General features: G+C 51.2%; 44 protein-coding genes and 1 pseudogene (2 of these 45 only partly in view). 30 read left to right on the top strand and 15 right to left on the bottom strand.

Annotated elements, in window-relative coordinates; genetic code table 11:
- Together P304_RS16870 and P304_RS0101805 are read left to right on the top strand one after the other, a co-directional pair.
- Positions 1 to 655, top strand: the end of a protein-coding gene (locus P304_RS16870) for an InlB B-repeat-containing protein (RefSeq protein WP_034763544.1). The gene continues 3347 nt to the left of window position 1, outside the view; 655 of the gene's 4002 nt are visible here — the last part of the coding sequence; its start codon lies beyond the left edge, outside the window; it ends in the stop codon at positions 653 to 655.
- Positions 656 to 1019: 364 nt separating this feature from the next.
- On the top strand, positions 1020 to 1550 hold the full coding sequence (locus P304_RS0101805; protein ID WP_034763539.1) for an Lcl C-terminal domain-containing protein: 531 nt from the start codon (positions 1020 to 1022) through the stop codon (positions 1548 to 1550).
- A gap of 284 nt (positions 1551 to 1834) precedes the next feature.
- Here P304_RS0101805 and P304_RS0101800 read toward each other — a convergent pair whose 3' ends face one another.
- Both P304_RS0101800 and P304_RS0101795 read right to left on the bottom strand, forming a co-directional pair.
- Complete coding sequence (locus P304_RS0101800; protein ID WP_027389146.1) at positions 1835 to 2278, bottom strand: RpnC/YadD family protein; 444 nt, start codon at positions 2276 to 2278, stop codon at positions 1835 to 1837.
- Between the two features lie 34 nt (positions 2279 to 2312).
- The gene (locus tag P304_RS0101795) at positions 2313 to 3011 is read right to left on the bottom strand and encodes an MOSC domain-containing protein (protein WP_027389145.1); all 699 of its coding nucleotides are present in this window, start codon (positions 3009 to 3011) and stop codon (positions 2313 to 2315) included.
- Positions 3012 to 3510: 499 nt separating this feature from the next.
- Between P304_RS0101795 and P304_RS15880 the strand changes: the two genes are divergently transcribed.
- Genes P304_RS15880 through P304_RS0101760 form a run of 7 tightly spaced genes read left to right on the top strand, consistent with a single transcriptional unit; the run spans position 3511 to position 13072 of the window.
- Positions 3511 to 4038 carry a c-type cytochrome gene (locus tag P304_RS15880; protein ID WP_027389144.1) on the top strand — a complete coding sequence of 176 codons (528 nt, stop codon included), beginning with the start codon at positions 3511 to 3513 and terminating at the stop codon, positions 4036 to 4038.
- Positions 4035 to 7664 carry a nitrate reductase subunit alpha gene (locus tag P304_RS0101785; protein ID WP_027389143.1) on the top strand — a complete coding sequence of 1210 codons (3630 nt, stop codon included), beginning with the start codon at positions 4035 to 4037 and terminating at the stop codon, positions 7662 to 7664. The genes P304_RS15880 and P304_RS0101785 overlap by 4 nt, the downstream gene beginning before the upstream one ends.
- Before the next feature lie 13 nt (positions 7665 to 7677).
- Entirely contained in the window at positions 7678 to 9159 is a 1482-nt protein-coding gene (narH, locus tag P304_RS0101780) for a nitrate reductase subunit beta (protein ID WP_027389142.1), read from the top strand.
- Between the two features lie 9 nt (positions 9160 to 9168).
- Positions 9169 to 9699, top strand: a complete 531-nt coding sequence (locus P304_RS13485) for a nitrate reductase molybdenum cofactor assembly chaperone (RefSeq protein WP_051321311.1) — start codon at positions 9169 to 9171, stop codon at positions 9697 to 9699.
- Positions 9692 to 10357, top strand: coding sequence for a respiratory nitrate reductase subunit gamma (narI, locus tag P304_RS0101770; RefSeq protein ID WP_027389141.1), 666 nt, complete (start codon positions 9692 to 9694; stop codon positions 10355 to 10357). The genes P304_RS13485 and narI overlap by 8 nt, the downstream gene beginning before the upstream one ends.
- 23 nt (positions 10358 to 10380) lie before the next feature.
- The gene (locus P304_RS0101765; protein ID WP_027389140.1) at positions 10381 to 11658 is read left to right on the top strand and encodes an MFS transporter; all 1278 of its coding nucleotides are present in this window, start codon (positions 10381 to 10383) and stop codon (positions 11656 to 11658) included.
- Positions 11659 to 11677: 19 nt separating this feature from the next.
- Positions 11678 to 13072 (top strand): NarK family nitrate/nitrite MFS transporter, encoded by a 1395-nt coding sequence (locus tag P304_RS0101760; RefSeq protein WP_034763535.1) that lies wholly within the window; start codon positions 11678 to 11680, stop codon positions 13070 to 13072.
- 67 nt (positions 13073 to 13139) lie between these two features.
- Here the strand turns inward: P304_RS0101760 and P304_RS0101755 are convergent, their stop codons facing one another.
- On the bottom strand, positions 13140 to 15371 hold the full coding sequence (locus P304_RS0101755) for an NADP-dependent isocitrate dehydrogenase (protein ID WP_027389138.1): 2232 nt from the start codon (positions 15369 to 15371) through the stop codon (positions 13140 to 13142).
- A 240-nt stretch (positions 15372 to 15611) separates the two neighbouring features.
- Here P304_RS0101755 and ahcY point away from each other — a divergent pair, with 240 nt between their 5' ends.
- The 7 genes from ahcY to P304_RS0101720 all read left to right on the top strand — a co-directional run bounded on the left by ahcY (position 15612) and on the right by P304_RS0101720 (position 24826).
- Entirely contained in the window at positions 15612 to 16997 is a 1386-nt protein-coding gene (gene ahcY, locus P304_RS0101750) for an adenosylhomocysteinase (protein ID WP_027389137.1), read from the top strand.
- 259 nt (positions 16998 to 17256) lie between these two features.
- Positions 17257 to 18231, top strand: coding sequence for a malate dehydrogenase (mdh, locus tag P304_RS0101745; RefSeq protein ID WP_027389136.1), 975 nt, complete (start codon positions 17257 to 17259; stop codon positions 18229 to 18231).
- An 81-nt stretch (positions 18232 to 18312) separates the two neighbouring features.
- Positions 18313 to 18981, top strand: coding sequence for a succinate dehydrogenase cytochrome b subunit (locus tag P304_RS0101740; RefSeq protein WP_027389135.1), 669 nt, complete (start codon positions 18313 to 18315; stop codon positions 18979 to 18981).
- 10 nt (positions 18982 to 18991) lie between these two features.
- The gene (locus P304_RS0101735; protein ID WP_027389134.1) at positions 18992 to 20908 is read left to right on the top strand and encodes a fumarate reductase/succinate dehydrogenase flavoprotein subunit; all 1917 of its coding nucleotides are present in this window, start codon (positions 18992 to 18994) and stop codon (positions 20906 to 20908) included.
- Entirely contained in the window at positions 20908 to 21681 is a 774-nt protein-coding gene (locus P304_RS0101730) for a succinate dehydrogenase/fumarate reductase iron-sulfur subunit (RefSeq protein WP_236613288.1), read from the top strand. The genes P304_RS0101735 and P304_RS0101730 overlap by 1 nt, the downstream gene beginning before the upstream one ends.
- Before the next feature lie 254 nt (positions 21682 to 21935).
- Positions 21936 to 23774: a 2-oxoacid:acceptor oxidoreductase subunit alpha gene (locus P304_RS0101725; RefSeq protein ID WP_027389132.1), complete on the top strand. Its 1839-nt coding sequence runs from the start codon at positions 21936 to 21938 to the stop codon at positions 23772 to 23774.
- Between the two features lie 2 nt (positions 23775 to 23776).
- Positions 23777 to 24826 (top strand): 2-oxoacid:ferredoxin oxidoreductase subunit beta, encoded by a 1050-nt coding sequence (locus P304_RS0101720; RefSeq protein WP_027389131.1) that lies wholly within the window; start codon positions 23777 to 23779, stop codon positions 24824 to 24826.
- On the opposite strand, the gene P304_RS13480 is transcribed toward P304_RS0101720, so the two are convergent.
- Positions 24823 to 25044 (bottom strand): hypothetical protein, encoded by a 222-nt coding sequence (locus P304_RS13480; RefSeq protein ID WP_034763531.1) that lies wholly within the window; start codon positions 25042 to 25044, stop codon positions 24823 to 24825. The genes P304_RS0101720 and P304_RS13480 overlap by 4 nt on opposite strands.
- Positions 25045 to 25190: 146 nt before the next feature.
- On the opposite strand from P304_RS13480, the gene P304_RS0101710 reads away from it, so the two are divergent.
- The 13 genes from P304_RS0101710 (at position 25191) to clpB (ending at position 45894) form a co-directional block, all read left to right on the top strand.
- A complete protein-coding gene (locus tag P304_RS0101710) occupies positions 25191 to 26807 on the top strand; it encodes a Na/Pi cotransporter family protein (RefSeq protein WP_027389130.1) in 1617 nt (538 codons plus the stop codon).
- Between the two features lie 101 nt (positions 26808 to 26908).
- Positions 26909 to 30082, top strand: coding sequence for an EAL domain-containing protein (locus P304_RS13475; protein WP_051321310.1), 3174 nt, complete (start codon positions 26909 to 26911; stop codon positions 30080 to 30082).
- Between the two features lie 121 nt (positions 30083 to 30203).
- On the top strand, positions 30204 to 33548 hold the full coding sequence (locus tag P304_RS13470) for a chemotaxis protein CheB (RefSeq protein WP_051321309.1): 3345 nt from the start codon (positions 30204 to 30206) through the stop codon (positions 33546 to 33548).
- A gap of 21 nt (positions 33549 to 33569) precedes the next feature.
- Positions 33570 to 35345: a PAS domain-containing sensor histidine kinase gene (locus P304_RS15875; RefSeq protein WP_051321308.1), complete on the top strand. Its 1776-nt coding sequence runs from the start codon at positions 33570 to 33572 to the stop codon at positions 35343 to 35345.
- Positions 35346 to 35360: 15 nt separating this feature from the next.
- Complete coding sequence (locus P304_RS13460) at positions 35361 to 37646, top strand: putative bifunctional diguanylate cyclase/phosphodiesterase (RefSeq protein WP_051321307.1); 2286 nt, start codon at positions 35361 to 35363, stop codon at positions 37644 to 37646.
- Between the two features lie 9 nt (positions 37647 to 37655).
- Positions 37656 to 38012, top strand: coding sequence for a DUF4870 family protein (locus P304_RS0101685; RefSeq protein WP_034763526.1), 357 nt, complete (start codon positions 37656 to 37658; stop codon positions 38010 to 38012).
- A gap of 79 nt (positions 38013 to 38091) precedes the next feature.
- Entirely contained in the window at positions 38092 to 39261 is a 1170-nt protein-coding gene (gene trpB / locus P304_RS13455) for a tryptophan synthase subunit beta (protein WP_034763523.1), read from the top strand.
- 1 nt (position 39262) lies between these two features.
- A complete protein-coding gene (trpA, locus tag P304_RS0101675; protein ID WP_027389128.1) occupies positions 39263 to 40006 on the top strand; it encodes a tryptophan synthase subunit alpha in 744 nt (247 codons plus the stop codon).
- Positions 40003 to 40758 (top strand): 6-carboxyhexanoate--CoA ligase, encoded by a 756-nt coding sequence (locus P304_RS0101670; protein ID WP_027389127.1) that lies wholly within the window; start codon positions 40003 to 40005, stop codon positions 40756 to 40758. The genes trpA and P304_RS0101670 overlap by 4 nt, the downstream gene beginning before the upstream one ends.
- Complete coding sequence (locus tag P304_RS0101665; protein WP_027389126.1) at positions 40755 to 41399, top strand: alpha/beta fold hydrolase; 645 nt, start codon at positions 40755 to 40757, stop codon at positions 41397 to 41399. Before P304_RS0101670 ends, P304_RS0101665 begins: the two co-directional genes overlap by 4 nt.
- Entirely contained in the window at positions 41362 to 42129 is a 768-nt protein-coding gene (locus P304_RS15870; RefSeq protein WP_160164994.1) for a methyltransferase domain-containing protein, read from the top strand. Before P304_RS0101665 ends, P304_RS15870 begins: the two co-directional genes overlap by 38 nt.
- Before the next feature lie 118 nt (positions 42130 to 42247).
- A complete protein-coding gene (gene htpX, locus P304_RS0101655; protein ID WP_034763519.1) occupies positions 42248 to 43102 on the top strand; it encodes a zinc metalloprotease HtpX in 855 nt (284 codons plus the stop codon).
- 191 nt (positions 43103 to 43293) lie between these two features.
- Positions 43294 to 45894 carry an ATP-dependent chaperone ClpB gene (clpB, locus tag P304_RS0101650; protein ID WP_027389124.1) on the top strand — a complete coding sequence of 867 codons (2601 nt, stop codon included), beginning with the start codon at positions 43294 to 43296 and terminating at the stop codon, positions 45892 to 45894.
- Between the two features lie 115 nt (positions 45895 to 46009).
- Here the strand turns inward: clpB and P304_RS0101645 are convergent, their stop codons facing one another.
- From P304_RS0101645 to P304_RS0101595, 11 genes and pseudogenes are all read right to left on the bottom strand, one after another.
- Positions 46010 to 46222, bottom strand: a complete 213-nt coding sequence (locus P304_RS0101645) for a Fic family protein (protein WP_152514459.1) — start codon at positions 46220 to 46222, stop codon at positions 46010 to 46012.
- Between the two features lie 67 nt (positions 46223 to 46289).
- Positions 46290 to 46526, bottom strand: a pseudogene (locus tag P304_RS17655) (hypothetical protein); the annotation flags it as partial.
- Between the two features lie 7 nt (positions 46527 to 46533).
- Positions 46534 to 49116: a S8 family peptidase gene (locus P304_RS0101640; protein WP_027389122.1), complete on the bottom strand. Its 2583-nt coding sequence runs from the start codon at positions 49114 to 49116 to the stop codon at positions 46534 to 46536.
- A complete protein-coding gene (locus P304_RS0101635; RefSeq protein WP_027389121.1) occupies positions 49109 to 50116 on the bottom strand; it encodes an AAA family ATPase in 1008 nt (335 codons plus the stop codon). Before P304_RS0101635 ends, P304_RS0101640 begins: the two co-directional genes overlap by 8 nt.
- Positions 50117 to 50273: 157 nt before the next feature.
- A complete protein-coding gene (locus P304_RS15865) occupies positions 50274 to 50738 on the bottom strand; it encodes a regulatory protein RecX (RefSeq protein WP_051321304.1) in 465 nt (154 codons plus the stop codon).
- Complete coding sequence (locus P304_RS13440) at positions 50739 to 51698, bottom strand: nucleoside recognition domain-containing protein (protein ID WP_034763516.1); 960 nt, start codon at positions 51696 to 51698, stop codon at positions 50739 to 50741.
- 79 nt (positions 51699 to 51777) lie between these two features.
- Positions 51778 to 53352, bottom strand: a complete 1575-nt coding sequence (locus tag P304_RS13435; protein ID WP_034763513.1) for a 2-isopropylmalate synthase — start codon at positions 53350 to 53352, stop codon at positions 51778 to 51780.
- The gene (gene pssA, locus P304_RS13430; protein ID WP_034763510.1) at positions 53327 to 54073 is read right to left on the bottom strand and encodes a CDP-diacylglycerol--serine O-phosphatidyltransferase; all 747 of its coding nucleotides are present in this window, start codon (positions 54071 to 54073) and stop codon (positions 53327 to 53329) included. The genes P304_RS13435 and pssA overlap by 26 nt, the downstream gene beginning before the upstream one ends.
- Positions 54066 to 54737 (bottom strand): phosphatidylserine decarboxylase, encoded by a 672-nt coding sequence (locus tag P304_RS0101610; RefSeq protein WP_027389120.1) that lies wholly within the window; start codon positions 54735 to 54737, stop codon positions 54066 to 54068. Before P304_RS0101610 ends, pssA begins: the two co-directional genes overlap by 8 nt.
- 252 nt (positions 54738 to 54989) lie before the next feature.
- The gene (locus P304_RS0101600) at positions 54990 to 56051 is read right to left on the bottom strand and encodes a flagellar basal body P-ring protein FlgI (RefSeq protein WP_027389119.1); all 1062 of its coding nucleotides are present in this window, start codon (positions 56049 to 56051) and stop codon (positions 54990 to 54992) included.
- Positions 56052 to 56076: 25 nt separating this feature from the next.
- Positions 56077 to 56790: a flagellar basal body L-ring protein FlgH gene (locus P304_RS0101595; protein ID WP_034763508.1), complete on the bottom strand. Its 714-nt coding sequence runs from the start codon at positions 56788 to 56790 to the stop codon at positions 56077 to 56079.
- A gap of 203 nt (positions 56791 to 56993) precedes the next feature.
- On the opposite strand from P304_RS0101595, the gene P304_RS0101590 reads away from it, so the two are divergent.
- Positions 56994 to 57671, top strand: partial view of a 6-phosphofructokinase gene (locus P304_RS0101590; protein WP_027389117.1) — the 5' portion only. Its footprint extends 414 nt past the window's final position; the window shows 678 of its 1092 coding nt (coding positions 1-678); its start codon is at positions 56994 to 56996; its stop codon lies off the right edge, out of view.

Genomic DNA, 57671 nt, shown 5'->3' with positions numbered 1-57671 from the left:
CGGGGCCGACGCCACCAACTACGGTGGACAAGATGCCCACTATGGCCGCGACGCCTTGGCAACCAAAGGGCAACTCACTAAAGTCGGTGCTGGGAAAGCGGGCTTTGACTTCACCAAAATCTCGAACAGTGGCAACCCACTCCCTGCCGAAGCAGCGCTCGGCGAAGGGCCGAACGACTGGGCCTGCACCCGCGATAACGTCACCGGCCTGATGTGGGAAGTAAAAACCACCTCCGGCCTGCGCAGCAATGCCAACACCTACAGTTGGTACAACTCCACCGGCGTTAATGATGGTGGCGATACCGGCAAAGCTAACGGTGGCATTTGTAGCGATACCGGCAACTGCGATACGGAAAAGTATGTCGCACGTGTTAACGATACGACCCTGTGCGGTTACAACGATTGGCGTATGCCGAACGTCGATGAACTCAAGTCTATCGTTGATCTTGGCACCTCCAATCCAGCGATTGACACCACCTATTTCCCTAGCACGCCTTCCAGTTGGTTCTGGAGTTCCTCTTCGAAGGCCAGCGGTATGTTTGGCGCTGGCACTGAAGCGTGGCACGTTAACTTCGGTAGCGTTGACTTCACTAAGGCTTACGAAAACGGCAGCCATAAGTTCAACGCCAGCCAAGTCCGTTTGGTTCGCCCCTGACAGTGATTTGGTTTTTTTGGGGTAGCGGTAGACGTTCTTTCTTTTGGCACCAAAAGAAAGAACCAAAGAAAAGTGCCCTCGCGCTTTTGCTCCCCTTGGTTTTGCTTGCCTGCTTCAGAGATCCGGCACAATGCCCCTCCGTGGACATGTGCCGGACTGGCCACTTCCTGTGGCCGCCCCCTACGGGGTCTAGCTGAGCAGGCGGCGCGCCCAAGGGGCAAAAGCTTACCGAGGGGGAAAACGAAACATGGGCGAAGTGAGTATAACAAACGGCTGTCATTTCGAACGAGCGACAGCGAGGAGAAATCTGACTTCTTCACCGCCCGATAGTCACGAACAATTATTTATCAAAAGGAGCATCATTATGACCAGTAAACTGATCCTTGCTATCACCACCGCTACTGTTCTGCTCACTAGCCATGCCCACGCCCTGCAAAGCACCAACTGCAACAACGCCATTACCCCCACCACCCCCGACAGTCGCTTTACCATTCACAACGACGGCACCGTCACCGACACGAAAACCGGACTGATGTGGCAACGGTGCAGCCTTGGACAAACATGGGACAGCACCAACACCACCTGTAGTACTGATACCAGCAACCACAACTGGCAGCAAGCGTTAGCCGCCGCTGAAGCCAGCACCTTTGCTGGATACAACGACTGGAAACTCCCCAATCAAAAAGAGCTGAGTTCGATTGTGGAATACGCCTGCTCGGAGCCCGCTATCAATACCGATATCTTCCCCGCCACACCGTCCAGTTGGTTCTGGAGTTCCTCTCCGAAAGCTGACGAAAATAGTTACGCATTGGTTGTTGACTTCGTCTACGGTGGCGGCAACTATAACCGTAAGGACGGCCTCGTCCTAGTCCGCTTTGTTCGCCCCGGACAGTGATTTTGGGTTTGGGTGATAGGTGATAGGGAATGTGGTTCGTTGGTTTTTGCGATCCGCAATTCACCACCCCGTCAGGCTGCGCCTGCCACCCCTTCATTGGATGGGAATCACAGAGGGGAATTGTGCTGTGTCGCTGAGGCAGGCGGCGCGCCCAAGGGACAAAAAATATCGGTATTTGTAGGGGCGATCCTGCGTGATCGCCCTTCTGCCTCTGTTTTGCAAAGGGCAGACACACAGGTCTGCCCCTACGAAAAGGCCGTGCGTTGCAAGGGGTGGTCAATGCACTATTGCGCTCGCATCTCCACGGTTTCCGCAGGTGACTTCGCGTCAAGGATGTTTTCCAGATAACGCTGCAATTCTTCATAGCTTGCCTGATCGATCTTTTTTTCAATATCTGGCAGGATGTGTTTGAATTTCTTTCTCAGAAGCGAGCGCAGTGTGGCACGAGCTTCTTGCTCGCGCCCAAGCGTAATGCCTTGCTGCCTTCCTTCTTGTCTCCCCAGCATTATCCCACGTTGTTCGCCGCGGCGTTCGAGTTGTTCGGCTATCGATGGCATGGTATCTCCTCCAAGTTGTGTCATCAGGTCAATAAAGGTATCCGGGTCGTCTTCTTTGCCTTCCAGCAAGTATTCGAGAATCAGTATACGGTGGCCGTCTTCGAGTTTAAAGATGTGTCGCAAAGTGGGTTCGAGTTTGGAGAGTTCGGTAAAGATGCCACGCATGGCCATCAGCGAGGCGGCAAGGGAAAGATTATTATATGCACTACTCCGGTGTTTCCAGCCGACTCTGCCATGATTCCACTGCGCCCCGCTGTAAACGGTTTTGTGCCAGTTGTCGCCATGATTCTGGCAGCACCGCGAGTTGCTGCATCGCTTGCAACCCTTCACGATCAAGCGTGTTGTGGAACAGAAGATGTATCAACCGTGCAATCGGCCATGTCGCATACGGGCGCTCGAAGAGTGTTATCGTGTCGCCCGGTGCTACACTGCCTTCTTCCAGTACGCGGTAATACCACCCGGTTCTTCCCGTTTCCTGCACCAATTTCGACATTGACGGATGCGCGAAACGGATATTGAGTTTCCAACACGGTTGACGTGCTTGCGAAACTTCTATCAGTGCGGTTCCAAATCGAAAACGGTCGCCAACGCAGACATTCGATTCGGTTAACCCTTGGGTGCTGATATTTTCTCCAAAACCACCCACCACGAGTCTGTTGTGGATCACTTCCGGCAGTTCACTGCGCCACGCCGCGTAATGTTCTGCCGGATAGTGATGTAAGGCCTTCTCTTGCCCTCCGTGGTTGCGCCGGTCGGCTTGCTGGTCGCCGTCTAACCCCGTCAACGTGACATTCACTGTACGCTCGATCGGCTGTTTGGCTATCGCGCTCATTTCGCCTTTTTTCCCGAAAGGGATGGTGTGTCCAATAAGTAGTTGTTCGATGACGACTGAAGCTGGGGTCATTTTGTAGGCTCCTATGTTGCGCGTAACGGCATGGTTGTTGTGAGTGATGTTCCGCGTTCGCAAGTGGTAAAGGTTTTCCTCATACTTTTGCGGTTCAAAAGTACACCGCAGCAGGGAAATTATAAATAGGAACTGTCAAAAAGTGGTTATTATACGCGAGTATGGCGTGTTGCATTATTTTAACGCTGTTCTTACTTCGATAATTCCTATCTTATGAAATCGGCACTATCTCCGAGTGGCGCCTATTGCTGGTCGCTGTGTTCTGTTGTCTTCTATGTGTGGCAAAACGAGTAAAAGCTATTATTACCAGTAGTTTATCGTCGCTGCATTGCCGCTTATTGTGAAAAATTATTCTACACACTTCTTGATCTAGATCAATTTTTCATTGATAGAAAAGTGTTTTATTCGAGTTTATGCCACATGAAAGCATGCTTGGTTTTGCTCCGGTAATCCTCTTTCGTGTTTTCAGGTCGCAATGTTGTTTTCAATGGAGGTCATCATGAACCTACTTCGATGTTTTGTGTTTTTTGCGCTCATTGTGCTGGTGTCATCGCCAGTGGTGGCTTCAATTGCGGGGGATGCTCGTACGGGGCAATCTTTGTATACGGGTGAAATGCCTTTTGCCGCCGGTGCTTCCCCGTGTATTGCTTGTCACAGTTTGAGTGCGGCGGGTTTCGGGAATGCTCGTATGGCAAATTATGCGGGTGATTTGAGTTACCTCTACCACGGTTTTGGCACGGAGGGGATGCAAGGGATTTTGCGCAATTTGCAACACCTCCCGTCGATGGCGGCTATCTATCGCGAACGCCCCTTGAGTGATGAAGAGATTCGCGTGCTGGGGGTGTTTTTCGCGGCGCTGCCGGAAGCGACTCCGCCCACGTCTGAACTCCCCATTGCCTTACATGCGGCCGTGGTCTTTGGTGTGATCGCGTTTGTTCTTGGCTTCTGGGGACGTCACCGCCGTCGTGCTGGAGCGCGCCAGCAGCTTCACGAGCGCCATGAAATCAAAACGAGGGGGATGCAATGAGCTGGATACAGGATATCGTCAATCCAAATGCCCGCAAATGGGAAGAGTTTTATCGCGGACGCCATCAACATGATCGGGTCGTCCGTAGTACGCACGGCGTGAATTGCACTGGGAGTTGCTCGTGGAATATTGCGGTGAAAGAAGGGATTGTTGCTTGGGAAATACAGGCGACCGATTATCCGCCCCTTGCGGGAGATGTGCCGCCGTATGAGCCTCGCGGTTGTCAGCGTGGCGCGTCGTGTTCGTGGTATCTCTATAGCCCGTTGCGGGTCAAGTATCCCTACTTGCGCGGAGCGCTGCTTGATTTATGGCAGGAAGCACGGGCGCAGCATGCTGATCCACTGGCCGCCTGGACGTCGATTGTGGAAGATGAAGAGAAGCGCCGTCGCTATCAGCAGGCACGCGGCAAAGGCGGTTTTCGTCGCTTTGACTGGGAGAGCGCGCTGGAAATGATTGCGGCTTCCACGCTGTACACCGTCAAGAAATATGGCCCGGATCGGGTCATCGGCTTTTCGCCCATTCCCGCCATGTCTATGCTCAGCTATGCGGCTGGTTCGCGTTTTCTGCAGCTTCTTGGTGGCGTGAACCTTTCATTTTATGATTGGTATTGCGATCTTCCCAATGCTTCGCCAGAAATCTGGGGCGAGCAGACCGATGTTGCCGAAAGTGCCGACTGGTACAACAGTAAATTTATTACGGTGATGGGATCAAATCCCGGCATGACGCGGACGCCGGATGTGCACTTTTTAGCCGAAGCACGCCACAACGGCACCAAAGTCGTTTCGCTCTCACCCGATCTCAATATGAGTAGCAAATATGCCGACTGGTGGATTCCAGTGCATGCGAGCCAAGATGGTGCGTTTTGGATGGCGGTCAATCACGTTATTCTGAAAGAATTCCACCATCAGGCGCAAACGCCAGCCTTCCTTGATTACCTCACCCGTTACACCGACAGCCCATTTTTGATTTGCTTGGAGCAGCACGATGGCGAATTCAAAGCGGGTCGCATGCTTCCTGCCGGACAAACACCACGCTACCGCGAAAGTGAAAACGGTGAATTCAAATACTTGGTATGGGATAGTAAGAGCAATGCCGCGCGGATGCCACTGGGAACGCTCGGTTTTCGCTGGCAGCAGAAAAAAGGTGAGTGGAACCTGAATCTGCGTGATGGGCTTGATAATGCCGAGCTGACGCCGGAGATCTCATTCTTGAATGAGCATGATGCGGTGATACCTGTCGAATTTATCGACTTCGCCGATGAAAAACGGACGCGGCGCGATATTCCGGTGCGCTACATCGAAACCAACGATGGCACATCCATTGCGGTAACCACGGTTTTCGATTTGCTCATGGCGCAATTTGGTGTCGCGCGTGCAGTGTTACAGCAGGGATATCCTGTCGATTACAACGATGAAACCGCCGCCTATACTCCCGCTTGGCAGGAGCGCTACAGTGGCGTTGACCGGGATACCGTCATCCGTTTTGCCCGTGAATGGGCAGGAACAGCCGAACGGACGGGTGGGAAATGTTCTATCATCATCGGCGCGGGCATCAACCATTGGTATCATGCCAATCTGACCTATCGGGCGGGTATTGTCGCACTGATGCTGTGCGGGTGTGTTGGCAAAAATGGTGGTGGACTCAACCACTATGTTGGACAAGAAAAGCTGGCGCCGCAAGCGCCGTGGGCGACCATTGCCGGAGCGATGGACTGGACGAAGCCACCGCGTTTCCAGAATACGCCATCGTTCCATTATGTACACAGCGATCAATGGCGCTATGAGCGTGCCGTTGATGAAGAGCAACTCAACCCGGTCGAAAGTGCCTCCCACTTGACGGGCGGCCACACGATGAACCATCAGGTGCGCGCCGTGAAGCGCGGCTGGCTCCCGTTTTATCCGCAATTTGAACGCAATTCGCTTGATCTTGTGCGCGATGCCGAAAAAGCTGGCGCCATTACCAGCGAGGAAATTGTCAAATGGACGGTCGAGCAGTTAGTGTCCAAAAAACTCAATTTTGCGATTGAAGATCCAGACGCGCCCGCCAATTGGCCGCGCCTATGGTTTATCTGGCGCGGTAACGCGCTTTCTTCCAGCGCGAAAGGGCAAGAATACTTTTTTAAGCACTATTTAGGAACCCATTCCAGCACCATTGCGCCAGAAACGGGGAAAGAGGGCCTTACCGAAGCGCGCTGGCGCGACAAAGCCCCCGAAGGAAAATTGGATCTGGTTGTCAACCTCAACTTCCGCATGGACACGACGGCGCTCTACTCCGATCTCGTGCTGCCAACCTCGACGTGGTACGAAAAAGACGATCTGAACACGACGGATATGCACTCGTATATCCATCCACTGCAGGCGGCGGTTGCGCCGTGTTGGGAGTCGCGCCCGGATTGGGATATTTTTCAGGCCATCGCCCAAAAGGTGAGTGAACTCGCGACGACCCACCTGCCGCAACCGCAGCGCGACATTGTGGCGGTTCCGTTGCAACACGATACGCCGGCGGAAATGGCGCAGCGTGAAGTGCGCGACTGGAGCCGTGGTGAGTGCGAAGCGATCCCCGGCAAAACGATGCCCGGTTTGGTGGTGGTGGAGCGCGACTACGCGAAGCTCTACCAACGGATGATCTCACTTGGTCCAGGCTTGCGGCAGGGCGGATTGGGCATGCACGGCCTGAACTGGAGTGTTGAAGATGCCTACGATGAGTTGGTTGCGACTCGCCCGACTGAAACGTGGGACAATCAGACGTACCCATCACTGGTGCAGGCACGCGATGCCGCCAATATCATCATGCACTTGGCACCGGAAACCAATGGCGAAATGGCCTACCGCGCCTTCCTTGCCGAAGAGAAAAAAGTTGGCGTTCCGCTCGTTGATCTTGCCGAAAAAAGTCGTTCCGTGCGGACAAATTTTGACGACATTGCCAAGCAGCCGCGTCGCTTGTTGACCACGCCGTGTTGGACTGGCATCACCAATGAAGGGCGCGCCTACAGCGCCTACTGCCTGAACGTGGAACGCCTCATTCCGTGGCGCACGCTGACGGGACGGCAGCACTTCTACCTCGATCACCAAAGCTATATCGCGTACGGCGAACACCTGCCGACCTACAAGCCAAAGCTGGAACGGAAGTTCTTGCAGGATCTGGTGGCGACGGCACCGGAAAAGAGCACGATTGCGCTGAATTATCTTACACCGCATGGCAAATGGGGCATTCACTCCACGTATGGCGATAATCACCGGATGCTTTCACTGTCGCGCGGGCTTCATCCGCTGTGGATCAACGATGCCGATGCGGCGCAAATTGACCTGCACGATAACGACTGGGTCGAAGTGTATAACGACCACGGTGTCGTCGTCACCCGTGCGGTGGTGAGTGCGCGCATTCCTGCCGGTATTGCGTTTATCTATCATGCACCGGAACGCACCATTGGCGTGCCGAAATCATCGCTGCGCGATGGTCAGCGCGCTGGCAGCCACAACAGTTTGATTCGCACCCGCCTCAAACCGAATTTGATGGCCGGCGGTTACGGGCAGTTCACGTATGGGTTTAACTACTGGGGGCCAACCGGAACCAATCGCGATACCTTTGTCCTGATACGCAAGTATCACGGCGAAGTGCAGTGGTAATAAGGAGCAGACTATGAATGTACGCGCACAGATATCATCCGTTTTTCATCTCGATAAATGTATTGGCTGTCACACCTGTAGTGTCACCTGTAAGAACCTTTGGACGGATCGCAAAGGGGCGGAATACATGTGGTGGAACAATGTTGAAACCAAGCCCGGTACGGGCTATCCGACCCAGTGGGAGAATCAGGAGCACTCTAAAGGGGGCTGGAAGAGCGATGGCAACAGCCTGGAACTGCGTTCGGGTGGCAAAGGGAAAAGCCTGCTCAATGTCTTTCACAATCCCAACTTGCCGACCTTAGACGATTACTATGAGCCGTGGACGTACCGTTACGATGATCTTTTCAATGCTCCGGCTGGAAAAGGTCAGCCAACCGCTCGCCCGGTATCAATGATTACGGGCAAACCGATAGATCCCCAAGCGGGGCCGAATTGGGATGATGACCTTGGCGGTTCCAAGCTCTATGCCGCCAATGACCCTTCGCTCGAAGGGTTGAGTGACGAGGAAAAACAGCAGTTGTTTGCGACGGAAAAGATGGCATTTTTCTATCTGCCGCGTCGCTGTAACCACTGCATGAATGCGGCCTGCGTTGCCAGTTGCCCTTCCGGCGCGATTTATAAGCGCGGTGAGGATGGCATTGTGCTTGTCAATCAGGAAAAATGCCGTGGCTGGCGCATGTGTGTTTCGGCCTGCCCGTACAAAAAGGTGTACTACAACTGGAGTGTGGGGAAATCGGAAAAGTGCATCAGTTGCTATCCACGGGTGGAATCGGGCGAAATACCTGGCTGCTACGCCAGTTGTGTTGGTCGCATCCGCTATATGGGCGTGCTCTTGTACGATGCCGATAAAATCAAGTCGACGGCGATGATTCCCGCCAAAGAGCTGGCGGCTGCCCAGCGCGATATGATTCTTGATCCGAGCGACCCTGCTGTTATCAGCGCCGCACGGAGCAGTGGTATTGCCGAACACGTTTTGAACGCTGCGCGTCGCTCGCCGGTCTACCGTTTTGTCAAAGAGTGGAAAATTGCGCTGCCGTTGCATCCTGAATTTCGCACGCTGCCGATGATTTTTTATGTGCCACCGTTGCTGCCTGTACTCGCCAAGGTGGAAAATGGTGTGGCCAATATGGCGGAAGCCAGCTTTTCGAGTTTAGAGCAGGCACGTTTGCCGCTGCGCTATCTGGCGAATCTTTTTGCTGGCGGCAATGAAATGGAGATTACAGCTGTCTACCGCCGACTGATTGCGGTGCGCTTGCAACGCCGTGCGGCCACGGTAGGCGATATCGCCGCCGCCGATGTTACTGCCGCGCAACAAGAAGTAAATGCCGAAATGGCGAACGCGATTTATCGCATGAGTGCGCTGACGTCCATGCAAGAGCGCATTGTGCTGCCGCCGCTGAATCGGGAAATGTCGATTGAAGCGGTTGTCGACCCGCATGAATACCGTGGTTCGGCTGGATTTGGTATTCGGCAAGCGCCAGCACGGCGTTGGTAGGAGGAAATGATGCGTGAACCATTTCTTTTTTTCAGCACATTGCTGAGCTACCCCACCATGCAAACACTGGCGGAGATTCAGAACTATTGGAAGCGAGCGGTATTGTCGCCTGAGTCTTTGGAGTTGCTGGCACCGTTTCAAACGGCAATGTCCCAGGAAGGATTGGCCGGTATGCAGGAGTGTTATACCGCCGCATTTGATCTGCAGCCGCTGTGTGCTCCATATGTCGCGTATCAGTTGTGTGGCGATGATGCACGCCGTGGACAGTTTCTGATCCGCCTGCAACAGCTCTACCGCAGTGTAGGATTTGCGGCAGAAGGCGAGCTGGCTGATCACCTGAGTATTGTGCTTCATTTTCTGGCGGAAGCTCCGGCATCAGAAGCCGTTTCTGATTTACAGGAAGATGGACTTAAACCCGCCGTGGCGACAATGACTGGTCTGATGGCAGGTGGCAATAATCCGTATGGATGTGTGCTGGCGGCGCTTGAACACACCTTGAACTTTTCCGTGACGACGACCAAGGAGTTGCACCATGTTTGATATTATTCTTTTTGCGGTCTTTCCGTATGTCGCGATCAGCTTGGCGGTTATTGTTGGGATCTACCGTTTAAAAACTGACAGCTTTTCTTTTTCGGCGCACTCGTCGCAGTTTTTTGAAAGTCGTCGCCTCTTCTGGGGTTCGGTGCCGTGGCATTTTGCGATCATTCTGGTTTTGCTGGCACACCTGCTAGCGTTCCTGTTTCCGGCTGCTTGGGGGGCATTGGCAGGAAAGCCGATCCGCCTGTACCTGTTGGAAATCACAGGATTGGCGCTGGGAGTGATGACGGTTATCGGTCTGGCACAGTTAATGTTGCGGCGGGCGGGTGAGCCGCGAGTCCACGTGGTGACAACGAAAATGGATTGGGTCGTGCTGGTGCTGCTTTTAGCGCAAGTGGTGAGTGGCGTGGTGATTGCGTGGACACTCCGCTGGGGCTCAGTGTGGTATCTGCACACGGCTACCCCCTGGCTTTGGTCGTTGCTGCAATTCAATCCACAGGTAGAGTATATCGCTGCGTTGCCGAATATAGTGAAATTCCATGCCTTTAATGCCTTCCTCTTAATTGCGGTTTTCCCATTCTCGCGTCTTGTGCATGCGGCAGCGGTTCCACTCGGATATCTCTGGCGTTCACCACAGTTAGTACTATGGAATCGACGCTGAGTCAGACGTACTGGAGGTGAGGCATGGCATCGAAGAAACGCAAACAGATATCGGTGCTGATAATGAGTACCACGGCCTTCACCGCGTGTTTTGCGGTGTGGGTCATGTACTCAGTTATTGGAATACCGATCAAGAATGAGTTGGGGCTCAGCGAGACACAGTTCGGACTGATGGCAGCGACTCCGATTCTGTCCGGTTCGCTCATCCGTCTGCCGCTGGGCATGTGGACGGACAAATACGGTGGGCGGTTGGTGTTCACGGTGCTGATGTTTTCGGCAGTGGTGCCTATCTGGCTTATCAGTTATGCCACTGTCTATTGGCATTTTCTGCTGCTCGGTTTGTTTATCGGGGTGGCGGGAGGCTCTTTTTCGGTGGGTATTGCGTACACGGGGCGTTGGTTTTCCAAAGAACGCAAAGGTTTGGCGATGGGTATTTTCGGGGCGGGGAATGCGGGAGCAGCGTTGACAAAATTTGTCGCTCCGGCATTAGTTGTCGCCTATGGCTGGCAGAGTGTACCCCAAGTGTACGCGGTAGCACTGGCTATGGTGGCGCTTTTGTTTCTGGTGTTTACGTTTACCGAACCTCATCACAAAGTTGGCCAAGAAGTAACGTTTCGCAGCCAGCTGAAAGCGTTGCGCGATATCCGTGTCTGGAAATACTGCCAATACTACTCCATCGTCTTTGGTGGGTACGTGGCACTTTCGTTATGGCTGACAAAGTACTATATCAGTGAATACGGCTTTGGCATTCAAACGGCGGCGTTGATTGCCGCTATTTTCGTTCTCCCTTCTGGTGTTATACGGGCGCTTGGCGGATGGCTTTCAGACAAATTTGGCGCGCACACGGTTACGTGGTGGGTTATGTGGACTTCGTGTGTTGCCTTGTTTGTGCTCTCTTACCCGCAGCACACCGTGATCATACAGACACTACGTGGTGAGCTTGTTCTTGATCTTGGTCTGAATGTCTGGTTGTTTACGGCACTGTTGTTTGTGGTTGGTATTGCGTGGGGCTTTGGCAAAGCATCGGTGTTTAAATATATCGGTGACGAATATCCCCACAATATCGGTGTTATTTCCGGCATTGTCGGGCTGATGGGTGGACTCGGTGGATTTATTTTTCCTGTTGTTTTCGGGATGATGGTCGATTTGACGGGAATCAATAGCAGTATTTTTATGCTGTTATTTCTGATTACCGCATGGTCATTGGTCTGGATGTATTCAACGGAAGTGCGTGGTGTGAAAACGCTGAAGTTGATTGCTTCGACTGGCAAAGAAGAACTGAAAAAATCATCTGATCTTTAGATTTTTCAAGGGAGCTATCATGAAAAGTTCATCAAAACGGGTTCTGACGCAGTGGGAGCCGGAAAATAGCGAATTTTGGGAAAGTACGGGGAAGCGCATTGCGCAGCGGAATCTGTGGATTTCTATTCCGAACCTGCTGCTGGCGTTTGCGGTGTGGATGGTGTGGAGCGTTGTGGTCGTCAATCTGCCGAATCTTGGTTTTACCTACAGTGCCAACCAGTTGTTCTGGCTGGCGGCATTGCCGGGTTTGTCGGGAGCAACGTTGCGGATATTCTATTCCTTTATGGTGCCGATATTTGGTGGGAGCCGTTGGACGGCCATCAGTACGGCGTCACTGCTGCTGCCAGCTTTTGGTATCGGCTTTGCGGTGCAAGATACGGCAACACCGTATTCTATCATGTTGCTGCTCGCATTGCTGTGTGGTTTTGGCGGCGGAAATTTTGCTTCTAGTATGGCGAATATCAGCTTTTTCTACCCCAAATCACAGAAAGGTACGGCGCTTGGGATGAATGCCGGACTGGGCAATCTTGGTGTCTCCACAGTGCAATTTGTGGTGCCGCTGGTCATTACCGCAAGTGTGTTTGGCGCGCTGGGTGGTGAGCCGCTGACGTGGGTCAAAGGGGATGTGACCAAGCAGATGTGGCTACAGAATGCTGGATTCATCTGGGTGCCGTTTATTGCCGCCGCCAGTTTAGCGGCATGGTTTGGCATGAACGATATTGCCAGCGCGAAAGCCTCGTTTTCGGAACAAGCCATTATCTTTCGGCGCAAGCATAACTGGCTGATGTGTTGGCTCTATCTGGGAACATTTGGGTCATTTATCGGGTATGCCGCTGGTTTTCCGATGCTCATCAAAATGCAGTTTCCCGATGTTGATGCCATGAAATACGCGTTTCTTGGGCCGTTAGTCGGGGCGCTGATCCGTCCTGTTGGTGGCTGGATGTCGGATAAACTTGGCGGTGCCACCGTAACCTTTTGGAATTTTATTGCGATGTTGCTGGCCGTATTCGGCGTACTTTATTTCCTTCCCTCAGGCTGGAGCGGGGGGAATTTCTGGGGTTTTCTGGCGATGTTTATGGTGCTCTTTATCACGACAGGGATTGGCAATGGATCGACCTTCCGCATGGTGCCCGTGATTTTTATGACAGAACGGCAACGTGATGCTGCGGGAAAAGGGGTGGCCGCTCAAGAGCAAGCGGTACGTGACGCCAATAAAGAAGCTGCGGCGGTACTGGGATTTAGTTCGGCAATGGCAGCCTACGGCGGATTTTTTATTCCCAAAAGCTATGGCACGTCGATCAGCATGACCGGTGGGCCGGAAGCGGCTTTGCTTGGCTTTATCGTCTTTTATGTGACGTGTATTGCGATGACGTGGTGGTTTTACGCGCGGCGCGGTGCGGAAATGCCTTGCTGATGACGTAACAAAAAAGCCCCCGATCGCTCTTGTAGCAACCGGGGGCTTTTGTATTGATGCTGTCAGATTAGATAGCGTTGATAATCGTGTTCAGTGTTGCGCTTGGACGCATTGCTTTGTCCGCTTTTTCGAAGACTGGGCGGTAGTATCCACCAATGTCCATTGGTTTGCCTTGCGCGGCAAGGAGCTCTTCGTTGATCTTTGCTTCGTTGGCTTCCAGTTCTTTGGCAACTTTGGCGAACTGAGACTGAAGTTCTTTGTTTTCGCTTTGTGCAGCCAGTGCCTGAGCCCAGTAGAGAGCAAGGTAGAAGTGGCTGCCACGGTTGTCGATCTGGCCGACTTTCCGTGCTGGTGACTTGTCGTTGTCGAGGAATTTCGCTACCGCATCGTCAAGTGTTTTGGCGAGCAGTGCGGCTTTCGGGTTGTTGTAAACGCTGGCAATGTGCTCGTACGATGCTGTCAGGGCGCAGAACTCGCCGAGCGAATCCCATCTGAGGTAGCCCTCTTTGACGAACTGTTGCACGTGCTTTGGAGCCGATCCGCCGGCGCCAGTTTCAAAGAGTCCGCCGCCGTTCAGCAGTGGTACGATAGAAAGCATTTTGGCGCTGGTGCCGAGTTCCAGGATTGGGAAAAGGTCGGTGAGGTAGTCGCGCAGAACGTTGCCGGTAACGGAAATAGTGTCTTTGCCTTCGCGGATTCGCTTGACAGAAAAACGCATGGCTTCGACTGGTGTCATGATGCTGATTTCAAGGCCAGTTGTGTCGAAGTTTTTGAGGTACTTCTCAACTTTCGCGATGAGTTGCGCGTCATGGGCGCGGTTTTTGTCAAGCCAGAAGATAGCCGGAGCGCCGGAAGCTTTCGCACGGTTGACGGCAAGTTTTACCCAGTCTTGGATTGGCAGGTCTTTCACTTGGCACATTCTGAAGATGTCGCCAGTTTCAACTTTTTGTTCCATGTAGCACTTGCCACTGTTGTTGTCGACAACACGGATTACGCCATCAGCTGGAGCGAAGAAGGTTTTGTCGTGCGAGCCGTATTCTTCGGCTTTTTGCGCCATCAGGCCAACGTTCGATACGCTGCCCATAGTGGCGGGGTCGTACTGGCCGTTTTTCTGACAATCGACAATCATCTCTTGGTACATAGTCGCGTAGCAACGGTCAGGGATCATAGCAACGGTGTCATACTGCTTGTCATCTGGTCCCCACATTTGACCGCCGTCACGGATGACAACTGGCATAGAGGCGTCAACGATGATGTCGTTTGGTACGTGCAGGTTGGTGATCCCTTTGCTGGAGTCAACCATCGCAAGGCGTGGGCGTGTCGCATAGACGGCTTGGATGTCAGCTTCGATAGCGGCTTTTTGGTCAGCAGGAAGCTTGGTGATTTTTGCGTAGACGTCGCCAAGACCGTTGCTGGTATTGACACCGATTTGCTTGAAGGTTTCGCCGTGTTTTTTGAAGACGTCAGCGTAGAATACTTCCACTGCGTGGCCGAACATAACCGGATCGGAAATCTTCATCATCGTGGCTTTAAGGTGAAGCGACAGCAGCACGTCGTCATTTTTCGCGGCATCGATCTGCTCAGCGTAGAATTTGCGCAGTGCTTTGACGTTCAGAGCAGAAGAATCAATAACTTCGCCAGCCTGCAGTGCTACTTTTTCTTTGAGAATTTTTGTTTGGCCATTGCCGACAAACTCAATTTTTACGCTGGTAGCGGCGTCCATCGTTGCGGATTGCTCGCTGCCGTAGAAGTCGCCGTTTTGCATGAAGGCGACGCGAGTTTTCGAGCCTTGTGGCCAAGGGCGCATCATGCGGTGCGGGTTTCTTTGGGCGTGTTTTTTGACGGCAACTGCTGCACGACGGTCAGAGTTTCCTTCGCGCAGAACAGGGTTAACCGCACTGCCGAGTACTTTGGCGTAGCGCTCTTTGATGGCTTTTTCTTCGTCAGTTTTCGGATCTTCAGGATAGTCAGGGAGTTTATAGCCTTTGCCCTGAAGTTCTTTAATCGCTTCTTGCAGCTGAGGAATAGAGGCGCTGATATTTGGCAGCTTAATGATGTTTGCTTCAGGTGTAACTGAAATTTCGCCAAGTTGCTGAAGGAAATCAGGAATTTGTTGCTCTTTGGTCAAAAAGTCAGGGAAGTTCGCAATGATCCGGCCGGAAAGGGAGATGTCGCGCATTTCGACGCTGATACCGGAATCTTTCGAAAACGCCTGCACGATTGGGAGCAGAGAGTAGGTGGCGAGTGCCGGAGCTTCGTCGATTTCAGTCCAGATGATCGTTGCATTTTGATTTGCCATGTCTTCTCCTTGAAAAAGTGTTGAGTGTTTCCTGAAGCAGAGCCGCTGTTATCGCGAAACTCGGTTTCAGTGCTGTCGAGATTTATAACCCCGTTATGCTCATAGTGCACATTGTATACAATGTGCGAAGCGGACTGTCAAGATCCTTCCCTTCGCGTCAAAAAAAGCAACTTTCACGATGAATTTTTTATCGGGTCGTTGTACTATTCGCTACCACATATTTGGAGGACACAATTTTTTATGAGTGATTACAAAGTAGCAGACCTCTCTTTGGCCGCTTGGGGGCGTCGTGAGATTCGGATTGCGGAAACAGAAATGCCCGCTTTGATGAAAATTCGTGCGAAATACCATGCGGAACAACCGCTGCAAGGGGCTCGCATTACTGGCTGCATTCACATGACGATTCAAACGGCGGTGTTGATTGAAACGTTGGTGAGCCTCGGTGCCGAAGTGCGCTGGAGCTCGTGTAATATTTTCTCAACGCAAGACCATGCGGCGGCGGCGATTGCGGCAGCTGGTATTCCGGTTTTTGCTTGGAAAGGCGAGACGGAAGAGGAATACTGGTGGTGTGTCGAGCAGACTATTCATGGCCCGAATGGTTGGGTGCCAAATATGGTGCTGGATGATGGTGGCGATTTGACGGCGCTCTTGCACGAAAAGTATCCGCATTTATTGGATGGCATTCATGGTGTGTCTGAGGAGACGACAACGGGCGTGCACCGCTTGCAGGAAATGCTCCAAAAGGGGACACTGAGAATTCCCGCGATCAATGTCAATGATTCGGTTACGAAGTCAAAGAATGATAATAAATATGGTTGCCGTCATAGTTTGAACGATGCCGTGAAGCGGGCAACGGATCACCTGCTTTCCGGTAAACAAGCGTTGGTTATCGGATACGGTGATGTTGGAAAGGGCTCGGCGGCGTCGCTGCGTCAAGAAGGGATGATTGTCAAAGTGACCGAGATCGACCCGATCTGCGCGATGCAGGCTTGTATGGATGGGTACGAGGTCGTTTCGCCGTATATCAACGGTATCAATACAGGAACAGCGGCCGGCGTTGACGCGGCACTGCTCGGGAAAATTGATTTGCTGGTAACGACGACGGGCAATGTCAATGTCTGCGATGCGCACATGCTGGCGGCGCTCAAGCGCGGTGCGGTGGTGTGCAATATCGGCCATTTTGATAACGAAATCGATACAGCGTTCTTGCGCAAGCAGTGGGCATGGGAAGAGGTAAAGCCGCAAGTACATAAGATTTATCGCGATTGCTCAGCGGGATCAGAGCCGAATCAAGGAAGCGCGGATTACTTGCTGCTTTTATCTGAGGGGCGTTTGGTCAACCTTGGCAATGCTACGGGGCATCCAAGCCGCATTATGGATGGGTCATTTGCGAACCAGGTATTGGCGCAAATTCACCTGTATAAAGCGCAATTCGCTGCTTTGACCGTCGGGCAAAAGAGCCAGATGTTGAGTGTTGAGGTATTGCCGAAATTATTGGATGAAGAAGTTGCGCGGTACATGGTTGAGGGCTTTGGCGGTGTGATTACTCGCATGAGCGATGTGCAGGCAGCCTACCTTGGTGTTCCAGTTGCCGGGCCGTATAAGTCGAATGAATACCGCTATTGAGGGAACTGTGACGGGAAACAAACATCTTTTGACTTGACAGTGGAGAGTCGATTTCCTAGTATCGCATATTGTATACAATGCCGCATAGCGCCTTTTCAGAAGTTCCGTTCTTCTTGGTTTTGTCTACCGTGTGTGTCACGAAATAGGCAGTGCTCGTAGGGGATGCGTACTACTTTACAAATGGTAATTCGGCAATACGTATAGTTTTTTCATCAATACTCGCTCCCATTGTGGGGCGGCAAATTTTAAGGAGGCACTCATGGCCCGTAAAAAGATTGCTTTAATCGGTGGCGGTCAAATTGGTGGCGTTCTCGCCCAACTCTGCGCACTGCGTGAACTCGGCGACGTGGTTCTGTTCGACATCGTGCAGAACATGCCGATGGGGAAAACTCTTGACATCGCTGAAGCCAGCCGTGTTGATGGCTTTGATGTCGAACTCAAGGGTGCAAATGAGTATGCTGACATCAAAGGTTCTGATGTTGTTATCGTCACTGCCGGTCTACCGCGCAAGCCAGGCATGAGCCGCGACGATCTGTTGGCGACAAATGCCAAGATCATGACTCAGGTTGCTGAAGGGATTAAGCAGTACGCTCCGAACGCTTTTGTTATCGTTATCTCTAACCCACTTGACGCAATGGTTACTCTGTGCCAACGCATCACTGGTTTCCCAAGCAAGCGCGTAATGGGTATGGCTGGCGTGCTTGACTCTGCTCGTTTCTCCTCGTTCATCGCATGGGAACTCGGCGTATCGGTAAAAGACGTTAACGCAATGGTTCTTGGTGGTCACGGCGACACGATGGTGCCTATTAAGCGCTTCGCAAACGTCAATGGTATTCCTGTGTATGAACTGTTGAAGAAAAAATACAAAGGCGACATGACGAAAGTTGAAGAAGTCATGACTGCTATGGTTGAGCGTACTAAAGGCGCTGGTGGCGAAGTTGTTAAGCTGCTCGGAAACGGTTCAGCGTTCTACTCTCCTGCTTCTTCGGCTATTGCTATGGTTGAAGCGATCCTACGCGACCAGAAGCGTCTGCTTCCTGTTTGCGCTCTCTTGAACGGCGAATACGGCGTAAAAGGATTCTACGTTGGCGTTCCTGTAGTTCTTGGTGCTGAAGGGATTGAACAGATCATTGAAATGGATCTCGACGCTGAAGAAACCAAGCTTCTCAAAATCTCTTGCGACGCAGTTGAAGAACTTGTTGGCGCAATGGATAAGGTTCTCGCACCTGCATAATGCTTATTTAGGAAAATCAGGTGGGGCATTCCCCACCTTTTTTTAGGTTTATTAAATTTTTACGTAAAGAGGGGATGCAACATGTCCATTCTCCAAAGTGCTGTGGGTCGGAAAATCTTCATGGCTATCACTGGCCTGCTGATGTTTCTGTTTCTTGTCATCCACATGCTTGGTAACAGTTCACTTTTTATTGGGCCAGATGGGCTCAATGCGTATGCTGAATTCCTGCACAGCCTCGGGGCTGGTGTCTGGATCTTCCGCCTTGTTATGGCCGTTCTGTTTATTTTCCACGTGATTTTAGGTATTCAACTCACCGCGGAAAACCGCGATGCACGTCCAATTCAGTACATGCACAAAAAAGACCTGCGCACGACGGTAGCTGCCAAGAGCATGATCTACACTGGTGTGGTTATTTTGGGTTTTGTTGTGTACCACTTGCTCCACTTTACCGTGCGCATTACGAATCCCGAAATTTCACAGGGAATCGATGCTGCGGGTCGTTTTGACGTGTATACGATGGTTGTGCTCAGCTTTGAAAACTTCGCGATTGCAGCTGTGTACATCATCGCTATGTTCGCATTACTGTTCCACATCAGCCATGGTCTTTCGAGCATGCTCCAAACGCTTGGTTTGAACAACGGTCCGATTCTGGGGACTCTCCAGAAAATCGGTTACGTCGTGGCAGCGGCTATTGCACTGGGATACGTCACATTTCCCGTCTCCGTATTGCTCGGCATCGTGAAAGTATAAGGGGGAAAACGTGATTCTCGACGGAAAATGTCCTTCTGGACCAATTGAAAAAACATGGGATAAGCACCGCTTCGACATGAAGCTGGTAAACCCAGCCAATAAGCGGAAGTTCAAAGTACTGATGGTCGGAACTGGTCTTGCCGGTGCCGCTGGTGCCGCCAGTCTTGGCGAACTGGGCTATAACGTTGAGGCGTTCTGCTATCAGGACAGCCCACGCCGTGCGCACTCTATTGCAGCGCAGGGCGGCATCAACGCAGCGAAGAACTATCCAAACGACGGCGACTCTATCTACCGCCTGTTTTATGACACGATTAAGGGCGGCGATTTCCGCGCTCGTGAAGCTGATGTATGGCGTCTGGCGCAAGTCAGTAACAACATTATTGATCAGTGCGTTGCGCAAGGGGTTCCTTTCGCGCGTGATTATGCTGGCTACCTTGACAACCGTTCTTTCGGTGGTGCGCAGGTTTCTCGTACTTTCTACGCTCGTGGCCAGACGGGTCAGCAGCTGTTGCTTGGCGCGTATCAGGCGCTTGCGCGCCAAATTAACGCTGGCAGCGTGAAAATGTTCGCGCGTCGCGAAATGCTCGATCTTGTTGTGGTAGACGGTGTGGCTCGCGGTATCATCTGCCGTAACCTCGTGAATGGCGAAATCGAAACCTACTGGGGCGACGCGGTTTGCCTCGCAACCGGTGGGTATGTCAACGTATTCTACCTTTCTACCAACGCTATGGGTTGTTCTGTTACCGCACAGTGGAAAGCCGCGAAGAAGGGCGCATATTTTGCGAACCCTTGCTATACACAGATCCATCCAACCTGTATTCCACAGTCTGGCGACCACCAGTCGAAGCTGACGTTGATGTCAGAATCACTGCGTAACGATGGCCGTTGCTGGGTTCCGAAGAAAAAAGAAGATTGCGGCAAGCCAGTCAGTGAAATTCCTGACGAAGCTCGCGATTACTATCTTGAGCGGAAGTACCCAAGCTTCGGCAACCTTGCGCCACGCGATATCGCTTCGCGCGCTGCTAAAGAGCAGTGTGACGATGGTCGCGGTGTAGGGCCTGGCGGACGTGGTGTTTACCTTGACTTCGCTTCTTCGATCAACCGCCTCGGTGAAGACAAAATTCGTGAGCGTTACGGCAACCTCTTCCAGATGTATGAAAAAATCACGGATGAAAATGCCTACAAAGTTCCAATGCGGATGTACCCTGCGCCTCACTACTCAATGGGTGGCCTCTGGGTTGACTACAATCTGCAAAGCAATATCCCTGGTCTTTTTGTTTTGGGTGAGGCGAACTTCTCGGTTCACGGTGCGAACCGCCTTGGCGCTTCAGCGTTGATGCAGGGCTTGGCCGACGGTTACTTTGTCATTCCTTATACTATTGCCGACTACTTGGCGCGTATTACTCCAGGAACGATTAAAGATGACCATCCTGCCTTTAAAGCCGCGAAAGCGGAAGTTGAAGCGAATACGAAGCGCTTGATTGGCATTAACGGTAAGAAAACCGTTACTGAATTCCACCGCTCGCTTGGTAAGATTATGTGGGAAAATGTCGGTATGGCGCGCAACGAAGCCAGTCTCAAGTACGCTCTGGAAGAAATTCCAAAGTTGCGTGAGGAGTTCTGGCAAAACGTGAAAGTCACTGGCTCTGGGGCAGAACTCAACCAACAGCTTGAAAATGCTGGCCGGGTTGCCGACTTCCTTGAGTTTGGTGAGCTGTTTGCCCGTGACGCACTGCATCGCAAAGAGTCATGTGGTGGTCACTTCCGTACGGAATACCAGTCTGAAGATGGCGAGGCAATGCGCGATGACGAAAACTTCTGTTACGTTGGTGCGTGGGAGTATAAAGGTGTTAATAAAGAACCTGAACTCCACAAAGAGCCCCTGAAGTTCGAAAACGTTCACCTTGCCGTAAGGAGCTACAAGTAATGAGCCACGCAGCATCAAACCATGAAACCATGACCCTGAAGATTTTTGCTTGGCGGCAAAAAAACGCTCAGGAAAAGGGGCGTTTTGAGCAATATACGGCCAAGAACATTATCCCCGAAATGTCTTTCCTTGAAATGATCGACGTGCTGAACGAAGATCTTATCGCTCAGGGGATTGACCCGATTGTCTTTGATAACGATTGCCGTGAAGGTATTTGCGGCACGTGTGGCATGGTCGTCAACGGCGTACCGCATGGACCAGAAGATTTGGTGACGTCGTGCCAGTTGCATATGCGTCGCTTTAAAGATGGCGATTCTATCTACCTTGAGCCATGGCGCGCGAAAGCGTTCCCGATCATTCGTGACCTTGTGGTTGATAGAACTGCAATGGATAAATTGATCGAGTCTGGCGGGTATATTTCTGCGCATACTGGCGGGGTACCTGACGGGAACGCTATCCCTGTTTCGAAGCCAGATGCCGACACCGGTATGGACGCGGCGGAATGTATTGGCTGCGGCGCTTGCGTAGCGGCATGTCCGAATGGATCAGCGATGCTCTTTGTCGGTGCCAAGGTTACGCACCTTGCCAGTTACCCACAAGGGCGCATCGAAGCGGCTCAGCGCGTCTGTGATATGACCGACACGATGGTGAAACTTGGGTTTGGCAACTGTTCGAACCACTATGAGTGCGAAGCGGCTTGTCCGAAAGGGATCAGCGTTCGCTTTATTGCTAAACTGAACCGTGAGTATATCAAAGCAAAAATTTGCGGTTAAGTTTTACGAACAATGTTTATAAAAAGGTGGAGCCAAGCGCTCCACCTTTTTGTCTATCAGGAACAGAGCATGATGGTATTTTCACTTGGAGTGTTGATCAGATCTTCGTAAAGAAACTGAAAAATGCCCTTGCCAAGAGTCATGACCAATGCTATATGACAAAAACAGCGTTTGACTGTATACAATGTACAATGCAGTTGACGCATAAAAATGTGAAGTTCACAGTGTGAATTATTCCATTGACAGGAGACGTTATGGGACAAATTAGCCTCAAGAGCGTTGATCAGGTCGTCATTAAATTTACTGGCGACTCTGGTGACGGGATGCAGCTTGTCGGAAACCAGCTCACAGCACTGGCTGCTGTAAGTGGTAACGACGTAAATTCATTGCCAGATTATCCATCTGAAATCCGTGCTCCGGCCGGTACGGTGGCCGGGATTTCCGGTTTCCAGATCGCGCTTGGCAGTCGCGACATTCACACGGCAGGGGATGCACCAGACGTATTGGTTGCCATGAACCCGGCGGCAGTTCAGCACAGTTATAAGCATGTGGTAAAGGGCGGGATGATTATCACGGACTCTGACATGTTTACTGAAAAGGCTATGGAAAAAGTTGGCTTTAAAAGCAACCCATGCACAGACGGTACACTTGCAGGCTATGATGTAAAATCGATTCCTTTCACAACCCTTACCCGCGAAGCACTGAAAGACCTCGATATGGGGCCAAAAGACAAAGACCGTTGTAAAAACTTCTTTGTACTTGGTGTGCTCGTATGGCTTTTCAACAAGAATCCACAAGACGTACTGAACTTCATTAACACCAAATTCGGCAAGAAACTGCCAAAAATTGCGGAAGCAAACACTATCGTCTTTAAAGCTGGCTTGAACTACGGTGAAACGACCGTTATGTTCCAACAGCGTTACGATCTGAAAGCGGCTACTATCGAGCCAGGTTTCTACCGTAACATTACTGGGAACGAAGCGGCTGCTCTTGGTTTAATTGCGGCAGCCAAAAAATCTAACATGCAACTTCTCCTTGGTTCGTATCCAATAACTCCGGCTACCGATATTCTGCATGAAGTATCAAAGCATAAAAACTTTGGCGCGATCACCATGCAGATGGAAGACGAAATTGCTGGTATCTGTGCCGCTATCGGTGGTGCATTCGCTGGTAAGCTTGCGGTAACCACTACTTCTGGTCCCGGTCTTGCGCTAAAAGGCGAAGCGCTTGGTCTTGCCGTAATCATGGAAATTCCATTGGTTATCGTAAACGTTCAGCGTGGTGGCCCTTCTACTGGTCTGCCAACGAAGACTGAACAGTCTGACCTCTTGCAAGCGATGTATGGCCGCAACGGCGACAGCCCAATGCCGGTTATTGCTGCTGGCTCGCCAGACGACTGTTTCATGGCTGCTTTTGAAGCATGTCAAATCGCTATCAAGTACCGCACACCTGTACTTCTACTTACTGACGGGTACATCGGCCAAGGTTCTTGCCCATGGAAAGTTCCCCTTGAAAGCGAACTTCCTTCATTTGAAGCCAACTTCACCAAAGAAGATGCTGACTTTAAATCATACCGCCGTGATCCAGAAACCTTGGCGCGCAATATCGCGATCCCAGGCACCAAGGGTCTGCAACACCGCGTTGGGTCTTTGGAAAAAGACGTCCTGACCGGAGCGGTCAGCCACGTACCAATGAACCACCAAATTATGACCGATATTCGGAAGAATAAGGTTGCGGGTATTGTACGCGATGTGCCAAACGCTGTTGTCAATGGTAAGGAAAGTGGAAAAGTGTTGGTTATCGGTTGGGGCGGAACGTACGGTGCTGTGAAAGGCGCGGTTGACCGCTTGATTCTCCAAGGGAAGTCGGTTTCGAGTATCAACCTCCGCTGGATTAACCCATTCCCGGCGAACCTTGCAAAAATCATTGCTAACTTCGACAAAGTGTTGATCCCTGAATTGAACACTGGTCAGTTGAGCGTTTTGATCCGCAGTCAGTTCCTCGTTGATACCGTATCGCTGAACAAGGTTCAGGGCGATCCTTTCCGCGAGTACGAAGTCATCGACAAAGTTAACGAAATGTTAGGTGAGTAACCATGACAACAACGGTAAATGAAGTAATGGATAAGAATTACTTTACTTCCAAAGCGGAAGTAAAATGGTGTCCAGGTTGCGGCGACTACGCAATTATCAACTCTGTTAAAGGTGCGATGGTTAACCGTGCTAAGCCACGCGATGAAGTTGCTATCGTCTCTGGTATTGGGTGTTCATCACGTTTCCCATATTATATGGAAACGTATGGCTTCCACACAATTCATGGACGCGCTGCGGCTATCGCCAGCGGCCTCAAGGTTGGCAAGCCCGACCTTGACGTATGGGTAATCTCTGGTGACGGCGACTCAACGGCCATTGGTGGGAACCACTGGATCCATGCTATCCGTCGTAACATCAACTTGAACTATGTTTTGATTAACAACAAGATCTACGGCTTGACCAAAGGTCAGTACTCACCGACTTCTGAAATGGGTCAAATCACCAAGACCACACCGTATGGCGTTATCGACTATCCGATGAATCCACTGGTAACGGCGCTTGGTATCGGCGGCACCTTTGTCGCTCGCTCGATTGACAAAGATGTCAAAATGGGTGAAGAGATCTGTACCCGTGGCGCGAACCATCCTGGATTCAGCCTGATGGAAATGTACAGCAACTGCGTTATCTTCAACGATGGCGCGCACGACAAAATTACTGGCAAAGATAAAGCTGACTTTACGATCCATGTGCAACATGGAAAGAAACTCATCTTCGGTGTCGAAAACAACCTTTGCCTTGTGCAGGATGGTTTCAGAATCAAGATGGCGAAAGTCAGTGACGTTGCGGAAAGCGCTATCATCGTTCACGATGAAACCAACTTGCAACTCGCTACATTGTTGGCCGATATGGCTCCGTCAAAAGGTCAGCCTGTTGCGCTGGGGGTTATCTACTGTGACCCAGCGAAGAAGTCTTACGACTTCATGGTTCACGAGCAAGTGCAGCAGGTTATTGCCTCAAAAGGCGAGCAACCTCTTGACAAGCTTTTACGCGCTGGCGACACGTGGACAATCAGCACAACACTTTGCAATGCAAGTGGTTGCAAAACCGTCTAATCTGTATCTGTCTTTTTTGCCCCCGTTTCGGTTTCCGAGGCGGGGGTTTTGCGTTGTTGCCGCCGCTTTTCATGGAAGGCTTTATTCGATGGGTGTTCGGGATCGGCAAATACCATTTTGCCGAACAAAATGCAGCCAGGATATCCCGGTTCGCATGGTTTCCCGTTGCGGATTTGGCAAATCTCATTGATATTGTGTGGGCATGACCAACCTTGCATAGAGAGGCTCCTTTCCGGAAAGTAATGTACATTTTTGCGAGTCGACAGCGGACTCTGTGTACCGGATTATCCCCTCTTTGAACAGAATTTCTTTCGTTCATCTGAACGCAACACGGTCATCATAGCGCAATGAGAAGGGAGTTTTCATGAGCATCTATGACCTTTTTAATTTGCTCAGCGCTTTATTTTTACTCCTCTACGGGATGAAGCTGGTGAGCGATAATATGAAAATGCTGGCTGGCGATAAACTTCGCACTTCTCTTTCCTTCCTGACGGCCAATCGTATTGCGGGTCTCTTTACGGGAGCGGTCGCAACAGCGTTTCTGCAAAGTTCATCCGCGACTACCGTCATTTTAATTTCATTGGTCAGCAGCGGCTTGGTTACCTTTACCGCTTCGCTTGGGGTGATACTCGGTGCGGATATAGGGACAACTCTTACCGTGCAACTGATCGCGTTGAATGTCTATGATTATGCATTAGTGATCACAGGAATTGGTGCGCTGATGCGGATGGTCTATTCTGCGCCGCACATGATTCAGCTTGGGCGGATAATATTTGGGTTTGGATTGATCTTTCTGGGAATGAAGTTTATGTCGCTCGCTGTTGAGCCATTGAAGCAGAACCCAGAGCTTTTAGCGCATCTCGTTGATCATGGTGGAAGTGGGTTAACGCTCCTCTTGCTTGCCTTTGTGTTCACCGCTGTTGTGCAGGCTTCTGCGGCTACCATTGCGCTTGCACTATCGCTGGCATCCAGTGGCATTATTGATCTACATCAGGGGATGTTGATTGTACTGGGAGCAAATATTGGCACGTGCATTACCGCAATTTTTGCCAGCATTGGCGCTAATGTTGCCGCAAAAAAGACCGCTACAGCGCATATTTTGTTTAAAATTCTCGGGGCGATTCTGTGCTACCCATTTCTCGCAACCATAGAGCAGGGTATCCTTGGAAGCGGTGATGTTTTGCGAAATATTGCTCACTTTCATACGCTCTTCAATATTGGGGTCGCGCTTGTGTTTTTGCCACTCATTACTCCAGTTGCGAAGTTCATAGAATGGCTCTTTCATCGTTATGAAGAGCCGGCATTAGCAGCATCGCCGAAGCTTGATCGGATGATGTTAACGCACCCAGATCTTGCGCTTGATCAGGCGCATCGCATAGTGTTGCAAATGTCGGATCATTGCCGGCAAATGCTCAATGATACCTTTGAGCAAATCGAAAACTACCATGGCGGACGTCAGGAGCGTATTGCAGCTACCGATGATATTCTTGATGCAATGAATTTAGAAATCCGTCTGTACCTTGCCGAACTCTCACGGCGCGAGCTAACTGGAGTAGATGCCAAGCGGATGTTTGATATACTCCACTACGCGACGGTGCTGGAAAATGCGGGCGATGTTATGGTAAAAAATGTATCGAAGTTAACGGCAAAACTTGCACGCAGTAATGGCCATTTAAGTCCCGAAGGGCTTCAGGAAATACGCGATTTTTACCATAAAGTGCGGGAGAACTTTGAGCTGTGCCAGGAACTCTACCTCGAAAAAGACCCGCTGATTGCCGCGAAGCTACGTCGCCATTATTCTCATTTGCAGGAGCTTGAGCACTACTTGCTCCGTACGCACATGGAACGACTGTATGCCGGAACCGCCAATTCGTTGGCGACAACAACGGTACATACCGATTTATTAACGAATTTCGAAAGAATCAATTCGTATTTTTGCCGTTTTCAGTTAGACTACAACTTGCAAGAGAGCAGTACGTAAAGCGTCTTTTGATGATGGGTGCGCCCTTCTTTTGTGATCTCAATTGACTTTGAGGGTCAAGCGTATTGAGCCATCAGCTCGCACCTTTATTAAGGACAGGAATGAACTCAACGCACCAGCACTCCATATCTACCGCTTCACTTCGCCTTTGGCTGCCGATTCACGTGTTCGGTGCCTTTTCGTTGCTGATATTTTTTTCTATGTTCTACCAGTATTTTAAGTTCGAACGGGCGTTGGTTTCGACAAGCTTTACCACGCTTGAAAATCAAATGGAGCGCAGTGCAACCGTATTGCCGCTTTTCTATGAACACAATTTTGCGCAGGCGATTGAAAAAGAGCTTGCCACCATCCGCATTATTCAGCAGGTTACGCGAGTCGCAATAGTTGATGAAAACGGAATGGTGCTCGCGCATGAAGAAGAGCGCACCGTAGGTGAGCCTGTTTTACACGTTTTTCCTCAAATACAGCCGAGTGTGTGGGAGCGAGTGATCACGACATGGCACTCCGATATTCGTCTGATACACAATGGTGACCGTATTTTGGCCATACAGCCAATTATTACCGCTGCGAAGCGCAAAATGCTGCTGATTGAGTATGATTTATCGCAGGATAAACAAAAACTCTGGGACGACATTGTGCTGCAGCACCTTACGATTTGGGGAATGAGTTTTTTTGTTGCTATAGGGCTCGTTATTGTTCTCGGACTTTGGATGGTAAAGCCCATACTTCATCTGCTTGATGTTATGCGCCGTTTTCGCACAGGCGAATCGAGTGCACGCTCCTATTTGGCTGGCACGGGCGAGTTGCGCGACCTTGGTGACGCCTTTAATGAGTTGGGGGATCAGCTTACCAGCACGATGCTGCAACTCGAAGAAAATCAAGAAAATACCGCAATCACACTGAGCTCTATTGGCGATGGTGTTATTGCGACCGATCAGCATGGCATGATTACGCGCATCAATATCGCGGCGCAAAAGATGTGTGGCTGGAGTGAAGCGGACGCTTTGGGGAAACCCGTTGCAGAAGTGTTCCCTATTTCCCCTGAAGGGACGATGGTGACCCGCAACGGGAAAGAGATTCACATTTCCGATACTACCGAACCCATTATCAGCCGCACAAAGCAATTTCTTGGACTGGTTTTTGTTTTTCGCGATGTGACTCACGAGCAAGAGCTTCAAAAAGCCATTGAAGTATCGGAACAGCTCCACCGCGAGCTGGCAGAAAATGTGAAGGACATTGTCTTTAAAGCCAGCCCCGATATGCGCATCACGTACCTCAACCCTTCATGGGAATATATTACGGGAAAAAATATTGCGCAGGTGTTGGGGACGTCCCTGCTCGAGCACGTTCACCCAGATGATCAAGCGCTTATTCTGCGCCATTGCGAGAGTTTTCTCTGTTCTGGCGATCGGCGTGGTTCGTGTCAGGAAGAACTTCGCATCGCGTGTTCGGATGGCCAATGGGCATGGATGCTGATTAACGCAGCGTTGCATACCGATGAGCAGGGAGGCATTCAGTCGATAATCGGTACGATGGCAGATATTACCGAGCGCAAGCGGGTGGAACAGGAAATGCGTATTGCCGCGACCGCTTTTGAATCACAAGAGGGGATGGTGGTGACGGATGCCAATGGCGTTATCCTCCGCGTCAATAATGCGTTTACTACGTTGACGGGATATCCGGCTGACGAGGTGATCGGGCATACGCCAGCGCTGCTCCAGTCAGGTATTCACGATAAGGCTTTTTATCGCCAAATGTGGTGCATGCTGGCGGAAGAAAAAGGGTGGCACGGCGAAATATGGAATAAGCGTAAAGACGGTGAAGTGTACCCGGAATGGTTAACGATTAGTGCCGTTATGGATGAGCAAGGCGAAGTAACCAATTATGTGGGAGCCTTCACTGACATCACTCAGCGCAAGGCAGCGGAAGAACAAATCCATCAACTGGCCTTTTTTGATCCGCTGACAGGGCTGCCGAATCGTCGCTTGCTGATGCGCGAACTCGAACACGCCATTGCCACCAGTAGTCGTAAAAAGCACTATAATGCACTGTTATTTATGGATTTGGATAAATTCAAAAACTTGAATGATACCAAAGGGCATGATGTTGGCGATATGCTCTTGTGTGAAGTTGCTAAGCGGCTAAAGAAGTGCGTCCGCAAAGGTGATACCGTCGCACGACTTGGGGGGGATGAGTTTGTTGTCCTTTCGGAAGGGTTGAGTGAAGATATCGAACGAGCGGCCAAGCAAGGGGAAGTGGTTGCCGAAAAACTGCGCCGCGCGGTCAATAAACCCTATAATCTCAATGGTTTTGAATATGTTTCTTCGCCCAGTATCGGGATTTGTCTGTTCCGTGGAGATTCCGATAGTGTCGATGATGTCCTCAAGCGAGCGGATGTTGCCATGTATCAAGCGAAGGCGTCTGGTCGCAATGCGGTTCGCTTCTTTGATCCTGCGATGCAAGCGGCACTGGAAGCACGCACGTCGCTTGAATCTGAGCTGCGTCGCGCCCTTATTGAACAACAGTTTGTCCTGCATTATCAGCCACAGGTTCGTGCCGATGGCACCATCTTCGGGGTCGAATTGTTGGTGCGTTGGCTCCATCCAGAGCGTGGTTTAATTCCGCCAGTTGAATTTATTCCGTTAGCCGAAGAAACCGGACTGATTCTTCCCATTGGCCATTGGGTACTTGCGATGGCCTGCTCGCAGATTCAGCGTTGGGATAACGATCCCGTGGCGCGCCACCTGCAAGTCGCTATTAACGTTAGCCCACGTCAGTTCCGTCAGGCGAATTTTGTCAAAGAAGTTCGTCAAGTGCTTGAAGAGACCTGGGCGAATCCTGCCCGCTTGAAAATTGAGCTGACAGAAGGGGTTGTGATCGACGATGTCAACGATACGATCAGCAAAATGCATGAACTCAAGGCTATTGGTATCAGCTTTTCCATGGACGACTTTGGCACGGGATACTCCTCGCTGAGCTACCTCAAGCGGCTTCCGCTGGATCAGTTGAAAATCGATAAGAGCTTCATTAGCGATATTTTGCATAGTCAGGGTGATACAGTTATTGTGCAGACCATTATTGCAATGGCCGAAAGTCTTGGGCTGCAAGTTATCGCAGAAGGTGTCGAAACGGTTGAGCAAAAGTGTTTTCTCCAGAAACATCATTGTGATAATTGGCAGGGATACTTCTTTAGTAAGCCGCTACCAATCGTTGATTTTGAAGCGTTGCTTTATGAAATGAACGGAAAAATCGACTCGCCGTCCTGTAGTAAATAATTCTTTTGTATCGTTTCTCTGTAATTTTAGTCTATATTTGTGACGTATTTAAATAAATAAAAGCCAAAAAAAATATACGCCTACGGGAAGAACCTGAGTATGTTGAATCCGAGGAGGTTTCATGCCCAAGCAAGAAAAAGATACCGCAATAATTCCCAGTGTCATAGTCCAGCCACCATCGCATTACGTGGCCGTAGGCGCTTCCGCAGGGGGGCTTGAGGCAATAGAGGCTTTTTTTACAAACATGCCACCGAATAGTGGATTTGGTTTCATAGTTATTCAGCACCTGTCGCCCGACTATAAAAGCTTGATGGTGGAGTTGTTATCTAAAAAAACACAAATGTCTGTTTTTCGTGCCGAAGATGCCATGAACGTCCAAGCGAACTGTGTGTATTTGATCCCTCCGAAAATGAATCTCACGATTTTCCACGGGAAATTGTTCCTTACCGAACAGGATCATAATCGAGGCATCAACCTCCCGATCGATATTTTTCTCCGTTCATTGGCAGAAGATCAAGCGGAAAAAGCCATCGCGGTTATTCTTTCGGGGACAGGCAGCGATGGGATGCGTGGTGTGCGTGCGGTGAAAGAATTTGGCGGTATGGTGATGGTGCAGACCGAAGATTCGGCTCGCTTTGACGGTATGCCTCGCTCCGCTATTTCTACTGGGCTGGCCGACTTTGTTCTGCCTCCCGATAAAATGCCCTCGCAACTTCTCGCCTTTGTCAAACACCCATACGCCGCCACCAATGTTGAGCGAGTCGAAAACATGGTAACCGACGAAGATGCATTGCTGCGCGTGTTCGCGCTCCTGCGCGAAAAATGTAAAATTGATTTTACGTACTACAAGCCCAGCACCGTCATGCGTCGTATTGAACGCCGGATGACCATCAACCAAATTGATGAAATACGCGAATATGTGTCGTATCTGCTTAGTTTTCCGGCTGAAATTACGGCACTCTATCGCGAGTTGCTTATAGGGGTAACCAGCTTTTTTCGCGATCAGGAGGCGTTCGATTTGCTGGCCGACAAATGGCTCCCCGAACTTTTCCGCAATACCGAAAAAAATGAAGTTCGCATGTGGATTGCAGCCTGTTCAACTGGCGAAGAGGCATATAGCCTTGCCATTTTGGCGCGCGAATGTGTCGAAAGTCTTGGGCGTGCCATCGACATTAAAATTTTTGCAACCGATATAGACCGTGAAGCGATCCAATATGCCGCAACGGGTTCCTATCCTGAAAGTATTGCGGCTGACATTAGTCCACGCCTACTCGCCAAATATTTTCACCGCAAAGATGAAAACTTCCAGATTTCGCGAAAAGTTCGCGAAATGGTGGTGTTTGCACAACATAACCTGATTAAAGATCCCCCGTTTACCAATATCGATTTCATTAGTTGTCGCAATGTGCTTATCTATTTTCAGCCGATATTGCAGCGCAAAGTGCTTGAGTTTTTTAACTTTTCGTTATGCTCAGGCGGCATGATGTTTTTGGGAAGTTCAGAGACAACAGGCGAAATGAATGAGTTTTTTGAATTTATCGAGCCGAAACACAAGATTTATCGCTCTAAAGGGCGCTTGCGGCACATGCCATCCGATACCCCGCTGCTGAGTGGTGCGACTGACACCCGCTTTCGTGAAGCCAAAGGGATGTTTGCTCACGCACGCCGTTCGTTGCGCCCGAGTGATGAAGAAAAAATACTCGAACGATTTGTTGGCGCAGTTTCTGGCGAATTCCTCCCCTTATCGATGGTGGTGAATGAACAACTTGAGCTGTTGCATGTGGTTGGCGATACAAGCGGTTATTTTCGCTTGCCGGAAGGAAAGATAACCAATGATATCAGCAAGATGGCTATTAAAGAGCTTTCTATCCCTTTAATTACTGGCATTCAAAAGGTTTTCCGCCAAAAGCAGGAGCTGCGCTTTTCCAATATAAAAATCCTCTTCGGCACGGAAGTGCGCAATTTAGAGTTGCGTATTAAGCTGTTGCCAGAAAAAAAAGGTCAAGAACCCTTAGTCGCCGTGTTTCTGATTGAACGAGATAAGGGAGTAACAGAAATTGGCGATCAGGCCGCTATCTCTTTCGATCTTTCCAAAGAGGCAGAGGAGCGACTGAAGGTATTAGAGCAGGACTTACAGTTTACCCGCGAAAACCTGCAAGCCACTATCGAAGAATTGGAAACGTCGAATGAAGAGCTTCAGGCTACCAACGAAGAGCTTCTTGCCAGTAACGAAGAGTTGCAGTCTACAAACGAGGAATTGCAGTCTACCAACGAAGAGCTCTTTACGGTCAACGCGGAATATCAGAGTAAAATTATTGAACTGACTGAGCTGCATAACGATGTGGAAAACCTGCTTAGCACCAGCCGTATCGGGCAACTCTTGCTTGACGAAAATCTTGAGGTGCGGCGTTTTTCCAGTCGCATCACCAGTGTCTTTAAATTGCTCGAAAACGATATTGGGCGTCCGATAACGCATATCTCGCACCAACTCATTGACATTAACCCAGTTGATATTGTGCAACAGGTGCAAAAAACTGGGGTTACTGTTGAGCAAGAGGTCACCACCATTGATGGTCACATTCACCTTATGCGGGTACTTCCGTATACGATTGGCCCGAAGGCCTATTCAGGCACTGTTCTGGCTTTTATCGACGTGACAGAGGCGCGTCGCGCTGAAAATGAACTCCACGAAGCGCAGAACTTGTTTGTATCAGTCTCCAATACATCACCAGCGCTTATTTGGTTGGCAGGGCGTGATAAAAAGTGCACTTGGTTTAATCAGCCGTGGCTCGACTTTACTGGCCGGACACTGGAGGAAGAATTAGGCGATGGCTGGACAGAGCGGGTGCATCCTGACGATCTTGCGATGTGCATGAAGGTATTTATCACCTCGTTTGATGCGCGTGAGCCGTTTAGCATGGAGTATCGCCTCCTGCGTCATGATGGCGAATACCGCTGGTTACTCGATATGGGGCATCCTCGAACAAACGATAACGGTGAGTTCTTAGGGTATATTGGCACGTGTCTGGACATTACCGAACGCAAAGAGGTCGAAGCAAGATTTGAAGTGCAACGACAGATGACACAAGCGATCATCGACTCATTGAGCGCCACGATCTGTGTGCTTGATCCCGCAGGGCGGATTGTGACCGTCAACAAATCGTGGCGCGAATTTAGCAAGAATTACGACACCATGTTTGTGTGCAAGTGGGAAGGGACGAACTATCTTGATATTTGCGATGCCGCGCAGGGTGAGGGTGCCCAGAGTGCGCACCAGTTCGTTCTCGGTGTGCGCGCCGTTATCCGTGGTGACAAAGACTTTTTCGAAATGGAGTACCCCTGCGATCTCCCCGAGGGAACACGGTGGTTCATCGGGCGCGTGACGCCACTGAAACACTCTGTCGATCAGGAGCGAACCGTAGTTATTGCTCATGAAGATATTACTTCGAGACGCGGAAACACCTAGGAAGGCAGAGGGGGAAGCCTCATGGATCATCAAGAATGGGAACAGCGCAAACGGAAGCTTCAGGAAAGAGCGGAACGGGTTTTGGAATGCACCCGGATGGACACCTCCTCCGAAGACCTCCATCGAGATAATCACAATCTGCGCGTTCATCAAATAGAACTTGAAATTCAAAATGAAGAACTACGGGCTACGCAACTCCAACTGGAAAAAGAGCGTGCACGGTATGCTCACCTGTATCACTTTTCTCCACTCGGCTTTGTCGTGCTGGATAAGGCGGGAATTATCGTCGAGGCGAACCAACGTTTTTGTACCATGCTGGACTCTTTGCAATCAAAAATTATCCATCAACCTTTGATGCGTTTTATTCACCCAGACGATCAGGATGTTTTTCTGGGGCGCTATAGTACATTCTTTAAATCACCCTCGGAGAAAAAAATAGAGTTCCGCCTTGTTTCGACCGCGGGAGGTGCCATTTTTGTCCGGCTGAGTGGCTGTATTCAGCCAAGTAGCATTGTGCAGCGCAGCGGGCAGGATAATTCCACTACCCTCCTGTTGGTTGCGCTGGACGATATTACCAGCCAGAAGCAGGCCGAAGAGGCCTTGCTAAGCGCACATAAACTGACCCGTTCGACTATCGATGCGTTGAGTGCCACAATATGTGTGCTCGATGAAACCGGTACCATCCTCGCTGTGAATAAGTCGTGGTGTGATTTTAATGCTGCTAATGGCAAAGAACAAGCCGTATGGGAAGGGGTTAACTACCTGAAGGTCTGTGACGGATCAACCGGTGAAGATTCTGATTATGGCAAGCGCTTTGCCGCTGGCATTCGCTCCGTTATGTGCTGTGAAGCGGAATATCATGAGTTGGAATACCCTTGTCTCTTGGACGATGGATACCACTGGTTTGTCGGGCGTATTACTCCTCTCGAAGGCGAGTGCGATAAAGCGCAACGTAAAGTAGTCATTTCGCACGAAGATATTACGGTTCGTAAGAAATCCGAAGCGTTATTGCATGACTTCAACCGGAAATTGCAGGAACGGATCGATGCCGAAATGCTGCGGATTGAACGGTTGCAGCGCGAAAAAGATATTCAGCAAATGGCACTCATTCAACAGAATAAAATGGCCGAACTGGGCGGGATGATCGGTGCGATTACCCACCAGTGGAAACAACCGTTGAACTCTATCAATTTGCTGAACGAATGCCTGCGCGATGCGTTCGAACATGGCGAAATAGACCAAGCGGTGATGAACGAACATATTGCCGAAGTGCAGCATCTTGTGACTTTTATGGCCAATACGATAGACGACTTTCGAGATTTTTATTTGCCGAGTAAAGAGACGTCGCGTTTTGCGGTGAAGCCGGTGATAGAGTCAGTAGCGCGGCTCCTGAAGGGGCAACTGATGAAATGCCACATTGATCTAACGATTGACGGGGATGATGCGTTGCATACTTCTGGGCATTCAAGTGAGTTTAAGCAGGTTATGCTCAATATCCTGAATAATGCCAAAGATGCTCTGCTGGAAAAAAAACCGGATGAAAAAACCATCAAGGTTCAGGTGTTTGCGGAGGCAGATACCATTGTCGTTACCATTCTCGACAACGGTGGCGGTATTCCAGAGCAGTTTTTGGATGACGCGATTTTTGAACCGTTTTTTTCCACCAAGGGGGAAAACGGTACTGGGATCGGTTTGTCGCTGGGTAAGGTTATTGTGGAAAAAAATATGGGTGGTTCGCTTACGGTGGCGAATCGCGACGGTGGTGCTGAATTTACGATTACTTTGCCAATGATATAACTTTGGGAGGAGCGAATGTTTCGCGGCAGCGACAGCCATGGTGGGTACCGGAAGGAACTCAGAGAACGAGCCAATACAATTCTATCGCAGCATAATCCTGATACAGAGCAGTCGATTTGCGATGACCTGAAAACCCTGATTCACGATCTTTCGGTGCATCAGGTTGAGCTGGAACTGCAAAACGAAGAATTGCACCGGACGCAGCAGCAGTTAGAACTTGCGCGCAATAGCTTTTCGCGCCTGTATCACCATGCTCCGGTTGGGTACCTTACCCTTGATAGAAACGGGATGATACTGCAAGCTAACGCGACATTCGCGGGTATGCTTCAGGGTGATCTTGCCGAACTCTTAGGGAAGCCTGTTGGTCATATTTTGCACGCTGACGATCGCGATCAATTCTTTGCACGCTATCAACCATTTTTCAAATATCCCGATGGTAAAGTTCTGCAAACACGGATTATGCGCCACGATAAAACTTTTTTTTATGCCCGTATTGCTGGGCGTTCAGAAGAAGCAGGGGTTCAACTGGCACCGCATAATCCTGCTATGCCGGTTGTGCTCATAAGTTTGATTGACGTTACAGATCAGGTTGAAACGCAGTACGAGTTGCAAATTGCGGCGATTGCCTTTAACGCTCAGGAAGGGATGTGCATCACCGATACTGCGGGAAACGTTTTGCGGGTCAATCCAGCGTTCTGTAAACTCACGGGGTATGCTGCGGAAGAGGTGGTAGGGAAAAATCCGCGCATCCTTAAATCTGGTCGGCATGACGACTTTTTCTACAAACGGATGTGGGAACAACTGCGCCAGAATAACTTCTGGCAGGGCGAGATATGGAATCGGCGTAAAAATGGTAAAATCTATCCCGAGTGGCTCTGTATTTCGGCGGTTCTGAATGACGCCGGAGAACCTGTTCACTATGTCGCGACCTTTTCCGATATTAGCTACAATAAAGAGGCCGAAGCGGAAATTCACCGCCTAGCATTCTACGACTATCTTACAGGACTTCCCAATCGTCGTATGTTTCAGGAGCGGCTTCAGCAAGCCTTGGCTTCCTGTCATCGCACGAAACATCACGGGGCACTTTTTCTGATCGATCTCGATAATTTTAAAACGCTTAATGATGTTCATGGCCATGAGATGGGCGACCAACTCTTGATAGAAGTGTCGCGCCGCTTGCGCAGTATTCTGCGGGAATGCGATACCGTGGCGCGGTTGGGTGGCGATGAGTTTGTTATTTTAGCGGAAGATTTAAGTCAGGACGAAAGTGCCGTGCTGGCACAGGCGGAGAAGATCGCCGAAAAAATTCGCTTGTCAATCAATGAGCCATTTCGACTTGGAGAACTTGAATATCAGACCACGCCAAGTATCGGAATCGGTTTGTTTTACGATAACAATATGCGCGGTGACGAGTTGCTGCGTCGAGCGGATGCGGCGATGTATCAAGCGAAAGGAGCGGGGAGAAATACCCTCCGTTTTTTCGATCCCGGTTTGCAGCTAAAACTGGAAAACAGGCTGAAACTCGCTTCCGAGTTGCGGGCGGCATTGCCAGAAGGGCAATTTGTCCTTTTTTACCAACTGCAAGTGAACTATCACGGCGACATTTTTGGAGCAGAGTTGCTCCTCCGTTGGATTCATCCAGAACGGGGCATGGTGTCGCCAGCCGCCTTTATCCCGTTGGCGGAAGAGACAGGATTAATTATCCCTATCGGACAAATGGTACTTGAAACAGCGTGTCGCCAGCTCAAGGCGTGGGAGTCTCAAGCTGGGTTTGAAAACCTACAATTGGCGGTCAATGTGAGCGCGCGCCAGTTCCGTCAAACCGATTTTGTGGCTGAGTTGGAAGATCTGTTGCAGGCCAGTGGGATCAATCCGTCTCATCTGAAGCTTGAGTTAACCGAGAGTCTCGTGGTAGAGAATGTCACCGATGCGATCGAAAAAATGCAAACGTTGCGTGCGATAGGTGTTGGCTTTTCTATGGATGACTTTGGTACGGGATACTCTTCGTTGAGTTATCTGCAACAGTTACCCTTGTGTCAGTTGAAAATTGATCAATCCTTTGTGCGCGACCTGACGAGTGACCGTGGCAGTGCGGCGATTGTTCAGACCATTATCGCAATGGCGCACAGCTTGGAGCTACAGGCGATAGCCGAAGGGGTGGAAACCGAAGCGCAAAAAGAGTATCTCTATCGCTACGGTTGCGAAACCTTCCAAGGGTATTACTTTGGGCGCCCGGTTCCGTGTGAAGATTTTGAGGCTTTGGTGCGCTCACAAGCGCGTTCTCGCAATACTGCAACCTAAAGGAATGGTATGGATTCAAATACAATTATTGATATTGACCCAGGGCGCGACATCCGCTCGTTGAAAACACTCACGATGATCGTGTATGTGCTGCAAGCGCTGGCGTGCATTGTCGGGCTGACGTACATTGCTGCGATTATGGTAAACTATATCAAACTTGACGATGTGCGTGGGACATGGCTAGAGTCCCACTTTCGTTGGCAAATGCGGACGTTTTGGTACAGCATGGCGTGGGGTGCGCTAGGGGTGATCCTCTTCCTCATCGCGATTGGCTATTTTGTGTTGCTGGCAACGGCCATTTGGGTGCTCTACCGGATTATTAAAGGGATCATTTATTTGAACGATGGTCGCTCGATGCCCGTGTAAGGGAACACCATCGTGGCACCGGAAACTAAGAAAAACACACAATTTTGTGCGCATACGATACTGCAGGAGACGTTGTATTATGTCGATTTACCAATATGGCCCATACGGTGGCGCCTATGTTCCCGAACTATTGATTCGTCCACTTGAAGAGCTGACAACCGCCTTTGAAACCGCAATGCGGGATCGCCAGTTTTTGGCGGAGTTCGACCGCCTTATGTGCGAGTACGTCGGGCGTCAAACGCCGCTGACCTATGTACCAACGCTCAGTAAAATCTATAACAGCCATATTTACCTCAAGCGTGAAGATTTAGCGCATACCGGTGCACATAAAATTAACAACACCATCGGCCAAGCGTTACTCGCAAAACGGATGGGGAAAACACGTGTGATTGCGGAAACTGGCGCTGGGCAACATGGGGTCGCGACGGCAACGGCGGCGGCTTTGCTTGGGCTGGAGTGTACGGTCTACATGGGGAGTGTCGATGCCGCACGGCAGGAGGCCAACCTCTTCCGGATGAAACTCCTTGGGGCGCAGGTATCGCTCGTCGAGTCGGGAAGTAAAACGCTGAAAGATGCCACCAGCGAAGCGCTGCGCAACTGGATTGCGACCTCTGATGATACCCACTACATTGTCGGCTCGGCACTTGGCCCATCGCCATACCCGCGCATTGTCCAAGCCTTTCAGTCCGTCATCGGGAACGAAACCCGCGCGCAGTTCTATCAGCGCAATCTCTGCCATCCGGATGCGGTAATTGCCAGTGTTGGTGGTGGTTCCAACGCCATTGGCATGTTCAGTGGCTACTACAAAGATACGGAAGTTAAGCTTTTCGGCGTCGAAGCGGGTGGGTATGGCCTCGCTTCTGGCCAACATGCCGCACCGATTAACGAAGGAACCAAAGGGATTTTACATGGCTTTTACTCGTACTTTATGTGCGATGAAGAGGGGAATATTCGCGATACCCATTCCATCTCGGCGGGGCTCGATTACCCTGGCGTCGGCCCAGAACACGCGTGGTTATCCGATTCTGGTCGCGCAAAATACATCGTTGTTGATGACAAAGAAGCGCTGGCATCCTGCATTGAATTGACCCGTTGCGAGGGGATTCTCCCCGCATTGGAGTCATCGCATGCGTTGGCCGCCTTACCGCAGGTGATTGCAGAAATCGGTACGGGAAAAAATATCGTCGTTACCCTGAGTGGGCGTGGCGACAAAGATATCGGCATCATTCGCCAGCATGTGGAGTTATAATATGAACGCAACAACCCTTTCGCGCATTATTCCCTACGTCACCCTTGGGTATCCCGATCGTGCGACGACCCAAGCATTGCTCGATCTCTTTGCCGAACTCGGCATTCAGCGTGTCGAAATAGGTATCCCTTTTTCTGATCCCATGGCCGATGGCCCCGTGATTCAGGCGGCCAGCGACTACGCGTTGTCGCGCGGCACTCGCTTTCGTGACCTGACACAATTGAAACTCCATTCCAATACCGACTATTACGTCATGACCTATGTCAATCTTTTTGCCCGCGTTGGCGCCGAAAATCGTTTTGCGATGCTTCGTGAGCTTGGTATTCGCGGCGCGATTATTCCCGACCTGGCGCCGGAACATGCCGCGCCGTTTCGCGATGCGGCGCGTATGCACAACATTGATCTCGTTTCCTTCATCTCGACGAGCAGCGACGATAGCCGTGTACGCACCATTGCGGAATCGGCGACCGGCTTCCTCTACGCCGTCAGCTCGGCGGCGGTGACCGGAACAAAAATATCAAGTCTGGAAGCGATTTCCCGCAAAATTGCCGTTGCGCGGCAAGTGACTACGACGCCGATTTGCATTGGCTTTGGTATTCGCGATGCCGCCACGGTGCGCGATGCCCTGCATTACGCCGATGGCGCCATTGTTGGCTCGGCGTTGATCGAAAAAATATCCCCCACCGTCGATCTCAGCACGAACGTGGCGAAGGTTAAAGCCTTCTTGGAGAGCCTTGCAGAGTGAATGATCAGTGGTATTCACTCCGGATGCGTGCCGCTGATTGCGAGGCACGGCATCTGTCTGGGTACGAGGATATTCTTCCGATGGAAGAAATTCCTCGTGCTGCGCAAGACGTTGCGGCGCGCGCCTTTGGCCACGTCAATGGTCAGCCAGAGTCGATCAATATCCGTATCGATCACGTCGAAATTGCGGGTACGTTCCCGCTGCTGCCGGTGTGTGACCCAGTTGCTTTGGGACACGATATGTTGCCGTTGCTTGCCGCGCGTTGTGGTGCTTCGCTCGATGTGATGGCTCTCTGGCACGCCCTCCAGCGTCTCGCAAACCAACCGCCACTGCGCGGTGCGGCACTCTTGCGTACCTCGGGCGAGTTGATTCTGCATGGCGATGCCCGTGGGGTTCGCGTCAGTCATTTCGGACTGGAACGTGGACAACGGGCGCAACTGGCGCAGCAATTGGCGACAATCAGCGATCAGCCGCAACGCATTTTGGAAGCGTTACTCTTGACGTCAAAAGCCCTTGCGGCACCTGGCGTGTTAGCGGAGATCTGCCTGAGTGACGACCGTGGCTATCCGCATGGCTATTTTGCTTCAGCCCTCACGGGCTATGTGCGGTTGAAAGCCCTGAAAGGTGAACAAAGCGGCGGCGGGCGCGTATTTTTGATCGACGACGCAACACCTTTAACCGTTATCATCGAGTGGCTGGAAGAGCGCCCCATGCTGGCGACGACTGATTTTTTCCGGATTGATACGGTATGAAAACCCTGTACGTTAGTGGTTGGGGCGCAAGACCCGATAGTGAACACGCGGCGCGTTGCGATATGGTCTGCAACTGGTACGATGCGGAGTCGTTGATTGCAGCGAGCACCGTACCGCTGGTGGTACTCGGATGGTCGCTTGGGGCGATGGTGTCCTGTGAATGTGCGTTGCGCTATCCACAGATCGTCAAAGGGCTTTTCCTCTACGCGCCGACACTGCAATTTATTGGTGGCGCGCACGGCTTGCCACTTCCCCCTTTGCGGGCGATGGAACGAGGCTGCCGCCACGATCACCACGCGATTATTGCCGCCTACCTCGATTCAATTTATGTTCCTGCCCATTTGCAAGATACTCAAATGGATGTTGCGACCGCGCTCGCGGGACTACGCATGCTGGCAACTTGGGATTGGCACGAAAAAATTCTTTCACTGGCCTGTCCGGTGAGTTGTAGTGCCGATCGTGCTGACCTGGTGATAGCGCTGGAAGCAAGCCGCGAATTCTGGTATCACCTCTCCCGTCCAGTAAGCTGGTATACGACTGACGTGGGACATGCGGCTCCGTGTCTGCTTGAAGCGACCTTGGCGGAGCGCGAAAAGGAGTTTTGTGAATTCATTAAAAGGGAGAGTGCGCCACAACTTTGACCGTGGTGCGCTCCATTACCAAGAATACAGCGCGGCGCAACAGGCTTTGGCAGCTACTTTGCTGGAGCGGTGCGGCGCGGCACTGCCGACGTCGGGTATTATTCTCGATGTTGGCGCGGGCGATGGTGTTTTGGGACGACTCGCCACGACGCCGATGGTCGCGGTCGATCTCTCCTTCGCCATGTGCCAGCGGTCGCAGGCGTACTATCGTCACGTTTTGCAGGGTGATGCTGAAGCACTCCCGTTTTGCGGTGGCTCGGTGGCGGCAGTGGTCTCTTCGGCGATGGTGCAATGGCTGGAAGAGCCGGTCATTTTTTTTAACGAAGTGGCGCGAGTGCTTGCCCCTCACGGTGTGGCGGCGCTGGCCGTGCTCGTTGAAGGAACATTGCGCGAAGTTGGCGACGCGCGGCGCGAAGCATTGACACAGTGCGGTCTCCCTGTGGCCGCAGCGACCCCGTTGCCGTCGGTGGCAACACTGGATGCGTCGATCATGCAAAGCGGCTTAGCAATCGAGCATAGTAGCGATTGGGAGGGATTTACGTGGCACCCTTCGCCGCGTGAAGCACTCCATGCGTTAAGCCATGCCGGTGTCACCGCGACACGCGATGGCTATCACGGAAACAAGCGCTTTTATCACGCATTTATGCAATGCTACGCGGCATTGTTTCCTGCGGGGAAGATATTCCACCGTTACGTGGCGAAAATCTATAGACTCAAAAAGGCGTCCTGAAAATCGTCGTCTCGTTTCCGATTCTCCTTGCCCCTCTCGCAATTTTTCGCTATAGAGTCCCCTCAAATTCGCAAGGTTTTTGCAAAGAAACACGTTAAACAAGAAAGTGAGGTGCAGTATGAACTTCAATACGTTGAAATCTATTGTGCTGATGGGTTTGCTCAGTATGCTGGTCATCGCCATCGGCGGAGCTATCGGCGGACAAAGTGGAGTGATGGTTGCCTTTGTTTTTGCCATGATTATGAATGTTGGCTCGTATTGGTTTAGCGATCAAATTGTGCTCAAAATGTACAAGGCGCAACCGATTACTCGCGAACAGGCACCGGAAATCTACGATATGGTGGCTCGCTTGACGCAGCGTGGCAATTTGCCGATGCCGAAGCTCTACATTATCCCTGAGCAGACGCCGAATGCCTTTGCCACAGGGCGCGATCCTGAACACGGGGTCGTGGCACTCACGGAAGGGCTGCTGCGGATTTTGAACCGCGATGAAATCGAAGGGGTAATTGCCCACGAATTGGCTCACATTAAGCACCGCGATATCTTGATTCAAACCATTGCCGCGGTACTTGCTTCGGTTATCAGCATGCTTGCGACCATGGCACAGTTTGCGGCTATCTTCGGTTCAAACCGCGATAATGGGCAGGGGAGCAACCCGATTGCGATGATCGCTGTAGCGATTGTGGCACCGATTGCCGCGGGCGTGATTCAGATGGCTATTTCCCGCTCTCGGGAATATCAAGCCGATGAAGGTGGGGCGCTGATGTGTGGCAAACCGTTGGCACTCGCTTCGGCGCTGGGGAAACTCGAAACCTACGCACGTGGGGCGGCGTCAATGCAGGCGAATCCGGCAACCGCGCACATGTTTATTATCAATCCGCTAACTGGCAAGAGTATGGCGAACCTTTTTAGCACTCATCCTTCGACGCAGGATCGGATTGCAAAGCTGCAGCTTTTGGCGCAACGGCTATAGGTTTTGCTGTGATGAGCACATTCTGATGTTTTGAGCCGTGGCAAAAACCGTTGCATGCCACGGCTTTTATCGTGTATTTCCCCTGTCTTTTTTATACGAAAACTCACATAACTCTCTTGTCTGAATGTGTTAGCGCGACATGGCGCTTTTTTTGCGTTGATAAAAGGCATTATGTAATAAGGAGGATGGCTATGGACATGAATACTTTCACCCATAAAGCGGCTGAAGCACTGCAGTCGGCACAAAATCTGGCGCTGGTAGAGTCGAATTCTCAACTTGAACCGCTCCACTTGTGTCAAGCGCTGCTGGACGACCGCCAAGGGTTTATCGTATCGGTATTGCAAAAAATGGGAGTTGACCCGACGCAGCTTGCGTCGCGCGTTCAGGCCGAAGTGCGCAAATTACCGAAAGTTTCCGGTGCTGGTGCGCAGGTATACGCCTCGCAGGATTTCAGCCGTGTGGCTGCGTTTGGCGAGAAGTATAAAAAAGAGTGGGGAGACAGCTTTGTCAGTGTGGAGCATTTATGGGTTGCTCTGATTGAAACCGCTTCTGGAGCGTTAAAAAAGATTTTTCAGGAGCTTTCCCTTACTGTCAAACTAACGACGGAAACGATCAAGTTGCTCCGTAACAACCGCCCGGTTGATTCGCAAGAGCCGGAAGCGACTTACAACGTGCTCGAAAAATACGGGCGCGATCTGGTGCAGGCGGCGCGTGATGGCAAGCTCGATCCAGTGATTGGTCGTGATGAGGAAATCCGTCGTGCCGTGCGCATTCTGTCACGGCGCACCAAGAATAACCCCGTGCTCATTGGCGAACCAGGAGTTGGAAAGACCGCCATTGCCGAAGGGTTAGCGCACCGCATTGTCAATAACGATGTCCCTGAAGGGTTGAAAAATAAAATTATCTTTTCGCTCGATATGGGGGCGCTGATTGCCGGTGCCAAGTATCGCGGTGAGTTTGAAGAGCGGCTCAAAGCGGTGCTGAAAGAAGTCAGCGAAAGCAATGGCCGGATTATTCTGTTTATTGACGAACTGCACACCATTGTCGGAGCGGGGAAAACGGAAGGGGCGATGGATGCGGGCAACTTGCTTAAGCCCATGTTGGCGCGTGGCGAGTTGCACTGTATTGGCGCAACCACGCTGGCAGAATATCGCAAGCATATCGAAAAGGACCCCGCACTGGAGCGGCGCTTTCAGCCAATTTTAGTCGATGAGCCGTCGGTGGAAGATACCATCTCTATCTTACGTGGCTTAAAAGAAAAATTCGAAATTCACCACGGCGTAACGATTCACGACAATGCGATTATCGCAGCGGCGACGTTGTCGGATCGCTATATTGCCGACCGTTTCTTGCCCGATAAAGCGATTGACCTGATCGACGAAGCGGCGGCGATGGTACGGACAGAAATCGATTCTTCGCCCGCGCAAATGGACGATCTCTACCGCCGTATTATGCAGCTTGAAATTGAAGAACAAGCGCTGAAGCGGGAAAAGGATAGCGCATCACAGGAGCGTCTCGAAAAGCTCTCACGCGAACTTGCCGAGCTCAAAGAAAAATACAATACGATGAAAGCGCGTTGGGAGTTTGAAAAACAAGGCATTAGTGGACAGCAACATCTGCGCGAAGAAATCGAACGGACACGGCACGAAATCGAGCGCTATCAACGGGAGTACAATCTCGCCAAAGTGGCCGAACTGCAATACGGCAAGCTGGTTTCGCTCGAAAAACAACTCAAAGAGCACGAAGAATTGCAGAAAAACCGTGATGGCGAATCGGTGATGCTGAAAGAGGAAGTGACACCGGAGGAGATCGCTTCCATCGTTTCGCGCTGGAGCGGCATCCCTGTCAGTAAACTTGTCGAAGGGGAACGCGAAAAGTTGCTGCATCTCAGCGACACGTTGCATCAGCGGGTGGTTGGGCAGGACGATGCCGTCGATGCGGTGGCCGATGCCGTCATTCGCGCACGTGGTGGCTTACAGGATCCCAATCGCCCACTTGGCTCTTTTATTTTCCTTGGACCGACGGGCGTCGGGAAAACAGAGTTGGCGCGCGCCCTTGCGGCGTCGTTATTTGATAGCGAAGACAACATGATCCGCATTGATATGTCGGAGTACATGGAAAAACATGCCGTTTCCCGTTTAATCGGCGCGCCTCCGGGATATGTTGGGTACGACGAAGGTGGCCAGTTGACCGAAGCGGTGCGGCGTAAACCGTATGCGGTGCTGTTGTTTGACGAAATTGAAAAGGCGCACCATGACGTTTTCAACTTGCTGTTGCAGCTCCTTGACGACGGACGGTTGACCGATAGTCATGGCCGGACGGTGAATTTTACCAACACGGTGGTGATTATGACGTCGAACATTGGTTCGCCACTGCTGCTTGACGCAGCGCTAAAAGGGGAGCCGATTGGCGATGATGTCCGTGGCCATATTGAATCGCTGTTGCGTCAATCATTTAAGCCAGAGTTTCTGAACCGTGTTGACGAGACGATAATCTTTGAGCCATTAACCGCCGAGCAGTTAGTGCAGATCTTCCGCTTGCAAATTGCTCGTTTGGCCGGACGTTTAGCGAACCAACGGATCGAGCTGCGGGTCACCGATGCGGCGCTTGAGAGTATGGCGCGCGCGGCGTATGAACCACAGTTTGGTGCCCGTCCAGTGAAGCGCTATTTGCAGCGCCATCTGGAAAATCCCATTGCGCGGATGATCGTTGGCGGTACCGTCAGCGAGCTTGATTGTGTTGTTGTTGATGTGGACATCAAAGGGGCGCTGGCAGTGAAAGTCGAGCGGTAAATGACGTAAAATCTCTGCAATGTTACTCAAATCTGTTTTGCTTACCACCCGTCATTCTAATATGCGTTTAGGCTGGCGGGTGGCATAGAACGGAGAATTAATTCTCCTTGTCCCCTCACGTGGCAGACAGTAATTTTCGTCTTTCTGCGGTGAGGCAGTACTTCTGATTGCGACTTTTGGGTTTTTCGGGGAGGGTCATTTCCAGCAACTTCTTTTCTAATGCCGGTTTTAAGTACAGTTTTTCAAAGTTATCTCTCCCGGTAAAACCAAGGGCTTCCATCATCGCAGCTTTGCTCATTTCCCCTTGAGTAATGAGTAGAAGATTCATGACTTGCCCTGCGATGTCAGGTGTAATCAGCGTTGGTGCCCACTAGAGTTGAGTTTATATGCTGGACGCTGGTGGAGCCTTCGAGCACCTCGGCAGCGGCGGCTCCCACATAGGCTTTAGGCGCTAGGCTTCAATCTCAAGCTGCAGGTCGTCACTCTGCGGCCGCAGGGCGGAGCGGGGCACGCGCACCACCGCGTCTTAGCTTGGCAACCAGATACGGCATGCCGTCGCCCCCACAAGATCTGTTCTTCGATGACTTGCAGGCGCTGTTATGAACGGTGCTGTATTGCCAAAGCGACTCCATCCGCTAATTACCTTCTACCTTGATCTGTTGCCTGCTGAATCTGAATCGCAGGTGCAATGCGAGTTCTGATTTCGTTGTAAACAGCGATATCGAGGCCCTCGGCTACCTCCAATGACACGGCCAATCCATACGCAACAGGGTTCTGGATTTTCCCGGCGTCTTCACGGCAGTTCACTTTGATTTCGATAACTTCCCCGTCGATGAACGGCTCCGCTCTCTGGCCTTCGAACACTTCGTGTTGGACTGTTCCGCGCCGCACTGCTCGCCAATCGGCATCACTTCGAGTTGGAGCTAAGCCGTTGTTGTTCATTTCAAACCAAAGGCTTGCAGTGCGATATTTTTGAGTGCTTGCCGAGATTGGGGACAACCAAGCCAAGGTGACGGTCAGGCGTCGCCACTCAGGGCGCGATCCCAGCGATGGAGGTAGAGGCAGGCTGAAAACGTGAGCTTCACCATCGGAAAGCTGCCCGAAGCCCAAGACTGTTGCTCGTTGTTCTGTGCAATCCAGAACACGGTCCACCACCGGTATGCCATAACCGATCCACCGGCTAATCAGCCCACTGAGCTGGCGGCCGTTTTCAGGAGTACGAAGCACCTCGGAAATTCGTGAACCTACATCGCCCCACGAGCAACCATGAACCAACATCGCCTTCAATAGGGGAACTTCATAATTGGATGGATCGACTTCGGCCGCGTGCTCATTGAAGATCTGCTGCAGAGAGTCGTAACAAATGCCAGCGGCTCTGCTGATCAAAGCAGTCGCATTGCTCGTTCCACAACTGTAGGAGGTGGCGTTTTGTTCACCAGCAAGGCTTCCGGGTGAGGCGACTTTGTTTCCAGGGGTTGTGCGAAAAATCGCGGGCTCAATGGTTACGGGGTCGGTTGGCTGTAAAGGCAACCGGTACAACTGTCTCCCGCCGTAGAAAATAACGTCAGGTTTTATTGCACGTCGATAACCGCTGCCAAATGCTGAAACGGGACTGGGTAACGGACGCCCAAATGGGTCTATCCTATTTCCCTGGTAAGCAACTTGTGCCTCATCTAAATGTACTGCCCCAACGCTGATGCCGTTAATCGTTTCGGCTGGCGAAAGAAGCTTCCTGTTCCGGGCGTCCCTGTACAGGGCTTTGATTGTTGCCGCTTCAAATTCGTCAGTCTGAAATGAGTCGAATTCTTCCCGAGATACGCCCAAGGAAATTGTTGTTGGATGATTCCCGGCACTAACGACAAACAGCACGCCATACTTCACGCTCAACCAGTCCAGTAATCTGGCAATCGGGCTCATAGACTGTGTGAATTGGCGGGCTCGGTCACCGATTGACAAGTTGATTATTTTAATTCGAGGAGCTACCGGTCCTTCCCCCTGATCACCCTCGAATATTCGCTTTACCGCTCTATGGATAAGATCGACCGCAAGACAATTTTCTGGAATTGCTTCTTGTAGAGTGCGTGAGTGAGGCCATGGCTTCATGATAGGTCGAACATAAACGAGCCTAGATAGAGGAGGCTGAGACCGATTCAGGTCGCCATGGACAATGAGTGATGCCATTGAGCTTCCATGAACCCGCTCCGAGGCTGTATAATCATTTTCCCAGTTATCTGGATCGTCAATAATCAAACGACCCGCCAATAAACTGTGATTAGCCAGCGGAACCCCATCCAAAAGTGCTATAACAGGATCACCAGTGGGCATGGGTATTTCTTCAATCTGGGAGATTTCCTGATCACTTTCTGGAGATTTGTCTCCGACTACCATTTGTCCAACAGGCCTGAAGAACATGACGTTCTCACATTTAACCAGTTCAGTTGTTGGATTCTCCACGATATCTCGGATGGCATGCGCCGGTAGTTCGGCTAGGAGTCCATGGTAGGCGATCCCCTCAATTACTGACTGGTTCAGTATTCGACCGCCCGCTTGCTGAACGAGGTTCGTGATTTGACTTGCGCTAACTGCGCGAAGCTCGTTGCTTCCACGAAACCAAAGCTCAGCCTCAAACGGAATGACCCGATCACCGTCGTATTCAAGATCCTCCTGCCAGATATCAATCACGCCGGTTTCAAAAAGTCTGTCCTGAACATCCCACCGACGGATGCTTTTCAAGTGTAGGAACACGTCGCGGAACTTGGTAAGGCCACGCTCGAACTGCATGTTTGGATCAGTCTGGTAGCGTCGCCACAGGGACAGCATCTCGTCGAGGGCTCGCTGATTGGTCATTACCAGATACAGACGCCCATTCAGTTCCTTTTCAGGGTTATTCACATCAAAAAAATCTTGGTCGGGTGCAATCTCGTCGCTCTCGAGTTCACCCATCCATTCGAGTCCCTCGATACGTTTCACTGCATTGGCAAAGTGTTCCACGCTACCAATGGTTTTAATGACTAACACTTGCTCAGGATCAATGCCTGCCGTGTTTTGCTGAAGTTCTACCCTGCGGGTCTCAAAAGCTGCCTGCAATTGGTTGAACATAGGTAAAAGGCGTTGACCTTGCCTGAAAACATTCGGTTTATGAATACGTCCGCGAGGTGGTGGAAGTTTTGTTCTGTCCGCCACTTGGGGCGTTGGAAAAAGGAGCAGTGGGCGTTCAGGCATCCTTCACCTCCGGTTTGTCCTGTTGCGCTACGGTGACTGACCTAGCAGACCAGCTCTGGAGGGTTTTGGATACGATATCCTTCATGTCGGCGTTCGGTTGTTCGAGCACATACTGCCGGAACACGGTCGTACCGAACTCTTCGACTTCCGCGAAATTCGATTCCTGGAGACGTTTGGCCAAAGTGCTAGGCGCGTATCCTAAAGGGATATTGATCCGGCGCTCGAATTTTTCGAACCACTCTGTCAGGCGAGCACGGGTCGGGCCGGGCAGCGTCATGCGGATCTGGAAGCGCCGCCATACAGCCCGGTCTAGCAGTTCCGGATGGTTGGTTGCCCCGATGACCATGACATGGCTCGGCAGGTTGTCGATCTGCATGAGCAGCGAACTCACCACGCGCTTGATCTCACCGGTTTCGTGCAGATCACCACGCTCCTTGCCGAGGGTTTCAAACTCGTCGAAAAAGAGGACGCATTTCCGAGTGGAGGCATACTCAAACAGTTTTTTCAGGCGGACAGCGGTCTCGCCCAGGTATGTACCGACGACGCTCTCATAGCGAACCACAAGCAGTGGAACTACCAGTGCTTCTGCAATGGCCTCGGCCAACGACGTCTTGCCATTGCCCGGCGGTCCGATGAGAAGTACGCGGTTGCGAGGTTCCAAGTTGTAGGATCTGAGCAAATCGGTTCGGTGCTGTTCCTGGATCAGACCCTGGCAAATCTGTTGTATTTCATCAGGAAGGATGAGATCGGACAGCTTTCGCTGGGGCATAACATCATGGAACAGGTTACCCATCCGCTGATCCAGCATAGAGCCGCCGCCATTAGTTGTGGGTCGCTCAATCGGCGCTGCATTGAGCATCTCTTCAAGCTTCTCGGCGAGCACCTTGTGCTGTTTGGCTCGCTCTTCGGCGACAATAGCCTCGACGACCTTTCTAAAACTGGCCTTGTCACCCCGTATACCGGATTGGACAAGTCGAATTAATAAATCCGCTCTTGCCATTCTTTCCCCTTACAAAAATTATTGGTTCTCTTGTCATGTCTCTGGTGAGATATTGTATGCATCTTGATGTTTATACGCTCAACGTGCTCATGCGTACAGAGGCCTGTGATATTTTATCGTCAAAAAAATTCCGGTAGGCGTTGAGGTACCTGTGGTCTTACTCACATTCCTCATATCCTAGTATGGCTTCTATATCCCCACTGCGAAATCCGCGTTTGAGGAGAACATCGCCATAGACACGCCGCCGTGAGTTTGCATCGGTTATCAGGTGCTCTTTGCCACCTGCCCAGCGCTCAAGGCGGCGGACGATTTCGGGGAGAGCGTTTTCCAGTATTTCGTCGTACGTGTCTGCGTCAATCGCAGTGTCGATGCCGCGCCCACGTAGTTTGCTGCTGATATACCACCAGCCGTGACCACGCTGGAGTTCCATGCGCAGGAATCCCTGTAAAAACCGCTTGTCGTCAAGTAACTGGAGGCGTTCGGCTTCTTCCAGCACGGTATCTATAGTTTGTTCATCGTACTCTTTTTGCCGGAGTTTTTGTCGCAGTTCGGCACTATGGTAATCGCGGCGGGCAAGAGCGCGGCACACGGTTTGGAATGGGGCGCGGCACGATTCTTCCATCTACTTCTCGTGAAAGGCGTAGCGGTAAAAATAGGTGGTAGGAATAGCGCGGAGGAAGCGCATAATCAGGTACGCGGCGATCAGCGAAAAAGCGATGCGTCCCCACAGTAAACCGGAGAGGTGGCCGCCAATCAGCATCATCAGCAGAGTGTCTTCGATAACGCTGTGGGTGAGCCCCATGAGGGTGATTGACGCAAAGATGTCGCGGTCAGGCAGATTGCCCGATTGCGCTTCGCGGATAATAAGTCCGCCGCCATACGCCAGCCCAAGCATCATGCCGATCAGCGTCACGCTGGTGGCTTCGCGCCCGATGCCAACGGGGCGCAGGATTGGGCGTAGCAGCCATTCAATACCGTCGTTAATGCGTGCGTATTTCAGCAGGCGCATGCCAAGGAGCATCGCGAACACGATACCGAAAATCACAGCGAGTTTCTGCAGTTCACCCCATGCCCAATGCAATAAGCCCACATCAGTGGTGGGTGGTGTCCAAAGTAATGTTGCCGGTTGTTGCAGCCAACCACCCCATTTATACGTGTAAAAGAGCAGCGCGCCGAGGAGAAAGGCGCCGATAAGTCGGACGAGCAGATGGAGTGTCACGCGCATCCCTGCTTTGCGTGCGACGGCCAGTTCGACGGGAAAATTATGAGCGACAAGCATCATCGTGGCAATTACCGTCACCTGCGCTACGGTCAGCGGGGTTTCTGGAAAGATGGTGACAAAGGCGATAATGCCGCCGTACAGGTTGGTTAGCAGCGCGGTGACAAAGACAATGCCAAGATTTCCTGGTAATCCTGCGAGTGCCATAAATGGGCTGAAGAGTGTCCCGAGCCAAGTAACCAAGCCGAGTTCGGTGAGCACTTTCATGATGATGACAACGGGGATCAGGATTTTAAATAAAATTTTGCTGATGCTGACGGCATCACGAAAAGTCTGAGTTATCGCTACAAATACGGCGCGCATCGTTAGGCTCCATTTTCAGGGGAAATAAAAAAACCGCCATTCTGCCGATCCGCAGAATGACGGTTTATGCTCAAAATGCTTAAATCCGCTCGCGGATAACCTCTTGTCCAGCATCGTGCTTTTTCATATCAAGGCGAACTTTTGCTTTGTTGACCGCGTCAATATACGCCAGCGCACTGCCATGCAGAACGTCGGTGCTGGCTCCTTTGCCGGTCACTAAGCGATCAAGCCCTTCAAACTGAATCTTTACGGTGACATCGCCAACAGCGTCTTCACCTTTTGAAACGGCTTTTACTTGATATTCAATCAGTTTGCCGGGTAGTCCCGTCGCTTTGTTGATCGCGTGGTAGGACGCTTCGACGGGGCCGTCGCCGATGGCGGTTTCGGTAATAGACGTTTCACCATTTTCCCCTTGCGCAATGATGGTGACGCAGGAGGTGGGGATGATCGAAGAACCGGCGGTGGTGCCGACATACGCCAACGTATACCCGCTTTTATATTCTTTCAGCCCTTCGTTCACGATCAGTTCTAGATCTTCGTCGAAGACCTCTTTCTTGCGGTCGGCCAAATCCTTGAACTTGACAAAGGCGGCTTGCAGTTGCTCGTCGTCAATGGTGTAGCCCATCTCTTCCAAACGCGCTTTAAAGGCATGGCGGCCTGAATGTTTGCCAAGTACGAGCTCGTTTTTCGGCAACCCGATAGATTCGGGCGTCATAATTTCATACGTCCGCTTATCTTCCAGCATGCCGTGCTGGTGAATTCCCGCTTCGTGCGCGAAGGCATTCTTGCCGACAACGGCTTTATTGGGCTGCACATCGACGCCGATAATGGAGCTGAGCAGCTTGCTTGTGCGGTAGATTTCCTCTGTCACGATACCTGTATCGACACCAAAATACGGTGCGCGTGTTTTCAGTGACATCACTATTTCTTCCAGTGAGGCATTCCCCGCCCGTTCGCCAATCCCATTGATGGTGCATTCAACCTGACCAGCACCGGCCTGAATGCCTGCCAGCGAGTTGGCGACGGCTAAGCCAAGGTCGTTGTGGCAGTGCAGGCTGATAACCGCTTTGTCGATATTTGGCACGCGGTTCATGACCGAGGTGATCATATCGTAAAACTCAGACGGGATCGTGTAGCCAACGGTATCGGGCAGATTGATCGTGCGCGCACCGGCGTTGATCAACGCTTCAACCACTTGACACATATAATCGCGGTCGGTACGGCCAGCGTCTTCCAGCGAAAATTCGACGTCATCAATCAAGTTTCTGGCGTACTTCACCGCCGAAATCGCCCGTTCCAGCGCCTGTTCACGGCTCATTTTTAGCTTGGCTTGCAAGTGAATGTCGCTGGTCGCAAGGAACGTATGAATGCGCCCTTGCTTGGCGTGTTGAACGGCCTCATAACAGCGATAAATATCTTTTTCATTGGCGCGGGAAAGCCCGGCAACGATAGGGCGCGACACGGCTTCGGCAACGGCTTTAACCGCTTCAAAGTCGCCGATAGAAGCAATTGGGAAGCCGGCTTCAATAACGTCGACATTCAATTTTTCTAATTGTTTCGCCAAGGCAACTTTTTCTTCAATATTCATCGAACAGCCCGGCGACTGCTCGCCGTCGCGCAAGGTGGTATCAAAGACGAGTATTTTTCTGTTCATATTCGTTTTCCTCATGTTTGGTTACAGGGTGATGAGTGCCGACCTGAAAAATCAGCCCGACTATTCCGCTGAGGCCATAGGCGGCAGCGAGGACAAAAATCATTAGTTCAGGGTACGAACCGACGAGGACAAACACGAGCAACACCATAACGAGTATGTTGAACGGTTTGCGGCGGAAAATGCTCATATCCTTGAAAGAATAGTACTTTACATTACTGACCATCAAAAATGCGAGGGTATACCCAAGGGCGGCTACCAGTATGGGAGAAGAGTAGTCGAGGAAATAGTGCTCTTGGAAAATAACGTACGAACAGACGATCCCTGCTGCGGCGGGAATCGGGAGGCCGTTGAAATACCGCGAAAGCCCCGAACTCTGAATATTAAACCGCGCCAGACGCAACGCACCACATGCGACATAGAGGAATGCGGCCATCCAGCCAACGCGGCCATATTGCTGCAAATCCCACATGTAGATCAGGATTGCCGGAGCGACGCCAAAAGCCACCAAATCAACCAGGGAATCGAGTTCCATGCCAAATTTACTGTCGGCTTTTATGAGGCGGGCGATTTTTCCGTCAAGCATGTCGCAGATGGCGGCGGCCAGAATGGCAAACGCGGCCACACTAAAGTCGCCACGCACCGAAGCGATGATCGAATAAAAGCCAAAAAAGAGCCCCCCGAGGGTGATCATATTTGGGATTATGTAGATCCCTTTATGCATGAAATTCTCCCAATACGGTTTTGCCAGCGACTACTTTATCGCCTTCCTTGACTGAAAGAACGGTATCGACTGGCAGGAAAAGATCCATGCGCGAACTGAATTTCATCAGACCAATGCGCATCCCTGGCTCCAACCGATCTCCGTTCTTGCCCCAAAACACCACACGCCGTGCGACGAGTCCGGCAATTTGTTTAAAGTAAACGAGCGGGCCAAAGTCGGTTTGTACGGCAACAAGGTTGTGCTCGTTTTCGAGTGCCGCCTCGTCTTTATCCGCCGCATGAAACCGCCCTGGGCGGTACTGATACTGGACAATTTTTCCCGCAAAAGGGGAGCGATTGACATGGACGTTAAAAATGTTCAAGAAAATGCAGACTTGCAGCCACTCCTGATCTTTTTCGCTTTCCGGTGCTTGTTGTCCTACGGGATGGGTGGCGTGCCGTTTTATGGCGATCACTTTTCCGTCGGCGGGAGAAACAATTTGCTGCGCCGTAAATGAACCGCGCCGCTCCGGATCACGAAAAAAGAAGAGGCAAAAAAGCCCCGTAGCGATAAGCGCCGTTGATGTCACTTTATAGCCAAATGCGCTGGCAAGTATCCCCAGTGCGAGTGGAATCAAAATGAGTGAATATCCTTCACGAGCAATGCCCCAGAGTGGTTGTTTCATCGTGTGACCTGTGTCAGATTGGTTGTAAGCCTATCCCCCCACTGGGGGAGCCATTTGTGCGTTACCATACGACCTCCTTGATATGCGCCGGAACGCGCATGTATGCGTGATGGTGTTGTGGGCGGATGATAAACAAAAGTGCGTGGAAAAGAAAGGAATTTTTGGGAAAAAAGCAACTGTTGCACGAAGAGAAAGCCCGAAACAAGCGGGTTGTTTCGGGCAATGGTTCGTGAATCGATTCTTGTGTTGCTGTTAAATGAACTCGAGTTCACCGCTGAGTGCGCCCGCATGCTTAATCGCTTGGATGATTGCAATCAGGTCGCGTGGCGAAACGCCCATGCGGTTCAGTGCTTCGACCACCGCACCAATCCCCACGTTGCCATCCATCATAATTAGCCGATCATTCCTTCCGGCACCTACCGGTTCGCCATCCTCGTTCACGGGAGGGGCGATTTGTACATTCAGATTCCCATGGCTGATAGCAACTGGCCCGATACGGACATCTGCCCCTACAACGATCGTACCGGTTTTTTCGTTAATCACGATCTTGCCCGAATTCCCCCGATCGACTTGCAGATTGGTCATCCCTGCAATAAAGCCGGTAATGTCACGTTGATGATTTGCTGGAATAATAACATCGATAGCGCCAGATGAGTTCGTCTGGGCAACGCCGAAGCCATAGACACTTTCGATGGCGCGACGAATATTATCGGCTGTGGTGAAGTCCGGTTGTTTCAGGAGTAACGTAATCGATTCGCGACCAGTAAGTTCAAATCCCAGCTCACGCTCCACGAGCGCGCCATTGCTGATACGACCGGAGGTGCTATGATTTTTCTGGGCGCCACCACCACCGCCACCAGCGTTAAAGCCACCAATGGTAATTTGTCCCTGGGCGACGGCAAATACTTCACCATTCGGAGCGCTCAGTGGTGTCAGCAGCAATGTGCCTCCTTCTAGGCTCGTTGCATCGCCCAGTGATGAAACCGTAATATCTATCTTTGCGCCCGGGCGGACAAAGGGCGGGAGCGAAGCCGTTACCATCACCGAAGCAACGTTTTTGACTTTTACCTCATTGGCATCAGAGGTAATGCCCATACGGCTCAGCATGTTAGTTAAACTCTGTGTGGTAAATCCCGTTCCGTTACCATCACCCGTGCCGTCAAGCCCAACAACCAGTCCGTATCCGATAAGTTGGTTGGAGCGGACGCCTTGAATGTCAGTGAGATCCTTAATCGCAACCGACGGCATTGCAGCGTGAGCGATCGGAAAAATCAACAGTATCAGAAAAATTATCGCATGGTACGCGTGTCGCATATTTCGCACTCCTTACCCGATGAAATTAAAACGGCCAAACGTATTCGACCAACTGGGTTGCCCACCCTTTGCGTTGCGAAGTGGCAATTGATCCACTGCCGGTATACATGATCTGTGCGTCGGCCAGCAGGGTTGAAGGGATGGTGTTCTGCGCGTCAACGTCTTCTGGTCTGACAATGCCGCTAATATAAATGGTTTGTTTTTCGTCATCTATGACCAGCTCTCGTTTGCCGCGTACGGCAAGATTGCCATTGCTGAGTACTTTAACCACACGTGCGGAAATGGTAGCGGTGATGGTATCTGATTTTTGTTTGGCTCCCGCACCACTAAAGCTGTTATTGGATGAAGCGCCGACCGATGGCGTGAAGGCCGCACCTGTTACTTTGCCAATTGCTTTACTGGCGCCAAAGAGGGTGTCTTCCTGACCCAAGAAGGTGTCTACACCCATATTAACGTTGCTAGAACGGGAAGTAGAGGTGGTGCCGCTGTTGGAAGCAGAGCTTGATTCGACAATGCGCACGGTGATAATGTCGTTGACGCGTCGTGCTTTTTTATCAAGAAAATAGATGCTCGTCGTTTGCGAATCTTCCCATAAGCTACCAGTCTCACGGGCGCGATTTTCATCTCGAACATTGTAATCCTCGATATATCCCAAATCAGGGATGGGGTGTTGCGAACGTGCGCCACAACCGGCAATGCCGACGGCGATGCTCGCCAGTAAGATGGGAAGTATTTTCATAATGTATCCTCCTCAGAAACAGTATCTGTGCCTTACCTTGCATGTCACGTGCCATCTACCACCTTAAGCCGTGAAAAATTATCGTAATATCTTTGCTCATCTGTTGCTGTGATACCGTGCTTCGTATAGTATTAACGCAGATAAAAAGTGTGTTTCCGCTCTTGCCAGACGCGAAATGGATCCAGATGCTTCGAGGAGGATGTATGGGAATTGAAATTCGCAAGATTGCTATTTCGACCGGTGGGGGAGATTGTCCCGGATTAAATGCGGTTATTCGTGCGGTTGTGCGTGCTGCTGATCAAAAGTATGGCTGGGAAGTGGTTGGTATTAAAGATGGTTTACGCGGCGTGAGTGGCGATTCAACCAAACTGATCCCGCTCAGCCGTCACAATGTTGGCGGCCTGATTCGTCAGGGCGGAACCATCCTTGGGACAACGAATACGGGGAATCCGTTTAGTGTTGTCAAAAAAGTTGATGGGAAAGACGTTGTTCACGATATGTCTGACGAGGTGATCGAAAATATCCGTCGCGAAAAGATCGACGCCGTTGTCGGAATTGGTGGCGATGGCACGATGGCCATCATGAATGAACTCTACAAAAAGGGGATTCCGATTGTTGGCGTCCCAAAAACGATTGATAACGATCTGCTTTCGACCGATGTCACGTTTGGTTTTGATACAGCGGTTTCGATTGCTACCGACGCGTTGGATCGCCTCCAGACCACGGCGCAAAGTCATCATCGCGTCATGGTACTTGAGCTCATGGGGCGTTATGCCGGTTGGATTGCCCTGCATAGTGGCATAGCTGGTGGCGCCGAAGTTATTTTGATTCCTGAAATTCCGTACGATATTGATGCGGTGTGTCGCGTTGTGAAGCGGCGT

This window comes from Chrysiogenes arsenatis DSM 11915 (assembly GCF_000469585.1).
GTDB classification, from domain to species: Bacteria; Chrysiogenota; Chrysiogenetes; order Chrysiogenales; family Chrysiogenaceae; genus Chrysiogenes; species Chrysiogenes arsenatis.
The sequence above is the reverse complement of the archived record's forward strand: the minus strand, read 5'-3'. Positions and strand labels throughout refer to the sequence as shown.

Coding starts and splice junctions, on each gene's coding strand:
- P304_RS13470 (WP_051321309.1), top strand. CDS start 30,204: ATGCCCAAGCAAGAAAAAGATACCGCAATAATTCCCAGTGTCATAGTC.
- P304_RS15880 (WP_027389144.1), top strand. CDS start 3,511: ATGAACCTACTTCGATGTTTTGTGTTTTTTGCGCTCATTGTGCTGGTG.
- htpX (WP_034763519.1), top strand. CDS start 42,248: ATGAACTTCAATACGTTGAAATCTATTGTGCTGATGGGTTTGCTCAGT.
- P304_RS0101730 (WP_236613288.1), top strand. CDS start 20,908: ATGAGCCACGCAGCATCAAACCATGAAACCATGACCCTGAAGATTTTT.
- trpA (WP_027389128.1), top strand. CDS start 39,263: ATGAACGCAACAACCCTTTCGCGCATTATTCCCTACGTCACCCTTGGG.
- clpB (WP_027389124.1), top strand. CDS start 43,294: ATGGACATGAATACTTTCACCCATAAAGCGGCTGAAGCACTGCAGTCG.
- P304_RS13435 (WP_034763513.1), bottom strand. CDS start 53,352: ATGAACAGAAAAATACTCGTCTTTGATACCACCTTGCGCGACGGCGAG.
- P304_RS0101765 (WP_027389140.1), top strand. CDS start 10,381: ATGGCATCGAAGAAACGCAAACAGATATCGGTGCTGATAATGAGTACC.
- P304_RS0101720 (WP_027389131.1), top strand. CDS start 23,777: ATGACAACAACGGTAAATGAAGTAATGGATAAGAATTACTTTACTTCC.
- P304_RS13480 (WP_034763531.1), bottom strand. CDS start 25,044: ATGCAAGGTTGGTCATGCCCACACAATATCAATGAGATTTGCCAAATC.
- P304_RS0101805 (WP_034763539.1), top strand. CDS start 1,020: ATGACCAGTAAACTGATCCTTGCTATCACCACCGCTACTGTTCTGCTC.
- P304_RS0101645 (WP_152514459.1), bottom strand. CDS start 46,222: ATGAATCTTCTACTCATTACTCAAGGGGAAATGAGCAAAGCTGCGATG.
- ahcY (WP_027389137.1), top strand. CDS start 15,612: ATGAGTGATTACAAAGTAGCAGACCTCTCTTTGGCCGCTTGGGGGCGT.
- P304_RS0101740 (WP_027389135.1), top strand. CDS start 18,313: ATGTCCATTCTCCAAAGTGCTGTGGGTCGGAAAATCTTCATGGCTATC.
- P304_RS0101755 (WP_027389138.1), bottom strand. CDS start 15,371: ATGGCAAATCAAAATGCAACGATCATCTGGACTGAAATCGACGAAGCT.
- P304_RS0101725 (WP_027389132.1), top strand. CDS start 21,936: ATGGGACAAATTAGCCTCAAGAGCGTTGATCAGGTCGTCATTAAATTT.
- P304_RS0101760 (WP_034763535.1), top strand. CDS start 11,678: ATGAAAAGTTCATCAAAACGGGTTCTGACGCAGTGGGAGCCGGAAAAT.
- P304_RS13485 (WP_051321311.1), top strand. CDS start 9,169: ATGCGTGAACCATTTCTTTTTTTCAGCACATTGCTGAGCTACCCCACC.
- P304_RS13475 (WP_051321310.1), top strand. CDS start 26,909: ATGAACTCAACGCACCAGCACTCCATATCTACCGCTTCACTTCGCCTT.
- trpB (WP_034763523.1), top strand. CDS start 38,092: ATGTCGATTTACCAATATGGCCCATACGGTGGCGCCTATGTTCCCGAA.
- P304_RS0101665 (WP_027389126.1), top strand. CDS start 40,755: ATGAAAACCCTGTACGTTAGTGGTTGGGGCGCAAGACCCGATAGTGAA.
- P304_RS15875 (WP_051321308.1), top strand. CDS start 33,570: ATGGATCATCAAGAATGGGAACAGCGCAAACGGAAGCTTCAGGAAAGA.
- P304_RS13440 (WP_034763516.1), bottom strand. CDS start 51,698: ATGCGCGCCGTATTTGTAGCGATAACTCAGACTTTTCGTGATGCCGTC.
- P304_RS0101640 (WP_027389122.1), bottom strand. CDS start 49,116: ATGCCTGAACGCCCACTGCTCCTTTTTCCAACGCCCCAAGTGGCGGAC.
- narI (WP_027389141.1), top strand. CDS start 9,692: ATGTTTGATATTATTCTTTTTGCGGTCTTTCCGTATGTCGCGATCAGC.
- narH (WP_027389142.1), top strand. CDS start 7,678: ATGAATGTACGCGCACAGATATCATCCGTTTTTCATCTCGATAAATGT.
- pssA (WP_034763510.1), bottom strand. CDS start 54,073: ATGCATAAAGGGATCTACATAATCCCAAATATGATCACCCTCGGGGGG.
- P304_RS15865 (WP_051321304.1), bottom strand. CDS start 50,738: ATGGAAGAATCGTGCCGCGCCCCATTCCAAACCGTGTGCCGCGCTCTT.
- P304_RS0101635 (WP_027389121.1), bottom strand. CDS start 50,116: ATGGCAAGAGCGGATTTATTAATTCGACTTGTCCAATCCGGTATACGG.
- P304_RS0101710 (WP_027389130.1), top strand. CDS start 25,191: ATGAGCATCTATGACCTTTTTAATTTGCTCAGCGCTTTATTTTTACTC.
- P304_RS13460 (WP_051321307.1), top strand. CDS start 35,361: ATGTTTCGCGGCAGCGACAGCCATGGTGGGTACCGGAAGGAACTCAGA.
- P304_RS0101685 (WP_034763526.1), top strand. CDS start 37,656: ATGGATTCAAATACAATTATTGATATTGACCCAGGGCGCGACATCCGC.
- P304_RS0101800 (WP_027389146.1), bottom strand. CDS start 2,278: ATGGCCATGCGTGGCATCTTTACCGAACTCTCCAAACTCGAACCCACT.
- P304_RS0101785 (WP_027389143.1), top strand. CDS start 4,035: ATGAGCTGGATACAGGATATCGTCAATCCAAATGCCCGCAAATGGGAA.
- P304_RS0101595 (WP_034763508.1), bottom strand. CDS start 56,790: ATGAAAATACTTCCCATCTTACTGGCGAGCATCGCCGTCGGCATTGCC.
- P304_RS0101610 (WP_027389120.1), bottom strand. CDS start 54,737: ATGAAACAACCACTCTGGGGCATTGCTCGTGAAGGATATTCACTCATT.
- P304_RS0101795 (WP_027389145.1), bottom strand. CDS start 3,011: ATGACCCCAGCTTCAGTCGTCATCGAACAACTACTTATTGGACACACC.
- mdh (WP_027389136.1), top strand. CDS start 17,257: ATGGCCCGTAAAAAGATTGCTTTAATCGGTGGCGGTCAAATTGGTGGC.
- P304_RS0101600 (WP_027389119.1), bottom strand. CDS start 56,051: ATGCGACACGCGTACCATGCGATAATTTTTCTGATACTGTTGATTTTT.